Raw genomic sequence first — 57,099 nt, forward strand, 5'->3', positions numbered from 1 at the left:
ACCCGCGAGGGAATGCGTCATTCACAAGTTGCTGCAGGGTACCACTTCTTTACTGCGTATTCACTGAATATTCGTTGGTAGGCTCGATTGGATTCGAACCAACGACCCCCACCATGTCAAGGTGGTGCTCTAACCAACTGAGCTACGAGCCTGTCGAGGCGCGAATTATAGAGACACTCGCGCGCGCTTGCAAGCGCTTTTGCGCAATCCGGTGAAACGGCGTGCTTGCGGGCGCGCCGCTAGGCAAATTCGCGGGCGAGATTGCGCAGATTCTGCGCAGGATCGGCAAGCGTTTCGCGTGCAATGCGCGCGCGTTTGCCGATCAATGCCTTCAGGCTGCGCATGTCGCGGCCTTGATTGACCGTGATCGCGCCCACGAGCGCGCCTTCGCCATCGAGACCGAAAAGCACGCAGGGCGGCGCTTCCAGCGAGCCGCGCGCGAGCCACTCGGGCGCGGCCATGTCGCCCGCGAACTGGATGTTGAGACCGCATTGGTCGGTCCAGAACCAGTCGGCTTCGTGGGCTTCTGCGGCGACGCCGAGCATCGTGCGCGCCGCTGTCTGCGCCTGGCGATTTGCGTTTTCCCAAGTTTCGCGGCGCCGCGGGCGGCCGCTCGCAGCATCTCGCTGGCTGGCGGCGTCGCCGGCCGCGTAGATGTGCGCGTGCGAAGTGCGGCACAGCGCGTCGATCACGATGCCGTTGTCCACGTGCAGGCCCGCCGCGCGGGCGAGCGTGGTTTCCGGCTCGACGCCGATGCCGTAGATCACCGCGTCGCCAGCGAGGCGCGTGCCGTCTTCGAGCGTCAGCACGATCTCGCCGTTTTCGCGCGTGGCCGACGCGAGCGGCGAGCCCAGATGCAGCGCCACCCCGCGCGCGCGATGCACGTCACATAGGTGCGCGGTTAGCAAAGGCGGGGCGCAGCGTGCCATGGCGCGCTCTGCCTGCTCGATCACCGTGACCTGCGCGCCGAGATCGACCGCACTCGAAGCCAGTTCGAGGCCGATCACGCCCGCGCCCACCAGCAGCACGCGCTTTCCCTCTTGCAGCACGGACTGAAGTCGCTGAGCGTCGTCCAGCGTGCGCAGCGTGTGGACGCATTCGTGGGGACCGCCAAGTGCATCGAGCATCGGCAGGCGGCGCACGCGTGCGCCCGTGGCGAGCAGCAGTTCATCGAAGGCAATCGATTCGCCGTTTGCGAGCGTGACGGAGCGCGCCTGGGCGTCGAGCGCCGTTACGGCCACGCCGAGCTTCAGCTCGATGTTGTGCTCCGCGTAGAAGCCTTCGCCGTGAATGGCCCAGCGCGCCGTTTGCGGATGGAGCAGCACGTCTTTGGAAAGGGGCGGCCTTTCATAGGGCGCGTGCGCTTCTTCGCCGATCAGGACGACGCGGCCCGCGTAGCCTTGCTGGCGCAGTTCGGCGGCGGCGAGCGCGCCGGCCTGGCCCGCGCCGACGATGACAATGGTCCCGGCATTCATGATGCTTTCCCGTTATAGATGCAAGCCACCGGCCGCGTGACGGATGCCGCGAATGCCGAGCCCGGCGTCCGCGTTGATCATCACGCCGCTCAGCACGCGATTGTTGGCGCGCGAGGCGAGCATCACGTAGGGCCCAGTGAAATCGGCCGGCTGGGGGAAGAACTGCAGCGGCAGGATGCCGGCGATCGCTTCGGGCGAGCGCGAGTCCATGATGCGCAGATCCTGCTGGCCGAGCGATACGGGGCCGCGCAGGTCGCTCGCCATCCCGCAAGGTCCGACGCCGTTCACGCGCACCTTCGGCGCGAGTTCGTAGGCGAGCTGGCGGATGATGCCCACGGCTGCATGCTTGCTCGCCGTGTACAAAGGACCGCCGCCGCCCGGATAGAACGACGAATTCGAGAGCGTGAAGATCATGCTGCCTTCGCTCGCGATGAGCGCGCGCGCGGCCGCCTTCGCGCCGAGCAAATATCCCTTTACGTTGATCGAGAAAAGCTCGTCATAGCCGCTGTCGAGCTGCTCGGGCGTGAGATCGACGAGGCTCGACGCGTGATCCCAGATCGCCGCGTTGCCGACGAAGGTATCGAGCTTGCCGAATGCCTCGACGGCGGCGCTCACGGCCCGTTCGTTATCGGCGTACGAGGTGACGTCGCCCTGCACGGCGACCACGCGTTGTGCGTCGAAGCGTTCGCGCAGCGCGGCGACTTTCTCCGCCGAGCGTTCGAGCACGGCCACGCGCGCGCCTTCGTCGAGAAAGCGTTCGACGAGCGCGAGACCGAGTCCCGAACCGCCGCCCGTGATGAGCGCGACTTCATCGTCGAGCCAACCCCTGGACTGAGCCATCACGCGGCCTCCGGCACGTCGACGTACACCGCGCCGTCCATGAGCGCGACCGGGAATGTCTTGAGGGGCTCGGCCGCGGGCTGGCACAGCGCCGCGCCGGTCTTGAGGCAGAAGCGCGCGGCATGAAGGGGACATTCCACGGTGCCGTCGTCCTCGATATATCCTTCGGACATCGAAGCATTACCATGCGAGCATCGATCGTTCAGTGCGAAAATCTCGCCGTTCACCTTGAACACGGCGATCGCGGCGGACGGGCCGTCCACTTTGATCGCTTCGCCATCGGACAACGCATCGTCCTGGCAGACAAAAATACGGGTCATGATCAGAAAAGCACACTCAGGTTATGGGAAGTGAGCACCGCCTGGTCCAGCGTGATCTCGCGGCGGCACACCTGCCAGCCTTGCGGGGCTTCCACGCGGCGCACGCGGTCGATGCGGCGGCCCACGTAGAAGGTCTCGTCGCGCTCCTTCTGTGAGCGGTAGAGCAGATAGTTCACGCGTGCCTCGAATTCGTCGGGGGCTTCGGTCGTCTGCACGCGCAGGTTCGTGACCAGATGGCGCGTGCGCGAAGGCGGCTCCTCGGCCCACGCCATGCCGGTTTCGAGGCGCGCCACGCGGCGTTCGAGCTGAAAATGCGTGTCGTTGAAGATCCACGTCGTGGGCGGCTGCACGCCGCGCCGCCGGTCGCGTGTTTGCGCGTTCACCGTGGTTCGCATCGTGTAGCGGATATCCTTCGACATCAGGTCGAGCCAGGCGCGAAAGCGCCATTCGTCGAGTAGCGCCGCCTCTTCGTAGAGAAACTGCTCGATCTCGTGATGCAGTTCGAAACTTGCCCGCACCGGGGTGACCTGCGCGGCGAGTTCAGCGACTTCGCTCATTTCAGCACCTCCGCTTCGTAGCGCGCAGTGCGCTCGTTGACTTCATCCCATGTTTGCGATGCCAGCAGGTCGGCCCAGCGGCGATACATGCCGCGCGCCGCCGTTTCCGAGAAAATATAGTTCGTCATGCCAGGTATGCCGTCTTCGCGCACGCGCTCGCCGCCGAGGCCCATTTCGAGGCACAGCTTCGTCTTGCGCGCGCGGCTGCCGCGCAGCACCTTCTGCACTTCGGCCCAGTTTTCCGAGTCGTCCTGCTCGAGAAATCCCGCGGGACCGAAGGCACGCGTCGCGCTGCGCTCGAAAGCGGCCTTCACGTCGTCCGAGGCTGCCTTGTCGGCGATGCAGAACGCCCACACTTCCACCTGGTTCGGGCCGCGCGGGTGCCACACGCGCAGCGTGGCGGTGCCGTTGAGCCACGAAAGCGTGGGGAACATGTTGTTGTGACCCGCAAGCCGCATCGCGCGAACCTTGCCCAGACGCGCTTCGGCTTCGGCATAGGTATCGCGGAAGTACTGCGAGACTTCGCCGTCCACCCACACGTTCGCGTCGGGCTGCTCGGTAAAGAAGAAGCCGCTGCCGTGGCCGGCCTGACCGTACTGCAGCGCATCCTTCGCGGTCTCCCAGACGGGGCGCGCCGTCTGGCCCGCGCCGAGCGCCTTGTCCGCTGCGCCTTCCTTCGCGCCGAGCACTTCGATTGCGGAAGCGTGCGTGAAGAGCGCGTGATACTGGTCGCTCGCGAACTGCTCGGCCGGGAATTTCCAGTTGCAGTCGATCACCCACTTGTGCACGCCGCCCACGATCTCGGTGCCGCCTTCGCGGCGGTCGAGCACGCCGTCCAGATACCAGGCGATGTCGCCCATATAGGTTTCGAGGTCGGGCGCGTCGGCGTCCCAGTTGCCGAACACGAGGCCCTTGTACACGGCCACGCGCGTGACCTCCTGGAGGCCCCACTTCTCCTTGCACAGACCTTGCGGATAGGCGCGCGGCTCGAGCGGCACGTCGATGAGCGCGCCGTCCACGCCGTACGACCAGCCATGATACGGGCACGTGAACGCACGCGTGTTGCCGCAATCGGCGTGGCTCACGCGCATCGAGCGATGGCGGCACTGGTTGAGGAAGGCCTTGATCGAGCCGTCCTTCTGGCGCACCACGACGATGGGATCTTCGCCCATGTAGGTATTGAAAAAGTCGCCGGCTTTCGGTATTTGACTGACGTGAGCGAGAAAAAGCCAGCAGCGGCCGAAGATGCGCTCGAGTTCGAGCGCGTAAATCTCGGGGTCGGTATAGATCGACGACGTGACGCGGCCATTTTGCGCGTCGACGAGTGCATCGATGTCGATGATTGCGGACATGCGAGTCTCCTCCGTGGCAGCATTGCCTTTTTTGGCGGGAATGCAGAGGGATGATCGGCGCTCGCCAGACCGTTGTGAAATATTTTGTTTGTTGGCAGTAAGACTTTCGAACGATAACTCCGGGCATGGAACTGAGACATCTGCGCTACTTCATTGCCGTCGCCGACGAGCTTAGCTTCACGCGCGCGGCGCAGCGTCTGCATACGGCGCAGCCTTCGCTGAGCCAGCAGATCCGCAATCTCGAAGACGAGGTTGGCACGCCGCTCTTCGAGCGCACGCGCCGCAAGGTGGAGCTGACCGAGGCGGGCAAGGTGTTTCTCGCCGAGGCGCGCCTCGTGGTGGCGCAGGCCGACCGCGCAGTGGCGCGTGCGCGCCAGGTGGGGCAGGGACGCGCGACGGTCACGATCGGTTTCGTGCCCGCCGCTGAAATCCGGGTTTTCCCGGTGATTCTGCCGCGCCTGCGGCTGCGCTACCCCGAAGTGAACGTGGAGTTGCGCAGCCTGCCCACGGCCGAACAGGAAGAGGCGCTGCTGCGCGGCGATATCGATGTGGCGTTCATGCGGCGGCCCGTCGTCTCGCCCGAGTTGCGCAGCGAAGTCGTGTTGACCGAGCCGCTCGTCGTGGTCCTGCCGAGCGGACATCCGCTCGCGAAGCAGGAACGCATTGCCCCGGCGCAACTGAGCGGCGAGCCGTTCATCAGCACGCATCCGCAGTTCTCGGGGCAGGTCCACAGCGTGGTCGAGGCGTATTGCGAAGCGCACGGCATCGAGCGCAAGGTCGCGCAGGTCGCGACCAATATCCTGCTCAATCTGAATCTGGTGGGCATGGGGCTCGGTTATGCGCTGCTGCCCGCTTACGTGTCGTCGCTCACGAGCAGCGCGATCTGCACGCGCCCGCTCGAAGGCGAGCCGCCCACCATCGACCTGTTGATGGTGTCGCGCAAGGAGCCGCATGCCGCGGAACTCGAAGCGCTGTTCGAGCTCGTGCGCGAAACCAGGCCTTAGGGTCGGCCCTAGCGCTTCGCGCTTTCCTCTTGCGCCTCTAACGCCGTCACCATTTCCTGCGCGGCGCGCTGCAGCTCCGGCACGAAGCGCCGCACCGCCTCGGCCGGATTGATGGCGTGCTCCAGGTAGATCACGTTCAGGCTCGCGAGCACGCGCCCGTGCGCCTCGATGGCCACGGCGAGCGCGCCGATCTTGCGCTGGTCCGCCCAGTCGCCGTGGTTCGAGCCGAAGCCGTCCTCGCGCGTTTGCCGCACGAGGTTGCGGATATATGCCTTGTCGCTCGCGAGCTTTTGCTGCTGCTCGCCGCCCGTGCCTGCGCGCAGCAACTCCATAATGTCCTCGCGCTCCGCTTCGGGGCACATCGCGAAGTACACGCGGCCCGCCGCCGTGAGCAACATCGGCAGGCGCCGCCCGACCATTGCGCGGTGAAACGAGAGCGGGCTAAAGCGGTGCGTGGTCTCGCGTATCACCATGGCGTCGCCGTCGGGCGTCGTGAGGTCCGAAGGCCACACCGTGCGCTGGAGCATCTGCGCCATGATCGGCGGCGCGATGGTCGCGATCAGCTCGTCGTCGGTGAAGCCTTCGCTCAGGCCGCGCACGTGCATCGTCAGACGAAAGCTGTCGTCGGAAGCGCTGCGGCGCACGAAATTTTCCTCTACCAGGGTTTCCAGCAGGCGCCTCACCGTCGTGCGGTGCAGGCCCGTGGCCTCGCTCAGCTGCTGGCTCGTCGCGCGCCCGTTCTCCATGGCGTTGAGCGCCTGGAGCACCTGAAGCCCGCGCGCCAGGCCCCGGACGTTTGCATACTTCGTCATCGAAAACGCCTTAAAAATCAACTGTGTGCATTCTATGCACATTTCTCCAAAAATGTTGAGCGCGCACCGGACGGATCCTAGACTCGCTTCACATCACCGCACCGTGGCAAAACGTCCAGGCCGGTGATCCGGATCAGGCAAGACCTGTGAGCATCAGCAGCGGCCCCATGAGCCGCGCGAGAAGGAGACACATGAACACCCCCCTCGCCCACGAAGCGGACACCGTCCGCCCTCGCCATATCGACACGGACATCGCCATCATCGGCGCGGGTCCGGTCGGCCTCACGATCGCCAATATTCTCGGCCTGCAAGGCGTGCGTGTCACGGTCGTCGAAAAGCTCGACGAGATCATCGACTACCCGCGCGCCATTGGTCTGGATGACGAAGCATTGCGCGTGTTCCAGTCGATCGGCCTCGCCGACGTGCTGGTGCCGCACACCACGCCCGACCACTGGATGCGATTCGTCACGAAGGACGGCCACTGCTTCGCCTCGATCGAGCCGCGCACCGACGAGTTCGGCTGGTCGCGCCGCAACGCGTTCCTGCAGCCGTTGGCCGACCGCGTGCTGTACGAAGGTCTCGCGCGCTTCGAGAACGTGGAAGTGCTGTTCGGCCACAACGTCAATGCGTTCGAGCAGGATGCGCAGGGCGTGACGATCGACGTGAGCGATGCGGGCGGCGAGCGCCGCACGATCCGCGCGGCGTACATGGTGGGCGCGGACGGCGGCAACAGCTTCGTGCGCCGCGCGCTCAACGTGCCCTTTGAAGGCCGCACGAAGCCGAATCAATGGATCGTGGTGGACGTGCGCAACGACCCGATCGGCTCGCCGCATATCTACATGCATTGCGATCATCAGCGCCCCTATGTTTCGGCGGCGCTGCCGCATGGCATTCGCCGTTTCGAGTTCATGGTGATGCCGGGCGAGACCGAAGAAGAACTTTCGAAGCCGGAGAACATGGCCGCGCTGATCCGCAAGGTGGTGGCCGATCCCGACAAGGTGGACTACATCCGCAAGCGCGTGTACACGCACAACGCGCGCCTCGCCGAAACGTTCCGCGTGGACCGCGTTCTGCTCGCCGGCGACGCCGCGCACATCATGCCCGTGTGGCAGGGCCAGGGCTACAACAGCGGCATTCGCGACGCGAACAACCTGGGCTGGAAGCTCGCGATGGTCGCTAAGGGCGTGGCCGACAGCCGCCTGCTCGACACGTACACCGTGGAGCGCCGCGCGCATGCGCGCTCGATGATTCACCTCTCCGAAGTCGCAGGCGATATTTTCGCGCCCACCACGCGATTCGGTGCGCGTTTTCGCGATGCGTTCGTGCGCTCGATGAACGTGTTCCCTTCGGTGAAGCGCTATTTCGTGGAGATGCGCTTCAAGCCGATGCCGCGCTATGAAGCGGGCGTCGTGCTGCTGCCGCCGCCGCAAAGCACGGGCGGCTGGCTCGCGCGCCTGCTGGAGCGCTCGGGCAACTCCGCGCCTGGCCGCCTGCTCGGCCTCATGAGCCAGAAGCGCGACTCGCTGATCGGCCGCCTCGCCTATGGGCGCGATCCGCTCGCCGCCTCGCCGGTGGGCCGCATGTTCATCCAGCCGCGCGTGCGCCTCGCCGACGGCCGCGTGGTGCGCCTCGACGACGCGATCGGCAACGGCTTCGCGGTGCTCGCCTGGGGCGCGGACCCGACCTTCGGCCTCACGCCGCAGGCGCGCGCGCTGTGGGAGCGCCTGGGTGCGCGCTTCGTCGTCGCGAAGCCCGACGTGCAGCTCGACTACGCCGATGACGTGCCCGAGGGCGTGCTCGCGCTCGGCGACGTGCAGGGCCGCCTGAAAGAGTGGTTCGGCCGCTTGCCCCAATCCGTCGTGCTGCTGCGCCCGGACCGCTTCGTCGCGGGCGTGTGCACGCCGCAACAGGTATCCAACGCGATCGTCGAACTCGCGGGCAAGCTCGGCATGACCGACGCCGTGCTGCGCGAAGCGAGCGCAGCGGCCCCGCAAAACCGTCCCGTGCGCGGCGTGGCTGTCGCGCGCGCTGCAGGAGCATGACCATGCCGATTCAACTTGAATGTCTGTCGCACACGCCGTTGCACGGCTATCTCGATCCCGCGCCCGAAGTGGTGGCCGAAGTCGAGCGCGTGTGCGGCGCCGCGCGCGAGCGCGTGGAAGCCTTCAATCCGGACGTGATCGTTGCGTTCGCACCCGATCACTACAACGGTTTCTTCTATGACATGATGCCGCCGTTCTGTATCGGCGCGCGTGCGGAAGCGATCGGCGACTTCAAGAGCATGGCCGGCACGCTGCCGGTGCCGGAAGCACTCGCGCACGCGCTTGCGGAAAGCGTGCTCGCCGCCGATATCGACGTCGCGCTCTCGTACCGCATGCAGGTCGATCACGGCTGCGCGCAGGCGCTCGAAGTGCTCACGGGCGGTCTCGACCGCTATCCCGTGATTCCGGTGTTCATCAACTCCGTTGCGCCGCCCATGGCGACGCTGCGCCGTGCACGCCTGCTCGGCGATGCGATCGGCCGGTTTTTCTCGCGCAGCGACAAGCGCGTGCTCGTGGTGGGATCGGGCGGCATTTCGCACGAGCCGCCGGTGCCGGAACTGTCCGGCGCGACGGCCGAAGTCGCCGAGCGCCTGATCGCGGGACGCAACCCGTCGCCCGACTCGCGCGCCGCGCGCCAGGCGCGCACCGTGGCCGCCGCGAAGTCGTTCGCGGCCGGCGACAGCCAACTGCATCCGCTCAATCCCGAATGGGACCGCGCGTTTCTCGCGCGTCTCGAATCGGGCGAACTCACCGCCGTGGACGGCATGACCAATGCCGCCATCACGCGCGACGGCGGCAAGTCGGCACACGAGATCCGCACGTGGGTTGCGGCGTTCGGCGCACTGGCCGCTTTTGGCCCCTATCGCGCCTCGATTGATTACTACCGCGAGATTCCCGAGTGGATCGCAGGCTTCGCGGCCATGCACGCCGCACCCGCAGCGGCTTGATAGAAAGTACGGACTCCGGAGAATCCTCATGTCAGATTCGAAATTCGTAGCGGCGCTGGCCGCGCGCCTGCGCGAAGCCGAAGCCTCGCGCAACGTGATCGAGCCGGTGCGCGGTGAGATCGCGACGGGCGGCATTCCGCTGGACGATATCGCGACCGCCTACGCGGTGCAGCAGGCCAACGTCGACCTTCGCGTGGCCAACGGCGAGCGCATCGTGGGCCGCAAGATCGGCCTCACGTCGCTCGCGGTGCAAAAGCAACTGGGCGTCGATCAGCCCGATTTCGGGGCGCTCTTCGCTTCGATGGCCTACGGCGACGCGCAAGCGATTCCGCTTTCGCAGCTGATCCAGCCGAAGGTCGAAGCGGAAATCGCGCTCGTGCTGGAGCGCGACCTCACGTTCGAAAAACACACCTTCGTCGATATCCTGCGCGCCAGTGCGTATGCGCTCGCGGCCATCGAAGTGGTGGACAGCCGCATCCAGAACTGGGACATCCGTTTCGTCGACACGGTGGCCGACAACGCGTCGAGCGCGCGCTTCGTGGTGGGCAGCCGCCCCGTGCCGCTTTCGCAGATCGACCTCACCGCATGCGCGATGGAACTCTCGCGCGAGGGCGAGGTGCTCTCGCGCGGCAACGGCGCGGCTTGCCTCGGCAATCCGCTCAACGCCGCCGTATGGCTCGCAGACCGCATGGTCCAGCTCGGCACGCCGCTGCGTGCGGGCGACGTGGTGCTCACGGGCGCGCTCGGCCCCATGGTCGCCGTGAAGGAACCCGGCACATTTACCGCGCAGATCGAAGGCCTCGGCAGCGTTCGCGCGACTTTCTCCGCCTGATACAGGAATTCATATGGCTTCCGAAAAACTCAAGGCCGCGATCATCGGCTCCGGCAACATCGGCACGGATCTGATGATCAAGATCCTGCGCAACAGCAAGCATCTGGAGATGGCGGCGATGGTCGGCATCGACCCGAACTCCGATGGCCTCGCGCGCGCCGCGCGCCTCGGCGTGGCGACGACGCATGAAGGCGTCGTCGGCCTCACGCGCCTGCCCGTGTTCAACGACATCGACTTCGTGTTCGATGCCACTTCGGCCGGCGCGCACGTGAAGAACGACGCGCTGCTGCGCGCGTTCAAGCCGTCGATCCGCATGATCGACCTCACGCCCGCCGCGATCGGTCCGTACTGCGTGCCGGTCGTGAACATCGACGCGCATATCGAAGCGCTCAACGTCAACATGGTCACTTGCGGCGGCCAGGCCACCATTCCGATGGTCGCGGCGGTCTCGCGCGTGGCGAAGGTCCATTACGCCGAAATCGTCGCCTCGATCAGCAGCAAGTCGGCGGGTCCCGGCACGCGCGCCAACATCGACGAGTTCACCGAAACGACGTCGAAGGCCATCGAAGTGGTGGGCGGCGCCGCGAAGGGCAAGGCCATCATCGTGCTGAACCCGGCGGAGCCGCCGGTCATGATGCGCGACACGGTTTATACGCTCTCCGAACTGGCGGACCGCGAGAAGGTCGAGCAGTCGATCGAAGAGATGGTCGCGAAGGTGCATGCCTATGTGCCGGGCTATCGCCTCAAGCAAAAGGTGCAGTTCGACGAGATCCCCGCGAGCGCGCCTTTGAATATTCCGGGCCTCGGCAAGTTCAGCGGCCTGAAGACTTCGGTGTTCCTCGAAGTCGAAGGCGCCGCGCATTATCTGCCCGCTTACGCAGGCAATCTCGACATCATGACTTCCGCCGCGCTCGCCACTGCCGAACGCATGGCGCAGACGCTTCTGAGCGTGCAAGGAGCCTAAGGCCATGAGCAATACGAACATCGCGAGCAAGAAACTCTATATTTCGGACGTGACGCTGCGCGACGGCAGCCACGCCATTCGCCATCAATACTCGATCCAGAACGTGCAGGACATCGCCCGCGCGCTGGACCGCGCGAAGGTGGACAGCATCGAAGTTGCCCACGGCGATGGCCTGCAAGGGTCGAGCTTCAACTACGGTTTCGGCGCGCACAGCGACCTGGAATGGATCGAGGCCGTGGCCGACGTGGTCACGCACGCGCAGATCGCCACGCTGCTCTTGCCCGGCATCGGCACGATTCACGACCTGAAGGCCGCGTATGACGCGGGCGCGCGCGTGGTGCGCATCGCCACGCATTGCACGGAAGCCGACATTTCGAAGCAGCACATCGAATACGCGCGCGAACTGGGCATGGACACCGTGGGCTTCCTGATGATGAGCCATATGACCACGCCGGAGAATCTCGCGGTCGAAGCGAAGAAGATGGAAAGCTACGGCGCCACCTGCATCTACGTGGTCGATTCGGGCGGCGCGCTCACGATGAACGACGTGCGCGACCGCTTCCGTGCCGTCAAGCAAGTGCTGAAACCCGAAACGCAAACGGGCATGCACGCGCACCACAACCTGTCGCTCGGCGTGGCGAACTCGATCGTGGCCGTGGAAGAAGGTTGCGACCGCATCGATGCGTCGCTGGCGGGCATGGGCGCTGGCGCGGGCAACGCGCCGCTCGAAGTGTTCATCGGGGCGGCGGAACGCATGGGCTGGAACCACGGCACCGATCTCTACACGCTGATGGATGCCGCCGACGACATCGTGCGCCCGTTGCAGGATCGCCCGGTTCGCGTGGACCGCGAAACGCTGGCACTCGGTTATGCGGGCGTGTATTCGAGCTTCCTTCGCCACTCGGAAGTGGCGGCGAAGAAGTACGACCTGAAGACGGTGGATATCCTCGTCGAACTGGGCAAGCGCCGGATGGTGGGCGGCCAGGAAGACATGATCGTTGACGTGGCGCTCGACCTGAAGAAGCGCCAGGAAGCCCTGCAGTCCTGAGTGCGCGCGCCGTGCAACGCCATCGGGTGTTGCGCGGCGTTGCCACATACAGCCGCCGGAAAGAGCGGCTTACATATACATATCGTGGAGACTTTTATGACGTCGCGAAACAGTAGTGCTGGAGGAAATGGAACGAGCAGCAAGGCAACCATCGCCCTGTGTCTGGCGATTGCGCTGCTCGAGGGGCTGGACCTGCAATCGGCGGGCGTAGCCGGACCGCGCATGGCGAAGGAGTTTCATCTCGCCGTGGCGCAGATGGGGTGGGCGTTCAGCGCGGGCGCCATCGGCCTGCTGCCGGGCGCGGCGCTGGGCGGGCGGCTCGCCGACCGCTTTGGCCGCAAGCGCGTGCTGATGTGGTCGGTGACGCTGTTCGGGCTCTTCTCGCTCGCCACGACGATGGTGTGGAACTTCGAGAGCCTGCTCGTCGCGCGTCTGCTCACGGGTCTCGGCCTCGGCGCGGCCATGCCGAACCTGATCGCGCTGTGCTCGGAGGCCGCGGGCCCGCAGCAGCGCAGCACGGCGGTGGGCGCGATGTACTGCGGCATGCCGTTCGGCGCGGCGATCGCCGCGGTGATCGGCATGCTCGGCACCGGCGACGCAAGCTGGCGTCACGTGTTCTATGTCGGCGGCCTCGGCCCCATCGTGATGGTGCCGCTGCTCGGTCTGTTCCTGCGCGAGTCGCAGCAGTTCGTGGCGGCGAAGGCTTCGGTGGGGGCGAAGGCTGGCACGCCGGGTGTGACGGAAGCGCTGTGGCGCCACGGCCGCGCGCGCACCACGATCGCGCTGTGGATCAGCTACCTCGGCACGCTGATCGTGCTGTACTTCCTGATGAACTGGCTGCCCTCGATGGTGCTCGCACGCGGCCTCTCGCGCGTGCAGTCCAACCTCGTGCTCATGATGTTCAACATCGGCGGCGGCATCGGTGCCGTTGCGATCGCAACGATCATGGATCGATTCGGTCGCCGTGGCACGGTGATCGGCATGTACGTGGGCATGGTCGCCGCACTGGCCGTGCTCGCGAGCGCAGGTAGCGCGAGCGCGACTGCGGTGGGCGGGCTGCTTTGTGGTTTCTTCATCGTGGGAGGCCAGTCGGTGCTCTACGCGCTCGCGGGCCATGCGTATCCCACGGAAGTGCGTGGCACGGGCGTGGGCGCGGCGGTGGCTGTCGGGCGCCTGGGCTCAATTCTCGGGCCGCTGGTGGCAGGGCAGCTGTTCGCGCTGGGTCAGAGTCCGTCGATGCTGGTGGGCGCGAGCATTCCGCTCGCCTTGGTCGCCGCGCTCGCGGCGCTCACTGTAGTGGGCGCGTTCAGGCAGCGCGGCGCGCTCGGCGCGCAGGGCGCATGAAATTGAAGGGGAGAAGGCGCGTGCCTTCTCCGGTACGAGTGATTACGTTTTAGAGGATGGTCATCATGACGGCAACGGCACAGGCAATCACGGAAGCCTCGACGAGCAGGTTCGCTCGCGTGAAGGACGGCGAGGTCGAGTTCCAGATTCACTACAACGACGCGGGCGAAGGCGCCGAAACGGTCGTCATGCTGCACGGCTCGGGTCCGGGCGCGAGCGGCTGGGCTAACTTCAACCGCAACGTCGAGCCGCTCGTCGCGGCAGGCTACCGCGTGATCCTGATGGATTGCCCGGGCTGGAGCAAGAGCGACCCCGTCGTGTGCACGAGTTCGCGCTCGGACCTGAATGGCCGCGTGCTCAAGGGCCTGCTGGACGTGCTCGACATCGAGCGCGTGCATATTCTCGGCAACTCGATGGGCGGCCACAGCGCCGTGGCCTTCGCGCTCGCCAACCCGCAGCGCGTGGGCAAGCTCGTGCTGATGGGCGGCGGCACCGGCGGACCGAGCAACTTCGTGCCGATGCCCACCGAAGGCATCAAGCTGCTGCAAGGCCTCTATCGCGAGCCGACCATCGAGAACCTCAAGCGCATGATGAACGTGTTCGTGTACGACGCGAGCGCGCTCACCGACGAACTGATGCAAACGCGCCTCGAAAACATGCTCGCGCGCCGCGACCACCTCGAAAACTTCGTGAAGAGCCTGGCCGCGTTCCCGAAGCAGTTCAGCGACTATGGTGCGCGCCTTGGCGAAATCGCCGCGCCCACGCTCGTGATCTGGGGCCGCGACGACCGCTTCGTGCCGATGGATATCGGCCTGCGCCTGCTGGCCGGCATGCAGAACGCGCAACTGCACGTGTTCAACCGCTGCGGCCACTGGGCGCAATGGGAGCATGCGGAAGCGTTCAACCGCATGGTGATCGATTTCCTGAAACACTAAGCGCGGTGACGAAGCGGCTTCGAGCCGCTTCATTGTCCGCATGGCGATGCGGCGCATCTCACGGTGCGCCGTTTTTTTTGGGCTGGCGCTGGATTGCCTGTGACGCCAGTTTCGTCGGATGAAATCCGGTGCCACCGATGTCCGCCGCGTGTTCTAAAGAGAAACCATTATTAGCGTAAAGCGAACCGATTCGTCATTGACAAATTAACGCCAACCCTCCTATGATCGGCTCACTGCCTGGCGACGCGCGCAGCACCTGCGTCCCGGCGAGCCGCGCAAGGCGCGCAAGACGCCGCGTACCCACGGTCTGCCCGGTTGCCCGGGCGAGCCGGAGTCATGTTTGGAGACTGGCAGATGCCCCAATCGCAATCGATCGCCCCGGACCGTGGGTCCAAAGCCGCGCACGCTTACGCCTCGACCGCGCAAGCCTCAAATCTCTCGATGCAGGACGACTCGCTCTATCGCAAGGTGTCGGCGCGCGTCATTCCGTTCCTGTTCGTTTGCTACGTCGTGTCGTTCCTCGACCGCATCAACATCGGCTTCGCGCAGTTGCAGATGAAGCACGATCTGGGCTTCAGCGACGCCATGTACGGCCTCGGCGCCGCCGTTTTCTACGTGGGCTACGTGCTGTGCGAAGTGCCGAGCAACATGCTGCTTGCGCGCTTCGGCGCGCGCCGCACGTTCACGCGCATCATGCTGCTGTGGGGCATTGCTTCCACGTGCATGATGTTCGTGTCGAGCCCCACGCAGTTCTACGCGCTGCGCTTCCTGCTGGGCGTATTCGAGGCGGGCTTCTTTCCGGGCATCGTGTTGTATCTCACGTACTGGTATCCGGCGCGCCGCCGCGCGGCCGTGTTCTCGATCTTCTTTGCGGGCGTCGCGGTGGCGGGCGTGCTGGGCGGCCTCATCTCGGGCTGGATCATGCGCGACATGGCGGGCGTGCTCGGTCTGGCCGGCTGGCGCTGGATGTTCGTGATCGAAGGGCTCCCGGCCGTGCTGCTCGGCCTCGTCGCGGCGTTCTGGCTCGTGGACGGCCCTGAAAAGGCCGGGTGGCTGAGCGAAGCCGAAAAGGCCCACCTTCTCGCGCAACGCGTTGGCGAAGGCGGCCACGCGCATTCCACGCGCTCGTTCGGCGCGGCGTTGCGCGACCCGCGTGTCTACCTCTTCGCGTTCATCTATTTCTCGCTGACCTGTGCCTCGCTCACGCTGAACTTCTGGATGCCGCTCATGATCCGCGACTTCGGCGTGCATGACGTGCTGTGGATCAGCCTCTATACGGTCATTCCGAATGCGCTTGGCGCGGTGGGCCTCATGTGGATCGCACGCCGCTCGGACCGGCGCGGCGAACGGCGCTGGCATTTCGCGGCCTGCACCGTTGGCGGCGGCATTGCGTTGGCGCTGCTCACGCTCCATCTTCCGAGCTTTGCCGCGATGATGGCGATCCTTTCGGTCGCAGCGGTGCTGATCTTTGCCGCCTTGCCGATCTTCTGGGCGGTGCCTTCTGCGTATCTTTCGGGCAAGGCGGCGGCCGCCGGCATCGCGCTCATCAGCAGCATCGGTATTACTAGCGGCATTGTGAGCCCATGGGCGATAGGGCTCATCAAGACGCATACCGGCAGCATGGATAACGCACTGTATGTGCTCGCGGCACTGCTGGCGGTGAGCGGGGCGGCGCTGGTGGCCGGGGTGCCGGCTTCCGCTGGCAGTCGGTCAAATTAGGCAAGCCTGAGCAGCGCGCCAATGCGGCAATCGAGCGGTGCGCCGCGTTTCGTCACCGGCATGGGCGCTGCTTTCGTTAGCGCGCTCGATGTCGAAATTCGATACTTGCGACCGGCAAATCAAGACGCCCCGGCAAGCTCCTGCAACAGCCAGTCACGAAACGCAACCAGCACGGGGTGGCGCTGCGCACGCTCCGGGTAGACCAGATAGTACGAGCGCGAGCTTTGCACCGCTTCGAATGGGCTGAGAAGCCGGTGTTCCTTCAATTCGTCTTCCACCAGCATGCGCGGCACGAGTCCCACGCCGATGCCGGCCACGACCGCCTGGATCAGATGCGAGGTCAGCTCGAAACTCGGACCCGGTTTCAGGGCGTCGTGGGGCAAGCCGAAATGCGCGCACCATTCGCGCCATGCGTCGGGGAAGCTGCGCACGCGCAGCAACGTAAGGCCTTCGAGGGCTTCCATCGTCGGAGCAGCGGCGCGTCGTCGTGACCTCGATGATCTTCGCGCGAAGGGCAGTGCCGCGGGGTTGCCGACCAGCACCAGTTCCTCCGCGTAGAGCCTGTGCGCCGTCACGCCAGGCCAGCGGCCGTCGCCTACTACGATGGCGGCGTCGAGATCCTGCGTCGAAAAGTCGGCGGCCTCGATGCGCGAATCGAGATCGACCTGCAAATCGGGGTGCGCCTGATAGAAGCGGTGCAGGCGCGGCAGCAGCCACTTGGCGCCGAATGTCGGCAGGGTTGCGACGCGCAGCTGCGTTTTCGGCGCATTCGAGGTGAGGGCCTGCAGCGTCGCGCTGCGGATCAGCGAGAGTGCGTGGGAAATCTCGGCCATATAGGCCCGGCCGATGTCCGTCGGCACGATGCGCTTGCCCTCGCGCGTGAAAAGCGTCAGGTCCAGCATCGCTTCGAGCGCCTGAACCTGGCGGCTCACGGCGCTCTGCGTGAGCGACAATTCCTCCGCGGCACGCGTGAAGCTCTCATGTCGCGCGGACGCTTCGAACGCGAGCAGCAGCGACATGGAAGGCGTGAGCTTGCGGTAATTCATTCATAAACCTCATGATCAACCCAACGAACATACGTTTGCCTGGGGCGGATTCGCACGCGACAATGCATTCCGATAATGGCGTCCCATACTTGATCATGACCATTGCCCAGCTTGCCGTCGGCGAATTCGTTAGTCCGGAAATCCGTCAATTTTTGCATGAATTGCAGGCGTCCGGTTTCGAGGGCGAAGTGGATACGAGCCACGCCACGCGCACGGTGCTGGCCACGGACAATTCGATTTACCAGCGCTACCCGCGCGCCGTCGTGTTTCCGCGCCATGCGCAGGATGTAGAGCGCCTCGCGAGCCTGCTCGGGCGCGAGGCGTTTCGCGGCGTGGCGGTCGCCGCGCGCGGCGGCGGCACGGGCACGAACGGGCAATCGCTGACCGAAGGCATCGTGGTCGATATGTCGAGGCATATGAACCGCGTCCTCGAAATCGACCCCGTTGCGCGTACGGCCAGAGTGGAGGCTGGCGTCGTCAAGGATCAGCTCAATGCGGAGCTGAAACGGCATGGGCTTTTCTTCGCGCCGGAGCTTTCGACTTCGAACCGCGCGACCATCGGCGGCATGATCAGCACCGATGCGAGCGGGCAGGGCAGTTGCACCTACGGGAAAACGCGCGACCATGTCCTTGCGCTGGAAACGGTCCTGGTGGGCGGCGAGCGCCTCTCCAGCGCGCCAGTCGATGACGCCGCGTTCGCGGCGCTTTGCGCGCGCGATGACAGGGTCGGCGCCGTCTATCGCACCGCGCGCGACATCAGCGAACGCGAAGCCGGCCTGATACGCGAGCGCTTTCCCCAATTGAACCGCTGCCTCACGGGTTACGACCTCGCTCATTTGCACGACAGTGAAGGCCGCTTCGATATCAACAGCGTGTTGTGCGGCTCGGAAGGCACGCTCGGCTTCATCGTCGAGGCGACGCTGAATGTGCTGCCGGTGCCAAAACACGCGGCGCTCGTCAACATCCGCTATGAGGGTTTCATGGATGCCCTGCGCGATGCGCGCGCGCTGATGGCACATCGTCCGCTCTCGATCGAAACCGTCGATTCCACGGTGCTGCGGCTGGCGCGCGAGGACATCGTCTGGCAAAGCGTGGCCGCGTACTTCCCCGATGACGAAGGCATCGAAGGCGGCGCGAGCGGTATCAACATGGTCGAATTCAACGGCGACGACGTGGACGAACTGCACGCACGCGTGGCCGCGTTTGTCGAGCACCTCAATACCGATGCGAGCGTGAAGCGTCTTGGCCACACGATCGCCGAAGGCGAGGCCGAAATCGGCCGCGTCTACGCGATGCGCAAGCGCGCGGTGGGCCTGCTGGGCAACGTGCGCGGCGCGAGCCGCCCGCAGCCCTTCGTGGAAGACACGGCAGTGCCACCCGAGAATCTCCCCGACTATATTGCCGAATTTCGCGCGCTGCTCGATGGGTTCGGCCTGCGCTACGGCATGTTCGGCCACGTGGATGCGGGGGTGCTGCACGTACGCCCTGCGCTCGACATGCGCAACCCCGACGAGGCCGCGCTCGTGCGCCCCATTTCGGACGCGGTGACCGCCTTGACCATGAAGTACGGCGGCCTGCTGTGGGGCGAGCATGGCAAGGGCGTGCGCTCCGAATACGTGCCCGCGTATTTCGGGCCCTTGTATCCGGCACTGCAGCGGCTGAAGGCGGCATTCGATCCGCACAACCAGCTCAATCCCGGCAAGATCGCCACGCCGGCGGGCGCGAGTGCGACGCTGCTGAAGATCGACACGACGCCGCTGCGCGGCGAACTTGACCGCCGGATCGACGAGCGAGTGTGGCAAGCCAATGCCGACGCCGTTCACTGCAACGGCAACGGCGCCTGCTACAACTTCGACCCCGACGACGCGATGTGCCCGTCATGGAAGGCCACCCGCGAGCGCGCGCACTCGCCGAAGGGCCGTGCCTCGCTCATGCGGGAATGGCTGCGCATGCAACAGGATGCGGGGGTGGATGTGACCGCGCCGCCGGTGGCGGCGGCGTTGCCGGTGCGCATCGTCAACAGCGTGCGCAAGCGCAAAGGCGAGCCCGACTTTTCGCATGAAGTTTATGACGCCATGGCCGGTTGCCTTTCGTGCAAGTCTTGTGCGGGGCAGTGCCCAGTGAAGGTGAGCGTGCCCGAGTTCCGCGCGCGTTTTCTGGAGCGGTATCACACACGTTATTTGCGACCGCTGCGCGACTATCTGATCGGTTCGCTCGAATCCACGGTGCCGCGCGTTGCGGCGCTGCCGGGCGCGCGAAGCGTCTACAACGCGCTGATGGGGGCGCGTCTCGTCAGAGCGTTGCTTGCGCGCTGCCTCGGCATGGTCGATAGCCCGTTGCTGAGCGACGTCTCGTGGCGTGGCGCGTTGCGCAGGTCCGGCGCGCAGTTGGCGACGCCGGAGCGGCTCGCCGCGCTCAACGACGCAGGGCGCCAGCGTAGCGTGATCGTGGTTCAGGACGCCTTCACGCGCTACTTCGAAACGCCGGTGGCGGCCGCGTTCCTGGAACTCGCCGCGCGTCTTGGTTATCAGGTCTTCGTCGCGCCTTATCTGCCCAACGGCAAACCGCTGCACGTGCAGGGCTTTCTACCGCAATTTCGCCGCGCGGCCCGCCGCAATGCGGCGCAACTCGCGGCGCTCGCGCGTTCCGGCGTGCCGCTGGTCGGCCTCGATCCGGCCATGACGCTCGTATACCGTCAGGAGTACACAAAGGTGGAAGGGATCGAGGCGCCGCCCGTGGTGAAGCTGCCGCAGGAATGGCTGCTCGGTGCGTTGCGGGGGCGCGCCGCAGCGTCGAGCGTGACCGCGTCGTTCCGCCTGCTCCCGCATTGCACCGAGCGCACCAATGCGAGCGCCGCCACGGGCTTGTGGAAGGAAGTATTCGCGGCGGCCGGTCTCGCGCTCACGACGCCCGCTAGCGGATGCTGCGGCATGTCGGGCACATATGGCCACGAAGCGCGAAACCGGGTGACTTCGGAGACGATCTTCGAGCAATCGTGGGCCCGGCATGTCGATGCGGCATCCAACCGGGCGCCTGGTGCGGATGAGTTGCTCGCCACCGGCTATTCCTGCCGTTGCCAGGTCAAGCGTTTGCGCGGGCGGCAGTTGCGTCACCCGGTTCAGGCGTTGCTGGATGCCATGCGCTGAACCATCGCGTTGAACCTTTCCGTGCGAGCACTCATCGATTGAGTCCCATCTGTGCACGCCCGAGCGGCGTGAGGTCGTCGATCATTGCGCGCCCAACGAAATCGACTTCGAAGTGATCCGCCGGGAAATCGGGAGGACTCTTGCCATCGAGAAAGCCTGGAAGCTGCCGCTCGAGATACGCGTCGTTCTTGGCGCACGACGGGGCCGAGGCGATATACATCACGTTGCTGTAGCCCTTGCCGCGATGCGCATCCTCAACGGCATGAATGACGTCGCTATGCCAGAAGACCGCATCGCCGGCCTGCATCAAGGGGATCGACGAAAGCGCGTGGAAAAGTGGCGCATGGTACTCCGGCTTGATCGACAAGGCGCGGCCTGGCATCGCACCACATAGGTCGTCGTCGGCGATATCGTCTTGCAGCGCACGCAGCAGGATATAGACCATCGCGTTCGCAATGGGCACGAGTTGGAGCGTGCCGTCGCCGGGGCCTTGCGGCGTGAGCGCCGTCCATCCCTGGAACGTGCGGAACATGGAGCAGACCGCCGGCGACGGAATTTCCTCGACCTCGGTGCGCCATGCCGCGTCGAACGGGTCGTAGCGGCGCCAATCGCCGGAGAAGACATGCCGGTAGACCTTGCGGAAGTTCGCTTCGATCCAGCGCTCGACCGAACCGCCGTCGCAGTGAGCGGAGAGCCCCAGCGATTCGGAGCCGGGCGGACGTCGGCGCAGCCTGTCCGCATAAACCGGCACGTGGTCCGGATCGAAATGCATGCGGCCTTCGCTCTCATTGCGCCACAGCCGGTTCAGGAACACGCGCGCCTGCGTCAGCTCGGGCGACTGGCGCGCCAGCACCTGCGGTTTCGACCAGTAGACACCGTAAATTTGCGGCTTGCTCGAGGCGAGCTGACCGAAGTATTTGTCTTCCGCGCGATTGAGCAGTTTCTGGTCGAGTCTGTTTCGCTCGACGTATTGCGCAATATCATTGTCCCACTGCTCCACGAGCGAGCGGTCGAATACGTTGCGGATGACACAGGCGCCTCGTGCCTTGACGAGCGCAATCCGGTCCGCGCCGATGCGGTTTTCCACGATGTCCGCAAACGGTATTTCGGGGATGACGGGCTCGCCGCGCTGCCGAAGCTGCGCGATGCGCTGCGCCTCTTCGTGCATCGCCGATTCCACTTCGGCGAAAACCGCTTTGTAGTTCGGCAGGTTTTCGCGCAATTCGCGCTTCGCCTTGCGAATGGCCGCCGGAAGGTCGTCGATATGCAATGCCATTGGGTTGTCTCCACATCGTGATTTCGAATGCTCGCAGCGTACGCCGACGCGGCGTTGTCTGGTGATAGGATCCAGTCATTCTTTTTGCGGTTCCGGCCATGAAAGCAGCGTACGAGCGCGTCGACTTCGGCAAAAGCTGTTCAGTGCGGGTTTACCATCGGCGCTTGCCGAAAATTCCGTTCGAGTGGCATCACCACCCCGAATACGAACTCACGCTGACGATGAACAGCCACGGCAAGCGCTTCATCGGGGACTCGGTCACCGTCTACGGCGACAACGACCTCGTCCTGGTCCCGCCGGACATGCCGCACACCTGGTCGTCCAATCGCTCGATCGACCCGGCGGACTCGCAGGTCGCGATCGTCATCTGGTTCGAGGGCGGCTGGGTGCAGCGCCTTGCAGACGTGTGCCCGGAGTACGCGGAGCTTCGCAACCTGTTGCGGCGCGCGGCCTGCGGGCTGGCCTTCGAAGCAGGCGCCGGCGCGCAGATGCGCGGCTATCTGGACCGCCTCCTGTGCGCGGACCCACGGGTGCGTCTTGCGGCGGTGCTCGACATCCTGGTCTGGTTGACGGACTTGCCCGCGAGCCCGTTGGCCACACCGAGCGCATTCGAAGGGCGAGTCGGCGCGTCTTCGGGCTATGAGCCCGAGCAGTTGAACAGGGTGCTCGCGTTGATCGAGACACAGTTCTCCCAGCCCTTGCGGCTTTCGACGCTGGCCAAGGCGTCGGGTCTCTCCGAACGCACGCTCACGCGGCACTTCGTGCAGCACATGGGCGAAAGCGTCGGGCAGTACATCGCGCGGGTTCGAATCGGCCATGCCTGCCGGATGCTGACCGAGTCGCAGATGCCCATTTCCGTCATCGCCGCATGGTCCGGGTTCCCGAATGTCGCCAACTTCAACCGGCAATTCAAGGCTGCGAAGGCATTGACTCCACTAGCCTACCGGCAGCGGTTCACGGGCGCGAAGCGCGCCGGGGAGCACGCCGTACCGCCCCTTACCGAACGCTCCCCTTCGCTGGAGAAAGCGCGACGAACGACGAGGGGAACGACGGCCGGCAAGCCTCGCCAGTCTCGCGCCTGATGCGTGAGTGGCACGCTCCGCCGTCGGACCGTAAACGAGATGAAATAGAACGGGCGGCATGATGCAATGCGCTATGCCCTGTGGTGTCAGCGATTTCCCTGGCATGCTGTCATTGCCGCCGGGAATGTGGTGATATAGCGAAAATCGCACGACCGGACAGAAATATCGCGAACGACACGCTATGCCCACACAAAGGAGACAGTCCATGAGGATGTTGCGCGCGTTGCTGATTGGTGCGGTTGCAGGTTCTGCATGGGTGGCTGGGGCCGCGCGAGCGGAGACGGTCAGGATTGCGTTCATCGATCCACTGTCGGGCCTGATGGCATCGCTCGGAACGAATCAGCTGCATAGCTGGCAATACATGGCCGAATTCGCCAATGAACATAACTGGGCAAACGGCACGAAGTTCGAGGTGGTCGGGTTCGACAACAAGCTCTCGCCGCAGGAGAGCCTGACGCTGCTGAACCAGGCCGCCGACCAGGGCATTCGCTATATCGTGCAGGGCAACGGATCCTCGGTGGGCATCGCGCTGGAAGATGCGGTCGCGAAGTACAATGCGCGCAATCCGGGCAAGGAAATCGTCTATTTGAACTACGCCGCGGTGGATCCCGCGATGACCAACGCGCGGTGCGACTACTGGCACTTCCGCCTCGACGCGAACGCGGACATGAAGATGGATGCGCTCACCACGTTCCTCGCGCGCGACAAGGACATCAAGAAGGTCTACCTGATCAATCAGGACTACTCGTTCGGCCATGACGTCTCGCGCGCGGCGCGCGAGGACCTGAAGAGCAAGCGCCCGGATATCGTGATCGTCGGCGACGACTTTCATCCGCTCGCGCGCGTGAAGGACTTCTCGCCTTACGCGACCAAGATCAAGGCTTCGGGCGCCGACACGGTCATCACGGGCAACTGGGGCAGCGATCTCGCGTTGCTCGTGAAGGCGAGCAAGGACGCGGGCGTGACGTCCAGCTTCTACACGTATTACGGCGGCACGACCGGCGTGCCGACCGCGATGGGTGCGGACGGCGCCGATCACGTCAAGTACGTGGGGGTGTTCGGCGCGAACACGGCGGGCAACCCGCCGGTGGACGGGCAGATCATCGAAGGCTACAAGAAGAAGTACAACGACGACTACTACCTGGCGACGGCCTATACCGGCATCGCCATGTTGAGCAAGGCAATGAACGCAACGAAGTCGACGGATCCGGTCAAGGTGGCCAAGGCCTTCGAAGCCATGACGGTGGACGGCATGAACGGCCCGGTGACGATGCGCGCCGCGGATCACCAGGCGCAGCAATCGCTGGTGATCGCGACCTGGACGCGGGTGGACGGCAAAGCCGTGAAGTACGATCAGGAGAACACCGGCTATGGCTGGCGCACCGACGTCCAGCTCGGGCCGACCGCGGCGACGCAGCCGACCACTTGCCAGATGAAGCGGCCGGGCTGAACGCTGCCGGCGCGACACTTCACAAGGATCATCGGGCAGTGGAATTTCTGACCATCTCTCTGTTGAACGGCGTCAGCTACGGGCTGCTGCTGTTCATGCTTTCGTCGGGCCTCACGCTGATCTTCAGCATGATGGGCGTGCTCAACTTCGCGCACGCGAGCTTCTACATGCTCGGGGCCTACTTCGCATACACCGTTGCGAGCAAGATTGGCTTCTGGCCGGCGCTCGTGGTGGCGCCGGTGCTCGTGGCCGGGGTGGGCGCGCTCGTCGAGCGTTTCGGCCTGCGCACCGTGCACAAGTTCGGGCATGTGGCGGAGCTGCTGTTCACCTTCGGCCTTTCCTATCTGATCGTGGAGGGCGTCAAGCTGGTCTGGGGGCTCGCCGCCGTGCCGTATGCGATTCCGCCCGAACTGAACGGCGCGCTCTTCACGGTGTTCAACTCGGCATTCCCGAAATATCGCGCCTTCATGATGCTGATATCGGTCTCGATGCTCGCGGCGCTGTATCTGGTGTTGACGCGCACGCGCATTGGCCTCGTCATTCAGGCCTCGCTCACGCACCCGGAAATGGTCGAGGCACTGGGGCACAACGTGCCGCGCGTGTTCATGCTGGTGTTCGGCGGCGGCGCCGCGCTGGCGGGGCTGGCGGGCGTGATCGGCGGCAATGCGTTCGTCACTTCGCCTTCCATGGCCGAGTCGGTGGGGACGATCGTGTTCGTCATCGCCGTGGTGGGCGGCATGGGCTCGCTGCCGGGCGCGTTCATCGCGTCGTTGCTGATCGGCATCATGCAGACATTCGCCGTGACGATCGATGTTTCGCTGTCCGATCTATTTTCGCTCGCTGGCGTGACGGTGACGGAGAGCACCGCGATGGCGTCGCTATTGCGCATGCCCGTATCGCAGGTCGCGCCGATTCTGCCTTACCTGCTGATGGTGCTCATAATGATCCTGCGGCCGCGCGGGTTGCTCGGCAAGCGGGAGGGGTGAACGATGAAGCCGCTCATTCAAGCCCGTACCGGTTCGGCCTTGCAGCGCCAGGGGCGGTTGCAATCCGGCCATTCGCTGCGCCTCTACATCTGGGGCGCGACGGCGCTCGCGATGCTGGTGCTGCCGCTCGTGTTTTCCAGCGGCTTCGCGATCGCCCTGCTTTCGCAGATGGGCATCATGATCATCTTCGCGCTCTCGTACAACATGCTGCTCGGGCAGACCGGCATGCTCTCGTTCGGACACGCCGTGTACTCCGGCCTCGGCGCCTTCGTGGCGGCGCATGTGCTCAACCAGATCGGCGCGGGCCATTTTCCGTTGCCGGTCTCGCTGCTGCCGCTGGTGGGCGGGTTCGGGGGCATGCTGTTCGGCGTGCTGTTCGGCTATGTGACCACGCGCAAGTCGGGCACCACCTTCGCGATGATTACACTCGGCATCGGCGAAATGGTGGCGGCCAGCTCGCTCATGTTCCCCGGTTTCTTCGGCGGAGAAGGCGGCGTGCCGACCAACCGCACGGCCGGCCATGCGGTGCTCGGCATCACGTACGGCCCGGCGATCCAGGTTTATTACCTGATCGCGGTCTGGTGTCTCGTCTCGATGATCGCCATGTACGCATGGACGCAGACCCCGCTCGGCCGCATCGCCAACGCCGTGCGCGACAATCCCGAACGCGCCGGATTCGTGGGATACGACACGCAGCGCGTGCGCTTTCTCGTGATGATCCTCTCGGCGTTCTTTGCGGGCATCGCGGGCGGCCTGTCGGCGATCGACTTCGAGATCGTGACCGCCGAGAACGTCGGCGCCGCGCAGTCGGGTGGCGTGCTGCTGGCGACGTTCATCGGTGGCGGGGCGTACTTCTTCGGGCCGGTCATCGGCTCCATTCTGTTCGTGCTGTTCGCGGTGGCGTTGTCCAATCTCACGCCGGCATGGTTGCTGTACCTCGGGCTCTTTTTCGTGCTGGTGGTGATGTACGTGCCGGGCGGCGTATCGAGCCTGTTGATGAAACAGGTTCCGCTGATCGCCGCGCGCAAGCTGCACCGCATGCTGCCGTCGTACGCCGCGGCGCTGGGCGCCGCGACGATCGTGCTTTGCGCGCTGGTGCTGACGGTCGAACTCGTCTACAAGCTGCAGATCGACAGCGATAGCGGCACTGCGATGCGGCTCATGGGCGTGAGCTTCGATGCCGCGTCGTGGGCGCCCCGCGCCGTCGCGGCGGCGCTGTGGGCGCTGGGCTTGCCGGCCTCGCGTCTCGCGGCCGCGCGCCTGCGCGATGCGTGGGATCGTGTGCAACGGGAAATCGCGGGGAGCCACGCATGACGAGCGCGCTGGAATTACGTGAAGTGCGCAAGCAGTTCGGGCGTACGGAGATCATTCGCGGCGTGAACCTGGATATCGCGAAGGGCGAGCGTCACGCACTGATCGGCCCCAACGGCGCGGGCAAATCGACTACGTTCAACCTGATCTCGGGGCGCATCGCGCCTACCTCGGGGTCGGTCAAGCTGAACGGCTTCGATATCGGCGGGCTGCCGCCGTACAAGATCAACCGTATGGGCCTGTCGCGCAGTTTTCAGGTGACCAACATTTTTCATCGCCTTTCGGTGTTCGAGAATTTGCGCTGCGCCGTGTTGTGGGCGCTCGGCTACCGGTATTCGTTCTGGCATCGCCTCGAGCAGTTGCGCGACGCGCGCGAACGCGCCGAAGCCGTGCTGGAGCTGATCGGATTGCAGGGCCGGCACGACACGCCCGCCGGACTGCTCACTTACGCGGAGCAGCGCGCGCTCGAAATCGGCATCACGATTGCGGGCGGCGCCGAAGTGATCCTGCTCGACGAGCCGACGGCGGGCATGAGCCGTTCGGAATCGGACCACGCGGTGGAACTGATTCGCCGGGTCACGGTTGGCAAGACGCTGGTGATGGTCGAGCACGACATGAGCGTCGTGTTCGGCCTCGCCGACCGCATCTCGGTGCTGGTCTACGGCGAGGTGATCGCCACGGACACGCCGCAGGCCATCCGTAACAACCGCCGCGTGAAGGAAGCCTATCTGGGCACCACGCTGGACGAAGCCACAGGGGCACATTGATGGCCAGCGCCAATGCCATGCTCGAGGTGCGCGGCCTGCATGCGTACTACGGCAAGAGCCATATCCTGCACGGGGTGGAGATGCAGGTTGGCGAGGGCGAGATCGTCGCCTTGCTGGGGCGCAACGGCGTGGGCCGCTCGACGCTCGCCAAGGCGATCATGGGGCTCGTCCGGTGCGAGGGGCATATCCTGCTGCGCGGACAGGACGTGCGCGGGCTGCGCACGTTCGAGATCGCGCACCGGGGAATCGGCTACGTCCCGGAGAACCGCGATATTTTCCCGACGCTGACCGTGCGGCAGAACCTCATGCTCGGCGAAAAGCGCAACGGGTCGCGACACAAGCCGCGCTGGCAGCTGGACGACATGTACCGGCTATTCCCGCGCCTGAAGGAGCGCGAGAACACGGCTGCGGGCCTGCTGTCCGGAGGCGAGCAGCAGATGCTGACGCTGTGCCGCACGCTCATGGGCGACCCCGATCTCATCATCATCGACGAGCCGACCGAAGGGCTCGCGCCGCTCGTCGTCGCGCAGGTGGCCGACTATCTGAAGACGCTGAAGGCGCGCGGCATTTCGGTGCTGCTCGTCGAGCAGAAGCAGGCCATTGCGCTCGATATCTCGCAGCGCGTGTACGTCATGGGGCATGGCCAGATCGTCTTCGAGGGGACGCCGCAGCAGTTGAAGAACGATGCGCGCGTCCGGCAGGAATGGCTCGAAGTGTAGGGCGCGCGCCCGCACCCGCCACGCGTTAGACAAGCCCCGTCAGGTAGAACACGGCGATGACGAAAAAGACGGCCAGCGTCTTGATGACCGTCACCGCAAAAATGTCCCGATACGATTCGCGGTGCGTGAGCCCCGTGACCGCGAGCAGCGTGATGACCGCGCCGTTGTGCGGCAGCGTGTCCATGCCACCGCTCGCCATGGCCACCACGCGGTGCAGCACGTCCATGGGAATGTGCGCCGCCTGCGCGTTCTTGATGAAGGTCTCCGACATGGCCGCGAGCGCGATGCTCATGCCGCCCGAAGCCGAGCCCGTGATGCCCGCGAGCGCGCTCACGGAAACGGCGGCATTGACGAGCGGGTTCGGAATGCTTCTGAGCGCATCACTCACGACGATGAAGCCAGGCAGCGCCGCGACCACGCCGCCGAAGCCATACTCCGAGGCCGTATTCATCGAAGCCAGCAGCGCGCCGCCCACGGCCGCCTTCGTGCCGTTCGCGAAGCGGTCTTTCACGCGGCCGAACGCCGTCACGATCACGAGCACGATGCCGGCGAGCAGCGCGCCCTGCACCGCCCAGATCGCAACGACCTGCTTGACGGTGGCCGTGACCGGCGTATGAACGCCGGGCAGGACTTCGGGCGGGACGGTCACGCTGTCGCCGTACCAGACGGGAATCCACCGCGTGAGCAGGAAGTTCGCCACGCCCACCAGCACGAGCGGCGCGAGCGCGAGCACCGGATTGGGCAGTTGCTCGGTCTTCACGTGCTCGGGCTCGTTCACGAGCGACGTGCCGTAGCCTTCGCCTTTCGCCATCGCGCTGCGGCGGCGCCATTCGAGGTACGAGAGGCCCACCACGACGATGAAAAGCGAGCCGATCACGCCGAGCCAGGGCGCGGCCCACGCCGTGGTCTTGAAGAATGTGGTGGGGATGATGTTCTGGATTTGCGGCGTGCCGGGCAGCGAATCCATCGTGAACGAGAATGCGCCGAGCGCGATGGCACCGGGCATGAGGCGCTTGGGGATATCGCTCTGGCGATACAGCTCGGCCGCGAACGGGTACACGGCGAACACCACCACGAAGAGCGAAACGCCGCCGTAAGTGAGCAACGCGCACACGGCCACGATCACGGCGTTAGCACGCGAGCGGCCGATATAGCGGATGGCGGCGTGCACGATCGCCTCGGAAAAGCCGGATAGTTCGATCACCTTCCCAAACACGGCGCCGAGCAGGAACACGGGAAAGTAGAGCTTCACGAAGCCCACCATCTTTTCCATGAAGATGCCGGAAAAGACCGGCGCGACAGCGGCGGGTTCGGTGAGAAGGACGGCGCCTAGCGCGGCGATGGGCGCGAAGAGAATCACGCTGTAGCCGCGGTACGCGGCGAGCATGAGGAACGCGAGGGCGGCGAGAACGATAACAAACGACATGGAGTCTCCTGCGGATCGATCGTGTTGCGCGGTGCGGGTCGTTGCGTGAGCGACGGCTCTGGATGCGGCTTCGGCTTCTGGTATGGCGCGGCCATGATGCGTCGCAGCGATTGTAGCGAAAGCAGGTGTCTCGTTATTGCGAGCGTGGCGGCGCCGCTCTATCGTTCTCGCAGGAGAGGTGGCCGGAACCGGCCCATGAGGTGACAGTCGATGAGCGCAATTGATACGAGCGGGCAAAGCGTGCGGCGCACGCTCGCAGTCAGGGCGGCGCGGCTTGCGACCGTGCTTGCCTGGGTGGGTGTTGTCGCGTTATACGGCGTTCGCGGTGGGCTCGCGCAGTCGCAAGCCGGTGCGTCCGCACCCGGCTCGGTGGATGCAACGGCTACAGCTACGGCAGATACCGCGCGCAAGAACTGGTACAACGATCCGTTCTTCGCGCTATCGAATTCGATTGCGGCTTGCCCGCAGCCGCTCGGCCCGCTGATGACGAAAGCCGAAGCCGAGGACGACGCCCACTATCGCGTGGAGCGCGGCACGACTTGCTGGCTCGCGCACAAGTGCGCGAAGCCGAACTCGTATCTTTACGATCCCGACATTGCAGCGGCCATTCGTCAACAACTCGAAGGCGATGCCCTGTTCGCGGGCACGAGCATCTGGATCACGGTGCAGCGCCGTTTCGTCTATGCGGAAGGCTGTGCGGGCGCGGGTTTCGACAGCGCGGCGCTCGAGCGCAGGCTCCTTGCGATTCCCGACGTCGAGCAGGTCTTCGTGCGCGTGCGCTCGGATCCGCGTCGGCCGCTGCCATACAAGACGCGCTCGACTGCGCCGTGAGCGCTTACACCCGACAGCGATGCATCGCACACGGCTCGCGGCATGGCACAATCGCGTGTCGAAAAACTAGAAGGCCCGTCGGGGTGCTCCAATGACTCGTCCTGGTTCGCCGTTGTTCCCGCCGTTGTTCCGCGTGGGCAAATTGCCGTTCGCGCTATGTGCGTTGACCTTGATCGCCGGGCTGGCTGCGTGCAGCAGCGCGCCGCCGTTGTTTCTTTCGGACGGCCGTCCGACGGTCCAGGTGCAATGCGCGGCCTCGGGCGATCACGATTCGTGTACGCAACAGGCCCGCGCCCGTTGCGATGGCGCGGGCTTTGATGCGGTCGCCCACTCCAGCGACGGCGACACCTACACGCTCGTGTTCGCCTGCCGCAAGCCAAAGTAAGCCCATCGGGCTGACAGCGAGCGCCGTTCAGCCATCGGCGGGTGCGCCTGCGACGCGCGCCGGCAGATTCAGCAAGAGGCGCAGCAGGTCGGGCTGGCGGCGCGTCGCCGTCTTCTGAAAGATCGATTGCAATTGTTTGCGCACGGTATCGTGCTGCACGCCTACGTGCGCGGCGATTTCCTTTTGCGTGAGGCCTTCCGCGAGCAGCAGCGCGATGCGGCATTCGGCGGGCGAGAGATCGAAGGCCGTGGCGAGCACCTGCTCGTCGACCAGCGGTGCAGACCGCGGGTGATAGAACGTCAGCGCGGCGAAGGCGCGCGGTTCCGGGGCCGGGGCATCATCGGCCATGACCACGTTATAGAACGCGTAGAGTACCTCCTGCTGGCTCGCTGCTAGCTTCAGCGGCGCTCGCACGCCAGGCGGTTCGCTGTGGCCATCCGGGGCCGGCTCCGCTGCAGAAACGGCCTCCGACGCGCCTTTGCCGGCCACCGCCCCGACGATACGCAGCGCGCGATAACGCGCCGCTGCGGCGCGCGCGCCGCTCGCCCGGCTGCGCAGCCGGGCCTCGCTCACCGCGATGTCCTCTAGCAGGCGCGCGTGATGGGGCGCGGCGAGCGAGAGCCGCCGCCCGCGCACACGCACGAGCGAGGTCGTTCTCAGAAGCCGCTGCGCGGCTTCGTTGCAATGGAGCACCTCGCCCAGCGCGCTCACGAGCATGGCCGGAGGGCGTGAGCGGTTTGCAAGCGCGTCGGCGTTCAGCGCGAAGCGGCGCGCGTACACGCGCACCGCGCGGATGAGATGCGGCGTGAGCCGTTCGAGCAGATCGCGATGTTCGCCTGAGAGCGGTCCCGCCCCGGCGTGGCCGTTGCACGCGAGCATGACCACGAGGCCATGCTGGTCGATGAGCTTGCACAGCGCGACGCAACGATGGCCTTCCTTGAACGGCCAGAGCGCCAGACCGACAGCACCGTCGTCCGCGCCATCGAGCTCGACGCCGCCATGCAGCCACTTGCCGGCCGGAAACCCTCGCAGCCACGCGAGCCGCGCGTCGTGGCGATAAAGCGGGTGAATTCGCTCCAGCGGTTCGGCTCTGTCGAGCGCGAAACCGTCGCTCCAGGAAAAAAGATCGCGTTGCCGCTCGAAGCCGAACAGATGAATCGAGGCGACGCCAGCCGTTTCTCGCAAATGCGCGCAAAAATCCTTCCACGCGCAAGGATTTTCGATCGTGTCGTAAATGGCATGCAGCAGGCGATCATATTGTGATTCGTTCGTTTTCACGCCGTCCCCATTGTTCGTTTTGTCGGCGGGCTAATCTGCGTCTAAATGCGCTCCGCATGCCGTTCCACAATTGAGGAATGTACAGATTCGGTGGCCCCCGTTAATCTGCCTTCCGTATTTCGATGCGGACGCAACGTGAGCGTGGACGACCGGCCTCCTGAATTCCGTGCGGTATCCAACGGAGGCTTTGACTCGCAGGTTTTATTCTGGTCTGACGTTACGAACAATACGCACAATCGCCAGCGGTATGCACTTATTACGGATTTCGGAGCGCCGGCGATTGCAAATCTGACCGATTATTCCGCCGCACGCGGAAAAGCGGTGATGCGACGAAAGTGAGTGCATACGCGCGAGCTCGATAAGACTGGTTATAACCCCGGGGGCAGCGATGAATCATCATCAACTCGAAAAGGACATTGAGCATCTCGAACACATCATCGCGCGGCTTTCAGGTCGCGACCGCATTCCCCTTTCTTATTGGCGCGGCCGGCTCGATTCGGTATCGAGCGAAAACCTCGTGCCTTCGCAGATACAGCGCGTGAAGCGGCTCAACGAGGCGCTGCGCGCGCTCGAAAGCCGCCTGACGCGCGAATCCGTGCAGCAGCGCGATCGCTAGCGCCACCTGTGTGGCAAGTCAGCCAACGTTTGCGGCAGGATTGTAAAAGGCACGCGTCTTCCCGGACACCTGGGCTCCAAACCGGTCACAATGGCAGTCTCGTGACTCAACTGGAGATGACGTTCCATGCCGAGCTACAAGCAATTGACCGCCCAGCTGGAGAAACTTCACAAGGAAGTGGCTGTGGCGCGCGAAAAGGAAATCGCCCAGGCGATCGCCGAGATCAAGGAAAAGATCGCGGAGTACGACATCACCGCGGAAGAGCTGGGCTTCACGAGCCGGCGCGGGCGCCCCGCGCGCAAAAAGGCGCAGCCGGCTCGCTACATGAACCCCAAAACCGGCGAAACCTGGAGCGGCCGCGGCCGAGCGCCGGGATGGCTGGCGGGCAAGAACCGCGAACGCTTTCTCATCAAGGAATAACGGGCGATCTGGCGCGTACCGTCACGCCGGACTGAGCAAGACGCCCCGGGGTGACGGCCGGTACTTTTCCCGACTCGCTCGATGATCCCGAAAAAGCTCACCTCACGGCCGGCATGGGGCCCGGCGTAGGTGCCCAGTGCGCGTGAGCGCCGCACGCACCGGAAAGCAACTATTTGTCGGGAAAGGAAGTTTTCAGAAAAAGGCGGCTGCGCTCCGCGAACGTGAATCCGATGAATCGCCGAGACCGCGGCGACCGGCGCGCTCGCGCCGCGATCCTGTAAAAGCTCACCTGGCGCAGCGCCCGAGAGGTTCTCCGCGCGCGAGGCCTGTTCAAACGGCTTCGAACCCCTTCAAACGTTTAGTCGGCGGCGCGAATGCCGTGTATCATTCGGTCCCGGCGCCGTTTCGCGCGGGCATCCCCGGGGACATCCCGATCGCTCGTGCTATTCGCCGCGCAAACAGCCGCGCACTTGACGCATATCGCCGCACATCGCCGCCGCACGTGCCGCCAGATGCGCCAGCAGGTCGCCGCCCGCAAGCGCCGCCGCGCTCGCTGCAACCCCCGCCGCGCGGCCCGGTTGCCCGAATTCATCTGTGATACCCGCCCTATCCATGTCAGTTGCCGAACTCAGACGCCGCCGCACGTTCGCGGTCATTTCTCACCCGGACGCGGGCAAGACCACGCTCACCGAAAAGCTGCTGCTGTTTTCGGGCGCGATCCAGATTGCCGGTACCGTGAAGGGCAAGAAGAGCGGCCGCTTCGCAACCTCCGACTGGATGGAGATCGAAAAGCAGCGCGGCATTTCGGTCGCGAGCTCGGTCATGCAGTTCGAATACGGCGATGCCGTCATCAACCTGCTCGATACGCCGGGCCACGAGGACTTCTCGGAAGACACCTACCGTGTGCTCACGGCGGTCGATGCCGCCGTGATGGTGATCGACGGCGCGAACGGCGTGGAAGCGCAAACGCTCAAGCTCCTCGAAGTCTGCCGCAGCCGCAAGACGCCCATTCTCACGTTCATCAACAAGCTGGACCGCGAAGTGCGCGAACCGCTCGACCTGCTCGACGAAATCGAGCAGCACCTGGGCGTGGCCGCCGTGCCGTTCACCTGGCCCATCGGCATGGGCAAGGAGTTCCAGGGCGTGTACGACATTCAGCGCGACCAGGTGCGCGTGTTCCGCGCGGGCCAGGAAACGCTGGGCGGCGCGGTGGAAACGCTGCAGCACATCGGCGACGAAGAGGGCGAAGCGCGCTTCGGATATCACTGGAAACGCACGAAGGAAGAAGTCGAGCTGATCACGGGCGCGACGCCCGTGTTCGATCGCGACGCTTTCCTCGCGGGCGAGCAGTCGCCGGTGCTATTCGGCTCGGCGATCAACAACTTCGGCGTGAAGGAGATTCTCGACGCGCTGGTCGATCTCGCGCCGCCGCCGTCGCCGCGCATGGCCGTGCAGCGTCCGGTCTCACCGGAAGAAACGAAATTCACGGGCGTCGTGTTCAAGGTGCAGGCCAACATGGACCTCGCGCACCGCGACCGCGTGGCGTTCATCCGCGTATGCTCGGGCCACTTCGAGCGCGGCATGCAACTGAAGGTCACGCGCAACAACAAGACCTTCCGCGCCAACAACGTTGTGAGCTTCCTGTCGCAGCGCCGCGAAACTGTGGCCGAGGCCTACCCTGGCGATATCATCGGTATTCCTAACCACGGCACGCTGAGTCTCGGCGACACGCTCACCGAAGGCGAAGACCTTCAGTTCACGGGTTTGCCTTTCTTCGCGCCGGAAATCTTCCAGACCATCGAAGTGGTCGATCCGATGCGCGCGAAGCAGCTGGGCGAGGCGCTCAAGCAGCTTGGCGAAGAGGGTGCCATCCAGGTGTTCCGCCCGATCCACGGCGGCGCGACGATTCTGGGCGCGGTCGGCCAGCTGCAGTTCGAAGTGGTGTCGCACCGGCTTTCGGCCGAGTACAAGGTGGCGGTGCGCCTGATGCCGGCGCGCTATCGCCTCTCGCGCTGGGTCACCTGCGACGATCCCGTCGAGCTGCGCCGCTTCACCGATTCGTACGAGGCCCGTATGGCCTACGACGCCTCGAATGCGCCGACGTATCTGGCTTCGCACGTCTCCGAAATCGAAGTCGCGCAAAAGGCCTGGCCGAAGATCGTCTTCAACGAGTTGCGCGAGCATTCGGGCGCGCCGTTCCGCAAGTCGATGTAAAACGCGCGGCGCGCTCGCGCCGTGCTTTCCTTCCCGAAGCAGCGAGCATCCCGCTCGCATCTGGTGGTGTCGTACGCTCGAGGTGGCGTGCGACGCCATGTCGCCGCATTCGCGCACACGCGCGCCGGGCGAAAAACGCGCACCGCCTGCGCGCTTGCCCTATCCTCTTCTCGTAACGGTATGTAGCGGTCAAACGCGACGAGCCGGCCGCACCTCGCCGGCCGCACCTTGCCGGCCGCACCTTGCCGGCCGCATCTCACCAATCAACGAGGAGTGCCTGTGACCGTACGCAATCTCGATGCGGTGTTCCAGCCTAAATCCGTGGCCGTCATCGGCGCTTCGCGGCGTCCCGGCAGCGTGGGCGGCATGGTGTGGCAGCGGCTGATCGAGGGCGGCTTCACGAGCCCGCTGTGGGCCGTCAATCCGCGCCATGCGGGCGATTCAGAGGCGTTCGACGGCAGACCCGTGCTGGCCGACGCCGGGGATCTGCCCGAGGCGCCCGGCGTCGCGATTATCTGCACGCGGCCCGCTACATGGCCCGCGCTCGTGCACCGGCTCGGCGGCATGGGCACGCGCGCGGCCATCATCGTCGGCGAGGTGCGCGACGAAGCCGACCAGGCCGACCTGCGCCACGCGCTGGCCGCGGCGCGCCCGCATCTGCTGCGTATCGTGGGTCCGGGCAGTCTTGGCGCGCTCACGCCCGCGCTCAACGCGCAACTGGGCGCGGCGGCTTCCATCGCGCGCAAGGGCGGCGTGGCGTGGGTCTCGCAATCGAACGCGCTCACCAACGCCGTGCTGCGCTGGGCCGCCCCGCGCGGTCTCGGCTTCTCGCACGTGATCGCGCTCGGCGACGAAGCCGACATCGACGCGGGCGACGTGCTCGACTATCTCGCGAGCGATCCCGGCACGCGCGCCATCCTGCTAGAAGTGGACACGATCCGCGCCGCTCGCAAGTTCATGTCGGCGGCGCGCGCGGCGGCGCGCAACAAGCCGGTGCTCGCGCTGCGCAGCGGCCGCGACGATCGCGGCGATGCGCTCTACACGGCGGCGTTCCGGCGCGCGGGCATCGTGCGTGTCGATACGCTCGACGACCTGCTCGACGAAATCGAAACGCTGGGCGTGGGCCGCGTGGCCGCGAGCGACACGGCTACGCTCATCACGAGCGACCGCGGCGTGGCGGCGCTCGCGCGCGACGCCTTCATGAAGGCCGGCGACACGCTCGCCCGCTGGGACGACGCGGCGCTCGCCGCCGTCCAGGCCGCGCTGCCGCACGCGCAGGCGGGCAATCCGCTGGTGCTCGGCGACACCGCGAAGCCCGAGCACTTCGGCCTCGCGCTGCAGACGCTGGCGACGCAACGTTCGAGCGGCACGGCGTTCGTCGTGCACGCGCCCACGCACAGCGCGCCGGTGGACGAGGTGGCGCGCACGCTGATCGAGCAGCAGCGCTTTGCGTATCGCGGCATGCTCGCGTGCTTCTTCGGCGGCGTGGAGGAAAAGACGCGCGACGAGCTGCACGCCCACGGCATTCCGGTCCACACCACGCCGCGGCGCCTCGCGCGCGCGTTCGCCCGTCTCGTCGACTACCGGCTGGGCCGCGAGCTGCTGATGCAGACGCCGGAGACGATGCCGGCCCAGGGGCCTGCCGCGATCGAGGCCGCGCAAGGCGAGGCGCGCGCGGCGCTGGCGGCCGGGCGCACGGAACTGGAAGGCGAGGAGGCGGGGCGGATGCTGGCCTTGTTCGGGCTCGTCACGCAGGCGCAGGACGAACCGGGCGTGAAGCCCGTGGTGGACGTGTCCGTGGAGTTTCGCGACGACGAGAACTTCGGCCCGGTGTTCCGGTTTTCTGCGCCTTCGCCGGACGACATCTCGCCGCCGCTGCGCGTCTACAGCCTGCCGCCGCTCAATCCCGTGCTTTCGCGCGACATCGTCGCTCGCTCGCCCTATGCACGCATTGTGGCGCCGGAGGCGACGCTCGCCGCACTCACCGAGCTTTCGCAGTTCGTGTGCGAGGTGCGCGAGATCGTCGGCATGCGCTTGACGCTGCGTGTGCTGCCGGAGGCGACCGTTGTGGTCGCGCCGCGCCTGCAGGTCGCCGAACAGCGCAGCCGCTTCGCGATCATGCCGTATCCGCGCCGCCTCGAAGAAACCGTCGACTGGCACGGCGAGCGCCTCACGATCCGGCCGATCCGTCCCGAAGACGAAGCGATGCACCGCACGTTCGTCGAATCGATGACGCCCGACGACTTGCGCCTGCGTTTCTTCTCGGCGGTGCGCAGCTTCGATCACACGCAGCTAGCGCGCATGACGCAAATCGACTACGACCGCGAGATGGCGCTCATCGCGGTCGTGCAAGGCGAGGACGGCCAGCCGCGCACGCTGGGCGTGGTGCGCGCCGTGGCCGACCCCGACAACGAAACCGCCGAGTTTGCCGTCGCGATCCTGTCGAATCTCAAGCGGGGCGGCCTCGGGCGCCTCTTGATGTCGCGCATCATCGATTACGCGCGCTCGCGCGGCACGCACTGGCTACTTGGCGAGGCCTTGCGCGAGAACGCGCCGATGATCGGGCTTGCGCGCGCCTGCGGCTTTACCGTCACGCCCACGGAAGATCCGGGCGTGGTCGGTTTTCGCATGCCGCTCGACTGACGCGGCGCCCGTTTGCTGCTGCCGGTTGCTGCTGCCGTTTTCTGATTACGCTGCGAGCTTCGCGAGCGCGTCGTCGATCTGGCCGCGCGTGAGCGCGAGTTCTTCGAGCCAGGCTTCGCCGTACCGCGCACCGGTTTCCTTCTCGAGGCGCGCGATCGTCGCGGCGCAGCGCGCGGCGTCCTTGGGTGTGGCGATGAACGCCTTGACCGACTGGCCGCCCTCGAACGCCTCGAACAGCGGCGTGCGGATCTCCTCTGGCAGCGCGCGCGTGGTCCACTGGTGCGTCTTGCCGTTGAAGGTGAGCGAGGGCGGCAGCACGCGCTCCTTGCGCGTGGCCGGAATCAAACCGAAATTGCGCGCGGCATCGGCGATCTGCTCGGCCGTGAAAAGCTCCTCGGGCGCGATCTCGAACTGCGCAATGGCGGTCTCGACAGTCTGCATCGCATTGGCGCGGTCATCGCGCTTCTTCTGCGCGCGCGCGACGATGTCGCGCAACTCGTCGGCTTCGTCGGGCGTGATCGTGAAGCTCGCCTGTTTCTGCTGAAGCTCGGAAAAGCGCTGGAATTCTTGATCGGTCAGGAGTTTCGCCATGGGTTTCGCATGCGCGGCCGCCGCTTGCCCGCCGTTTTGCAGCGGAAGGAGGCGCACCGGGTTTTTGGGAGGGCCGCCATTCTAACCGGTTTGTGATGGCGGTTTCCACCTGAAGGAACCGTCTGGTTTCACCGGAGACGGTGTTCCGCGGCATCGCCTGACGCACGTATCCCGCCCAGCTTGAGGGCCTGCTCGAGACCGTTCGACGAAGGGCGCTGGGGCATCAAGCAGCGCTCGTACTGAACTGACCGTCATTGCGCCTCTTCCTCGCGAAACATCGACAAGGCCTGCACGGTCGCACGGAGCATATTCGTCGCGTCGTCGAGCGTGGGCGCGACGTAGTCGTCGATGCGCTTGAGAAACGGGCAGGTGAGCGCCGCGATCGCCTGGCCCGAAGGTCCGAGCACCGGAAACGTCACATCAGTGACGCCGAAAGTCTGCTGACTGTCCTTGCGCGAGAAGCCCGCCTCGCGCACCTGTTCGCACGCGGCCGCCAGCGCCGCATGATCGATCGCCACCTCGCCCTTCACCTTCGTATGTTCCGCGAGCATGTGCGCGCGCTGCTCCGGCGTCTGCCAGGCGAGCAGCGTGCGGCCCGAACTCGTATCGACGAGGCCCACGCGCGCGCCCAGCCGCACGGCAATGCCCCACGCGCCGGGACCGTCCACCTGCGCGATCACGAGCAGGTTGCCGCGGTCGTACACGGTGAGATGACAGGACTGCTCGGCGTCGTCGGCGAAGCGCTGCATGAGGGGCAGCGCCTGCGCGATCAGGCGCTCCATGGGCGGGTGGCGGTGCGCGAGCGCGAAGAGCTTCAGACTCAGGGCGTAACGGTCGCCGCCTTCCGAGCGTATGACGTACTGCCGCGCCACCAGCCGCTCCAGCATGCGGTAGATCTCGCTGGCGTTGCGCCCAAGCGCTTTCGTGATTTCGGCGCGCGTGAGGCCCGCACGCTGCTCCGCGAGCAGTTCGAGGATGTCGAGCCCCTTGTCGAGCGCGGGCGCGCGATACCGGTCGCTGTCGTCGCGGTGGTCTTTCTCTTCCGCTTCTTCGGGCACGTTGTCCATCCGGCGTTGTTTCGCGATCTTTTCCATTCCGTTCCCAGGGAAACTACGGAGTCATGCTGCACCGCACATTCCTTGACCTTGCGCGGTCCGCATATGAATAATATGTTCATTGATGAATGAACGCCAGCCTCATCAGGCTCATCCCAGGCTCGCTCATGATGGCGAGCGTGTGGGCGGCGGCGAGGCGTGGCGCTCAATGCACGCGGAGACTTTATTGAACGGCACAGCACCCCGCTTCGACGCTCGCCTCATCCTGCTCGCGCCGGAGGACAACTGCCTGATCGCGGCGGCGCTTCTGCCCGCGGGCGAGACGGTGGAGATAGAAGGCGAGCGCGTGACGCTTGCGAAGACGATCGAGCTCGGCCACAAGGTGGCGCGCCGTGCGCTCGCCAAGGAGGAAAAGGTGGTGCGCCATGGCGCGAGCATCGGCCACGTGAGCGCGCCAGTCCGGCGCGGCGAGCATTTGCACACGCACAACCTCGAAAGCGATTACCTGCCGACCTACACGCACGACGCGGGACACGAGTTCGTGCCGCACAAATAGCGCTGCTTCATGGCGTCCCTTGATGCGGCGAGTGCCGCAAGCAGGATTCAGGTTATGAGCGATAACAACGTCACTTCCTCGTTCGCCGCGGCGCCCATCCTCGAAGGCTGGCTGCGCAGCGACGGACGCAAGGGCATTCGCAACGTGGTCGCGGTGGCCTATCTCGTGGAGTGCGCGCATCACGTGGCGCGCGAAATCGTCGCCCAGTTCCGCGAGCCCTTTGGTGACCCCGATGCCTTCGACGATCCGTATGCGGCGCAAAGTGATAGTGGGTCACCTGTCCATCTGATCGGCTTTCCCGGTTGCTTTCCGAACAGCTACGCCGAGAAGATGATGAAGCAGCTCACTACGCATCCGAACGTGGGCGCGGTGTTGTTCGTCTCGCTCGGCTGCGAGAGCATGAACAAGCATTATCTCGTGGAGCAGGTGCGCGCCAGCGGAAGGCCCGTAGAAGTTCTGACGATTCAGGAGAAGGGCGGCACACGCAGCACGATTCACAGTGGTCTTGAATGGGTGCGCAGTGCGCGCGCGCAGCTCGCCGCGCAGAAGAAGGTGCCCATGCGCCTCGACGAACTCGTGGTTGGCACGATCTGCGGCGGCTCGGACGGCACGAGCGGCATCACCGCCAATCCGGCTGTGGGCCGCGCCTTTGATCGACTGATCGCGGCGGGCTCGGCCTGCATCTTCGAGGAAACCGGCGAGCTGGTGGGCTGCGAATTCCATATGGCGCGCCGCGCGGCACGGCCCGAACTGGGCGCGGAAATCGTTGCTTGCGTAGCCAAGGCGGCGCGCTATTACTCGATTCTCGGCCATGGCTCTTTCGCGGTGGGCAACGCGGACGGCGGGCTCACCACGCTGGAGGAAAAATCGCTCGGTGCGTATGCGAAAAGCGGCGCCTCGCCGATCGTGGGCATCGTGAAGCCTGGCGACGTGCCGCCCACGGGCGGTCTCTATCTGCTCGACGTGGTGCCCGACGGCGAGCCTCGATTCGGATTCCCGAACATCAGCGACAATGCGGAAATCGCGGAGCTGATCGCCTGCGGCGCGCACGTGATCCTGTTCACGACCGGGCGAGGGTCGGTCGTGGGCTCGGCACTCGCGCCCGTCATCAAGGTGTGCGCGAACCCGCTCACGTACCGCAATCTCGCGGGCGACATGGACGTGGACGCGGGCCGCATTCTGGAGGGCCGCGCGACGCTCGACGAAGTGGGGCGCGAAGTGTTCGACTTCACGCTGGCCGTTGCCAGCGGCCAGCGCTCGAGGTCGGAAGCGCTCGGCCACCAGGAGTTCATACTCACGTACAAGACCTTCGAGCCCGTGGGGCCCGCGTGTCTGCCAGCCAGCGCGCGCGTGCCGGTCGTCAAAGCCGCGCACTGAGGCGCATATCGTTGTGTAGACAACCATATCCAGGAGATAGACGAGCCATGGCGCAGGAACACCATCCAAAGGCGGCGCAGCGGCGCCGTATCGGACGCACGGCGCTGGAAGTGAGCGCATTGGGCCTCGGCACCGCGCCGCTGGGCGGTTTGTATCGCGACCTCTCCGAGGACGAGGCGCAGGCCACCGTCGACGCCGCATGGCAAGCCGGCATCCGTTTTTTCGACACGGCGCCCCACTATGGCCACACCAAGGCCGAGCACCGGCTGGGCGCGGCGTTGCGGCGCCATCCGCGCAACGAGTATGTGCTTTCCACGAAAGTCGGACGGCACTTCGTGCCGCGCACGCATCCCTACGACGGCAGTGAAGGCTGGCAAGATCCGCTGCCTTTCGAGGCGATCTTCGATTACACGCGCGAGGGCATTCTGCGCTCGTTCGAGGATAGCCAGCAGCGGCTCGGCCTCGTCGATATCGACATCCTGCTCGTGCACGATATCGGCCGCTACACGCACGGCGAGCGCAATGCGCATTACTGGCGACAACTGAGCGAAAGCGGCTTCAAGGCGCTCGACGAATTGCGCAAGGGCGGCGTCGTCAAGGCCATCGGCTTCGGCGTGAACGAGCGCGAAGTCATACTCGAAGCGATGCGCGAATTCGACATCGACTGCGCGCTGCTGGCGGGCCGCTATACGCTGCTCGAACAGGCGCCGCTCGACGACCTGCTGCCCGAGTGCGAGAAGAAGGGCGTGAGCATTCTGCTGGGCGGCGCGTTCAATTCGGGCATTCTCGCGCGGGGGCTGCAAGGCGATCTCAAGTTCAACTATGGCGATGCGCCGAGCGAAATCGTCGAGCGCGTGGCGCGGCTCGACGCGGTCTGCCGGAGGTACGACGCGCCGCTCGCGGCGGCCGCGCTGCAGTTTCCCTATGCACATCCGGCCGTGGCGACGGTGCTCAACGGCGCGCGCAGCGCGGCCGAGGTGCGCGAGAACGCCGCCTCGTTCGAAACACCGCTGCCCCGCGAGTTGTGGCTCGCCCTGCGCGACGAGGGTCTCGTCGATCCGCGTGCGCCGCTTCCGGGGGAATAGATCATGGCTACGTTCGAACCAATCGACGCCCACCAGCACTATTGGGACCCCGCGCGCGGCGATTACGGCTGGCTCACGCCCGACATCACCGCGCTTTACCGCGCGTTCGGCCCGGCGGATCTCGCGCCGTTGCGCGCGTCGTGCGGCGTGGCGCGCACGGTGGTCGTGCAGGCCGCGCCCACCGTCGAGGAAACGCGCTGGCTGCTCGATCTCGCGCGCAACGAGCCTTCGATTGCGGGGGTGGTCGGCTGGGTGCCGCTCGACGATCCGCACGCGGGCACGCTGATCGCCGAACTCGCGCGCGAGCCGAAGCTGCGCGGCGTGCGGCCCATGCTCCAGGACCTGCCCGACGACGAGTGGATCGCGAGAGCCGATACCGCGCGCGCCGTCGATGCGCTCATCGCCCACGACCTCGCCTTCGACGCGCTCGTTTTCACGCGTCATGCGCGCGCGCTTGCGACGTTTATCGCGCGCCATCCGGCGTTGCGCGTGGTGATCGACCATGGCGCGAAGCCGCCAATCGCGGCTGGCGGCGAAAGCGGCTTCGCCGCCTGGTCGCAGGCCATCACGCGCTTTTCGCAGTTTGCGCAGGTCCACTGCAAGCTCTCGGGGCTCGCGACCGAAGCGGCGCCTGGCTGGGACGATTCGACGCTTGCGCCGTGGGTCGCGCATCTGCTCGCGTCGTTCGGCCCGCAACGCTTGATGTGGGGCAGCGACTGGCCGGTGCTCAATCTCAATGGCGACTACGAACGCTGGCACGCCAGCGCGCAACGGCTCACAGCCGCGCTTTGCGCAGACGAGCGGGCGGCGGTATTCGGCGGCAACGCGGCGGCGTTCTATCGGCTGGGGCCGCAGCCAGCCGGTTAGAAAACGCCCCCGAGCACCACGAGGCGCGCCTGCATGGCCATAATGGCCGCTTGCGTCATCCCGACTTCTTCCCGCGATTTCATCGCTCGATCGCGGCATGGGGCGGTTACTGCAATACCGGGTATCGCCGTGCCGCGCATCCAACCGGAGTGGCAGATGGTACAAAGACTGGCCGGCAAGACGGCCCTGATCACTGCCGCGGGCCAGGGTATCGGCTACGCGGCCGCCGAACTGTTCGCGCGCGAAGGCGCACGCGTGATCGCCACGGACATCCGCATCGACGCGCTCGCGGCACTGCCCGTCGAGGCGCGCAAGCTCGACGTGCTCGACGGCGCGGCGATCGCCGCGCTCGCGAAGGAAGTGGGCGCGATCGACGTGTTATTCAACTGCGCGGGCTTCGTCCACGCGGGGTCGATTCTGGAGGCAAGCGAAGAAGACTGGGACTTCGCGTTCGATCTGAACGCCAAGGCGATGTACCGGACCATCCGCGCCTTCCTGCCCGGCATGCTGGAGGAGGGCGGCGGCTCGATCATCAACATGTCGTCGGCGGCATCGAGCGTGAAGGGCGTGCCCAACCGCTTCGTGTACGGCGCGTCGAAAGCGGCTGTGGTAGGGTTGACGAAGGCCGTGGCGGCGGATTTCGTCACGCGCGGCATCCGCTGCAACGCGATCTGCCCCGGCACGGTGGCTTCGCCCTCGCTCGAAGAGCGTATCGCGGCGCAAGCCGCGGCGCAGGGCACGAGCGTCGACGCGGCGCGCGCTGCATTCGTCGCGCGCCAGCCGATGGGGCGCGTGGGCAAGCCCGAGGAAATCGCGGCGCTCGCGCTTTACCTCGCCTCTGACGAATCGGGATTCACGACCGGCCAGGCGCATGTGATCGACGGCGGATGGTCTAACTAGTTAGACCCAACATCCAGCCGAGCCAGCTGCACCCGCACTACCCATTGACCGACCGGAAGCAGCGCATTCCTCGCGCACTTTTCGTACAGACACACAAGGAACACAGACGATGAAACTGCTTCGCTATGGCCCGAAGGGCCATGAAAAACCGGGCCTGCTCGACGCTCAGGGCCGCATTCGCGCGCTCTCGGGCAACGTGGCCGACATTGCGGGCGATGTGCTCTCGGACGCGGGTCTCGCGCAACTGCGCTCGATCGATCCGGAAACGCTGCCGCTCGTCGAGGGCAATCCGCGCATCGGACCCTGCGTGGGTCATATCGGCAAGATGGTGTGCATCGGCCTGAACTATGCCGACCACGCCGCGGAGTCGGGCATGCCGGTGCCGGGCGAGCCGGTCGTCTTCAACAAGTGGACGAGCGCCATCGTCGGCCCGAACGACGACATCGAGATTCCGCGCGGCTCAAAAAAGACCGACTGGGAAGTGGAGCTGGGCGTGGTCATCGGCAAGCACGCGAAGAACGTGAGCGAGGCAGAGGCGCTCGACTATGTGGCGGGCTATTGCGTGGTCAACGACGTGTCCGAGCGCGAGTGGCAGATCGAGCGCGGCGGCCAGTGGGACAAGGGCAAGGGCTTCGACACGTTTGGCCCGACGGGCCCGTGGCTCGTCACGCGCGACGAGGTGCCCGACCCGCAGAACCTGAGCATGTGGCTCGAAGTGGACGGCCATCGCTACCAGAACGGCAGCACGCGCACGATGGTCTTCACGGTCGCGAAGCTCGTTTCGTACCTTTCGGCGTGCATGAGCCTGCAGCCGGGCGACGTGATCTCCACCGGCACGCCGCCGGGCGTGGGTATGGGCGTGAAGCCGAACCCGGTGTTCCTGAAGCCGGGCCAGACGGTGCGTCTTGGCATCGAGGGCCTGGGCGAGCAGCAGCAGAAGACGCGCGCGGCCGAGTAAGCGCGCCCGACGCACCCACGCGCAAACGCGCGAGTGAAGGCGGGGACACCCGCTTCGCCTCGCGCGTTTGTCGTGCGGCGCGAACGTCTCAAGTCGGCTGGTCTTTCTCGTCCGGCGGTCCGCTCTCCGCCATCCGGCTGACCGTTCCCTGCGCGAGCGCGATGAGCCGCTCGTCGCCGTTTTCCATCACGTACACGCTGCACTGGCAGGTCGCCTGGTAGCGCCCCGCGTGCACCACGCGGGCGCGCGCCATCAGCGTGCCCTTGAGCGCCGGCCGCAGATAGTTGATCTTGTATTCCCCCGTCACGACCCTTGGCCCCAGCGCGAGCGCGCCCGCGAAGGTGAGCGCGTTATCCGCTAGATAGCTGATCACTCCGCCGTGGACGAAACCGTGCTGCTGCTTGAGCTCGTCGCGGACTGGCAGGCGCAGGGTGAGCTCGTCCGTCCCCACGTGCGTCAGTTCCGTGCCGAGCAGCATGCTGAACGGCTGGGCATGCAACGCGCCGCGCGCGCGATCCGCAAGATCTGTCATCGTCGCATTCCCTGGGTCTATCCCCGAGTGGTTTCCTAACCACTCTAGGAAGCCCGGCAAGGCCGAGTCAAGGTGAATCGAACGTCGTCCCCTCGTATTGTTGTGAGAAGTGCGCGAAATCTGCGCTGAATCATTTCGGAAATAATCCGTTGCGCGTTTTGGGGCGTTTTTTCACGATTTATTCACGGTTTGGGGCTCAAAACAACGTTTGCGCGGCCGTTAATGCAGTGCGGGCCCGGGCGATCACATGCTCGCGCCGCACTTATTCACTGCCATCGCAGGTGTCCAATTGTTCAGCAAGATCAAGGTCGCATCCGGCCTGTTGTGTGTCCTCGTCGCGTTCTGTGTATTGCAGCTCGTGACCGCAGGGCTTGGTTACTGGTCGCTCACGCGCACGCACGACGACGTGGCCGACCTTTCGAAAGTCGCATTGCGCCAGGCGAGCGCCGCCAACGTCATCACCCAGCAGTTGATGGACGCGCGCATCAACCTCTCGCGCGCGGGCACGCGCATGGTGCGAGGGGGCACCGTTCCGGCCGACATGGTCAATCACGCGCGCGACCAGCTGGCCGCCGCCGACACCACGTTCGCGGCGCTCATGGACGTGCCGCCGATCAACGACGACGACCGCGCGCGCGTCGCCGCGCTCGGGCAGCGCTACCAGGTGTACCGCAAGGCGCTCGGCGAGCTGATCGACGACCTCAACGGCAACAATCTGCAGGCGTTCCTAGACCAGCCGACGCAGTCGTACCAGGACGCCTATCTCGCGGAGCTGCACGCGTTCGCGCAGTTCAGCGCGGCGGCGAGCCGCGCCTCGCTCGATTCGATCGATTCGCGCCTCGCGCTCTTTCAGGGCGTGGGTCTCTTCACGCTCATCCTGCTGATCGCGCTCGCGACCGGCGTACATATCGCCCTGCGGCGCGGCGTGGTGGAGCCGCTGGAAGAAGCGGGCCGCCATTTCGAGCGTATCGCGCAAGGGCGTTTGGACGAACGCGTGGCCGCGCGCGGCGAGAACGAGATCGGCCGGCTGTTCCATGGTCTCGCGCTAATGCAGTCGAGCCTCGCGCGCACGGTTCATACGGTGCGGGAGGCGGCGGGCTCGATCCACGTGGGCGCCGACGAGATCGCCACCGGCAACGCCGATCTTTCGGCGCGCACCGAATCGCAGGCGGCCTCGCTGGAGCAGACGGCGGCGAGCATGGAGGAGCTCACGGGCACCGTGCGCAACACGGCCGAGAACGCGCGCGAGGCGAACGCGCTGGCCGAGGCGGCGCTCGACGCGACCGCGCGCGGCGGCGCCGTGGTGGGCGAGGTGGTCGAGCGCATGCGCGGCATCGCGCAAAGCTCGGACAAGATCGCGGAGATCATCGGCGTGATCGACGGCATCGCGTTTCAGACCAACATTCTTGCGCTCAACGCGGCCGTTGAAGCCGCGCGCGCCGGCGAACAGGGTCGCGGCTTCGCGGTCGTGGCGGGCGAAGTGCGCGGGCTCGCGCAGCGCAGCGCCCAGTCGGCCAAGGAGATCAAGACGCTCATCAGCGAGTCGGTTTCGCAGATTCGCGGCGGCTCGGAACTCGTGGAGCGCGCCGGCGACGCCATGCGCGACGTGTCGAACTCGATTTCGCGAGCCACGCAGATGATGGCGGGCATCAGCGCCTCGTCGCTAGAGCAGAGCACGGGCATCGATCAGGTCAATCAGGCCGTTTCGCAGATGGACCAGATGACCCAGCAGAACGCGGCGCTCGTCGAAGAGGCGGCGGCAGCGGCGGCTTCGCTCCACCAGCAGACTCGCCAGCTTTCCGAGGCCGTTGCCGCGTTCGAGATCTCGCCGGCCGTGCTGGCGGCCTGAAGGGCCGCTGGGTTGGCTCGGACCAGCGTGTAGCCTCGGCGGCGGGCCAGGGCGCCCGCCCGCTTTGGCGTTCCGTGAGGCTTGCGCCTCAGACGCCCATGCCCTGATAAGCGGTCAAAAGGTGATAGGGCGTCGTGGACGGCATGTCCGCGCGCGCCACTGCGCCGTCTGCGCTGCGGCATTCCACCCAGCCCTGCGGCGTGAGAAAGCGCGGCGCGAAGCGCGCGATCTGCGGCGCGAGCGCCGCGGCGTCACCGTGCGTGGCGAGCGCGCGCAGGTATTCCGTTTGTGCCCAGATGCGCTGCGTCGCATCGATCACCCGGCCGTGTTCGTCAAGCGCGGCCGCCACCGCTCCCGTTTGCGGATCCACGCCATGCTGCTGCGCGAAGGCGAAGGCGCGCGCGAGCGCCTCGTCCAGACCCGACGCGCCCAGCCGCGCCCCCGCGCGCGAAGCCAGCCAGAACCATTCGAACTGATGTCCGGGCTCGAGGCGGTTATCCGCCGCGCCGATCGGCAATTCGGCGATGCAGCCCGTCGGCTCGTGCAGGAAGCCGCGCGTGAGCGCCTCGACGAGACGCGTGATGGCCGTATCGAACGCGGCGTCGCCGGTCGCTTCTCTCGCGGCGAGCCAGGCTTCGGTGAGATGCATGAGCGGATTCTGCAGCGGCCCGCCGGCGATGCTCGCGAAGGACGCGTCGAGCGCCGCGTTGAGCAGGCCGTCGCGCGCGGCGAAGCGGTCGACGATCAGCGACGACGTTTCGCGCGCGAGGTCGAGCGCCTCGCCGACGGCGAAGCGCCGGCCGTAGGCCGCGCTTGCGAACACCACGAAGGCGTGCGTGTAGAGGTCCTTCGTGGTGTCGAGCGGCGCGCCGGCGGCGTCGACGCTGTAGAACCATCCTCCGTGCACCGGGTCCTGAAAAGTGTGGCGCAGCGTTTCGAAGAGCGTTTGAGCGTGAGCGGCGTCGCCCGCCTCCGAGAAGACGAACAGCTGGCGCGCGCACGCCATCGCGCGATAACGCGTGACGGGCAACGGGCCGGAGCCGGCCGCGTCGAGTGCCTCATAGGGCAGACGCAAGTCCGGATTGAAGCCCGGGCCGCGCCACAGCGGCAGGACGATGCGGTCGAAATGCTCGCGCAGGCCGGCTGCGCTAATGGGTGTGTTCATGATGAGAGGGTGCGTAAGACGGCAACACTACGAAAGTGCAATGCGGGCGATTGTACGCACTAGCGAAAGCTGCGGATCATTCGTGCGTGCCCCGTACCAAGGCGTTTCGTGACAAGGCACGCATGTGATGCAGACCCTCCGGTCAGCGGGTCCTGGCCGGAAATGTTCTGATGTTCTGATGCAGGCCGGGTAAGTCGAACGACAGTCGCGGACAGGGCGTTCCGGCATGCGACAATGCGCGCTCGAACCAGAACACGAGGACGTCGCGCGGCGGCTGTGACCGGCCGAAGCGCGACGCGAACCGCATCGCTGACCCATGGCAGATTACGCAGACACCGCATCCGTGAGCCCCTCGCGCCCCGAGCGCAGCGCGCCTTCGAAGCAGGGCGCATCGTCTCCTTCGTTCGACTCTCCCGAATCCCCCGCCGCCTTCTCTTCCGCCGACGAGCATTCGCTTGCGGGCGAGCCGGCGGGCGACAAGGGCACGCCGCCGCCTGGCGAGGGCGACGACGGCTTGCGTCAGGGAACGCTGAGCGGCTTCGAGCCCGAGCCCGCGCAGGCTGCTGCGGCGGCCGGCGAGGAGGCGGGTGTCGCCGGTGACGCGGCGACCGCGGGCGCCGTTGCAGGCGCAACGACCGCGCGCCGGGCGCCGCGGCCCAAACGCGCCGCTGCCGCTGCCGACGTGGCGCAGCAGGAGGCGCCAGTTGCATTCGGCGCACCGGACGAGAGTGCGAGTGCGTTGCCCGGCACCGCTTTCACGAAGACGGTGCTACCGGCCCGTCCGGCCGACGCGCCGACAGCTGGCGACGCAGATCGCGTCGAGCCCTCGGGCTTCTCGCAGCACGAAGCCGCGCAGCCGGACGCACTGGCGCAGCGCCTCGATGCGCTACATGGTGCCCTCGCCGGGCAGCGCCAGATATCCGCGGCATCTTCGCGGCAACTCAAATGGGTGCTCGGTGCGGCAACCGCTGCGGTGCTTGCTTCGGTGGTTTTTGGTGTCGCGCAATCGGTGCGTTTCGACACTTTCGCCAACGAATCCCGCGCAGAGCAGGCGCGCCTCGAAGCGTTCATCCTGAAGCAGCAATCCACGCTCGACGACCTGACGCGGCGTCTCGCGGCGCCGCCGCCCGCTGCGGCCCCCGTCGCCGAGTCGCCGGTAGCGTCGCCGGCCCGCGGCGTTGCCGCCCCGGCGCCCTCCGCCACGCACCGTGCAGCGGCGCGTCCGGCGCACGCGCGCCACGCCCAGAAGCCGGCCTCGAAAACGGCCCACTAAGCCCCCAACCGGCGCTTCGTCCGCCTCGACCCCTATACGAGACCCCGATGCGTTGCATTGCTGCAACGCATCGTCCGCGCGCGCCCGCGTGCGGCGGCGCGTCGCAGTTTTTTTGCTGCATTGCACTAGCGTTATCCTAGGGAAAACCCTATAATCGCTTCTGTCCTAGGGAAAACCCTTAATCGCAGCCCAACTGGGAGTCGCCATGAGCTTTATCCTCGCACTGTTCGAAAGGATGAGTGACCTCTTCGCGTCGCCGTATCTGCCGATGGATGCGGAGTACTCGTACGAAGCGCGCCACCGCGAAGCCGAGCGCGTTCGCCGCTCGCACTACATGCCGTTCGGCATGCCGCGTGACTGATCGAAGCTGAAGCGCTTCGGGCGGCGCGTGCCGCCCAACGCGTTTCTCCGCTCGGACCGCCTTTTTCCAGCGAGGCCGGCTCTCGAAACAGAGCCGGCCTCGTTGCGTTTGAAGGCGCAGGCGCTGCGCGCGGCTCGTGTGATAGTGTGGGCCGCATCGAATCCGTCGCGTCCATCATGTCCACTACTCATTTCTACGACCCGGCCCGCGGCCATGGTCTGCCGCATGACCCGTTCAAGGCGATCGTCGCGCCGCGCGTGATCGGCTGGATCTCCAGCCGGTCGACGCTCGGCGTGCTCAACCTGGCGCCCTACAGCTTCTTTGGCGCCTTCGCCACCTTTCCGCCGATCATCGGGTTCTGCAGCGAAGGCCGCAAGGACAGCATCAGCAACATCGAGGAGACCGGCGAGTTCGTCTGGAACCTCACTTCGAAGTCGCTCGCAGCGAAGATGAACCGCACGTCCGCGCCGGTCGCCGCCGACGTCGACGAATTCGCGCTCGCGGACCTCACGCCGGCGCCTGGGCGCAATGTCGCCGTGCCGCACGTGGCCGAGTCGCCGGCCGCGCTCGAATGCAAGCTGCTGCAAGTCGTGCGGCTCAGCACGCTCGACGGCACGCCCATGGACAACTGGCTCGCGCTGGGGCAGGTGGTGGGCGTGCATATACGCGCGGAATTTCTCAAGGACGGTCTGTTCGACACGCACGCGGCCCAGCCCGTGATGCGCGCGGGCTATCGCGCCGACTATGCGCAGATCGGCGAGATGTTTCAGATGGTGCGGCCGGGCGCGTAAGCGCCTGCCGGCCGCCACGCGGGCGCTCGCCGCAGCGTTGCCGCGCCCCGCGCGCCCACCGATAATGGCCGGCAGCGCGAGGCGCGCAGGGAGGCAAACCATGCAATCTCCGACAGGATCGGTGGTGGCGCTCAGCTCGGCCGCCTCGACGATGTTTTCCATCGGCATGATCGCGCTGGGCTACTGGGGGCTGCACGAGCCTTCGGCCTGGCACATCGGCGACCGTGTGGTCGTCGGCATCGCGCTCGCGGGTTTCGCGTGCCTCGGCAGCGTGCCCTGGCTCGCGACTTCGCCCGCGAAGCCCAACGACGAGTCGCGTTTTCTGCTCGCGCGCCGCGCATTCCTCTGCGGCGCTGCGGCCGTGTGGGTATCGATCGCGCTTTCGCTGGTCCTGTGACGGAAGCTGTTCCCCAAGACCTTACCTGCGACTGCTGTTGCGCCAGCGCAACTTAACGAAACCGATAAGGGTTGTTACCAGGGTTACCGGTTGGCCCGCGAAGGCGCATCGCAATGCGATTGTTGCAGCCGTGTGAAAGATTCTTCCATTTCCCGGAATGGCTTGTTCCAGGCGGGGCGGGATTTCCGCTCCTACACTAGCGCCGCGTTTCCTTTCCTTCCAAGCAAATCGGGATAATTTCAATGAAGAAGATTTCCATTGCTGCCGCCGTTTGCGCAGCGTTCGCAGCGTCCGCGGCCCACGCGCAGAGCTCGGTCACCCTCTACGGCCTGGTCGATGCGGGCATCGCCTATACGAACAACGTTGCCAACGGTGCCCCCGGCCACGGTAGCGGCCGCGTCGCACTCCAGAGCGGCAACATCAGCGGCAGCCGCTTCGGCCTGCGCGGCAGCGAAGACCTCGGCGGCGGTCTGCGTGCGGTCTTCGTGCTCGAAAACGGCTTCAACGTCAACAACGGTGCGCTCGGCCAGGGCGGCCGCATGTTCGGCCGTCAAGCGTATGTCGGCCTGAGCAGCAGCCAGTTCGGCGCGCTCACGATGGGCCGCCAGTATGACTCGATGGTGGACTTCGTCGCGCCGCTGTCCGGCACGGCGGGCCCGTTCGGCGACTCGGGCTTCGCGCACGTCTACGACAACGACAACCTGCAGCATTCCGTGCGCCTCAGCAACTCGGTGAAGTTCACGAGCAACGACTACGCCGGCTTCAAGTTCGGCGGCGTGTACGCGTTCAGCAACAGCACCAGCTTCACCGTGTCGCGCGCATACAGCGCCGGTGCGAGCTACAACAACGGCCCGCTGCGTCTTGCTGCGGCGTACCTTCAGATCAACGGCTCGGGCGCGGCGGGCACGCCTGCCAATTCGAATAGCGTAGCAAACCAGAACGTCGCGGCTGACCCGAGCGAGTTCAAGTCGACCGCAGTGGGCGGCATCTCGACCGGCAATCTGACGGCGGATGTGCAGCGCACGGTCGGTGCAGGCGTCGGCTACACGTTCGGCCCGGCGGCGGTCAACTTCGTCTACACGCACAGCCAGTTCCAGAACACGTCCGCGTTCGGCCTGAACCCGCTGAGCGGCTCGACCCACTTCGACAACTACGAACTGAACGTCAAGTACGCACTGACGCCGGCGCTCATGCTCGGCCTCATGGACACGTTCACGGACGGTCATCTGAACGGTGCGAGCGGCGCGCGGGGTGGCTTCGCTACCGATCCGAAGTGGAACCAGGTCAACGCGATTGCGCGCTACTCGCTGTCCAAGCGCACGGAAGTGTACGGCGAAGCGATGTACCAGCACGCGATTGGTCACAACAACACCGCAGTGATGTACAACGCTGGCGGCAATTCGGCGACGAGCAACCAGGTGATGGGCGCCGTCGGTATTCTGTCGCGCTTCTAAACGTCGGTCAGAACCCTTGTCCTGAGGCCGTCGGGGTGAATCGTTGTGTTTGGACTGCGAGACGGTAGCGGGATATCGCAGTTCCGTTACAGGTAAGCTCATTGGCCCGCCGCCGCCCGGCGGGCCTTTCTATTTGTTGACGGGGCGAAGGCACGGTCATCCCGCGGCTTCGTTCCCGTTCCTGCCGGGTACGCGAAGGGAAGGAGTGCCCGGCGTGGGCGACCGGCGTGGGCGACCGGCGTGGGCCATCACCGAGTTTGGTACGATTCACGCTTTGCCAGCCGACCCTGCCTGCCCGCGTGAAGCGTTACGTGCCCCTGATCCGCGATCGAATCGCGATGTCTTTTCTCCGCCTGAAGCCCGCCGCCGCGCGGCTTGGCGCGCTGGCGCGCCCGCTCGGCGCGCGCGCGCTGCACCATCTGCGGCACCCCACGCGGCGCGGCGTGCTGATGGCCGTTGGCGCGCTGCCGGCGCTCGTCGTGCTCTACGTGCTCGTGCTGATTCCGTTTACGCCCGGCATCGGCGACATCCGCAAGGCGCGCGTGGACGAGCCGGCCCAGATCCTCTCGGCCGACGGCAAGGTGCTCGCCGAGTTCAAGCCCTCGAACCGCGAATGGGTGCCGCTCTCGCAAATCTCGCCGCATATGGTCGACGCGCTGATCTCGACCGAGGACCATCGCTTCTACGAGCACCACGGCATCGACTTCAAGCGCACGGCGGGTGCCGCGCTGCACACGTTCTCGGGCGATCGCCAGGGCGGCTCGACCATCACGCAGCAGCTCGCGCGCAACCTCTATCCCGACGAGATCGGCCGCGCGCCCACGCTCACGCGCAAGATCAAGGAAGCGATCACGGCGTTCAAGATCGAGGCCGTCTACAGCAAGCAGCAGATCCTCGAAACCTATCTGAACACGGTGCCGTTCCTCTACAACGCCTACGGCATCGAGATGGCGGCGCGCACCTACTTCGGCGTTTCCGCCGATGAGCTGGACGTCCTGCAGGCGGCGACGCTCACGGGCATGTTGAAGGGCAACGCCTACTACAACCCGGTGATCAACCCCGAGCGCGCGCTGGCGCGGCGCAACACCGTGCTCGGCCAGATGGTGAAGTACGGCAAGCTCAGCGCGGCGCAGTACGCCACGCTCTCGAAGAAGCCGCTGCGCCTCGACTTCGAGCGTCAGACGGAGCCGCCCGGCCCCGCGCCGCATTTCGCGCTGCAACTGCGCAAGTGGCTGATCTCGTGGGCCGACCGCAACGACTACAACATCTATTCCGATGGTCTCGTGGTGCGCACCACGATCGATTCGCGGCTCCAGCAGATGGCGAGCGCCGCGCTGCGCCAGCACGCGAACCAGCTCCAGGGCATTGCGAACGGCGCATGGAGCGGGCGCAACGGCTGCACGGCGAGCAACGATCTGTTCGCGACATTCATGCGCGAGACGCAGGACTACAAGCGCGCACGCGACGCGGGCGCGAGCGATGCCGAGGCGCTCAAGCATCTCGCCGCCGACCGCGACTTCATGCGCGGCCTCTGCAGGAGCAAGACCGACGTGCAGGCGGGCTTCCTCGCCATCGACCCGCGCAACGGGCAGATCAGGGCGTGGGTAGGCAGCCGCGACTTCACCGACGAGCCGTTCGACCACGTGCAGCAGGCGCGCCGTCAGCCGGGCTCGACGTTCAAGCCGTTCGTCTACGGCGCGGCGTACGCGGCGGGCGCGAAGCCGGGCGACACGTTCATCGACCAGCCGGTGGAGATTGCGCTCGCGGGCGGCGAGATCTGGAAGCCGACCGACGACGTGCCGCCGAGCAACCGCCCGATGACGCTGCGCGACGGGATCGCGTTCTCGCGCAACCGCATCACGGCGCAGCTGATGCAGACGGTGGGCCCGGACAAGGTCGCGCGCCTCGCGCGCGCGATGGGCGTGCGCGACAGCCAGCTCGAACCGGTGCCGTCGCTCGCGCTCGGCACGAGCCCCGTCACGCTCAAGGAGATGGTGTCCGCGTACAGCACGATCGCCAACGACGGGGTGTACCTCGAGCCGCGCATGGTCACGAGCATCGAGGACCGCAAGGGCAATGTGCTGGCGCAGTTCGAGAGCGCCTCGCCGGAGCGCGCGCTTTCGGCGGAAGCGGACCGCACGCTGCTCGACACGATGCGCGACGTCGTCAACCGCGGCACGGGCGCGGCGATCCGTTCGCGCTTCGGCATTCGCGGCGACGTGGCGGGCAAGACCGGCACGACTCAGGGCAACACGGACGGCTGGTTCATCCTGATGAACCCGCAACTCGTGGCGGGCGCGTGGGTGGGCTTCGACGACGGCCGCGTGACGCTCGACGACTACTGGGGGCAAGGCGCGCGCAGCGCGCTGCCGATCGTCGGCGACTTCTTTCAGCGTGCGCTGCGCTCGCGCATCGTCGATTCGCGCGCACGCTTCGACACCGAGGTGACGCCGGGCGCGTTCGAGACCTTCCGCGAAAAGCTGCGCGCCTGGATGGACAAGCTGTTCGGCACACGCGAGGCGCCGCCGGCCGCGCCGGTGCGGCATGCGCCGCCGCCGCGCGTGAGCGCGCCGGCACCGGCATCCGTGCCTTCCGCGGCCTCGGAGGCGGGCGGGACATCGGCGCCTTCGATGGCATCGGCGCCTTCGGCCGCTTCGGCCGCGGCCGCAGAATCGGCCGCTCGCGCGATCATGGGGCTGCCGCCGATCATCGGCCCGTCCAGCACGCCGCCCGCGCAAGCGCCGCAGCAGCCGGCCTATCCGGCGCAGGAGCCGGCGCTGGCGCCGACACCGACGCCCGATATGGCCGAACCCGATACATCGGGGGCGAGCGCGAGCTACACGCCGCCCGTGGCGCAGCCGCAAGGGCAATGAACGCCGGGCGCGCCGCTGCCCCTCGGGCGGCGGCGATCACACAGGGAGCGCGGCGCGTGCCCCCGCACACGGAAAAGGCGGCGCGATTTTCAGCGCCGCCTTTTTTTGTGCCGTGCGCCCCGAACCTGGGCTTCGCTGCGTCGTCCGTCTAATCCCGCACCTTGAACACGGAAACGAGCTCGGCAAGCGCTGCCGCATGGTCGTTGAGCGCGGCTGCGGCGCGTTCCGCGTCGCCCACGAGCGCCGCGTTTTGCTGTGTCGCCGCGCCGATCTGCGAAACCGCGACATTCACCTGCTCGATGCCGCCCGACTGTTCGCGCGACGCCACGCTGATCTCGCCGATGATCGAGCGCACTTCATCCACGCGCGCGACGATGCCGCGCATCGTCGTGCTCGCCTCGCCGGCGATGCGGTAACCCGTCTCGACGGTCGACGACGATTCGGCGATCAGCGCCGAGATTTCCTTCGCCGCGGCCGCGCTGCGTTGCGCGAGCGCGCGTACTTCGCTCGCCACCACGGCGAAGCCCTTGCCGTGCTCGCCCGCGCGCGCGGCTTCCACGGCGGCGTTGAGCGCGAGGATATTGGTCTGGAACGCGATGCCGTCGATCACGCCGGTGATCTCGGCGATCTTTTGCGATGAGCGGCTGATGTCGTTCATCGTCTCCACCACGCGGCCCACGGCGCGGCCGCCGTCGAGCGCGGCTTCGGCCGCGCTGCTCACCACGCTGTTGGCGCGCGACGCGTGGTCGGCGTTCTGCTGCACGGTGGAGGTGAGTTCTTCCATGCTCGCCGCCGTTTCCTCCAGGCTGCTCGCCTGGCTCGCGATGCGCGAGGCGATCTCGCCGCTGCCCTGGGCAATGCGCGAGGTGTCCTCGCTCATCTGCGCCGTGGCGCTGCGCACCTGCGCGACGATCTGCGCGAGACCAACGCCTATGCCGTCGATGGCGCGCGTGAGGCGGCCGATTTCGTCGGCGGCCGCCGTGCTTTGGGCGCCCGCGGCGTGGGTCGCGCCGGTGTTGCCGCTGGTGTTGCCGCCGGTGTTGCCGATCCGCACCGTGAGGTCGCCCGCCGCGAGCTGGCCGGCGGCTTGCGCCGCGGCGTCCAGCGGCTGGCTCACGATGCGGCGTGCCGCGTAGATCGAAAGCGCCGCGAACAGCACGACGAGCGCGAGGCCGATGGCCGCAAAGCGGTCGCGCGTGGCGTTCACTTCGGCCATGATCTCGTCGCG

Annotated in this window: 50 protein-coding genes and 1 tRNA gene (1 of these 51 running past the window's edge); 35 read left to right on the forward strand and 16 right to left on the reverse strand. The window is 66.1% G+C overall.

Features of this window, described 5'->3' with window-relative positions:
• Window positions 1-75: 75 nt before the first annotated feature.
• The 6 genes from BMI01S_RS00270 to hcaE form a co-directional block, all read right to left on the reverse strand.
• A tRNA-Val gene (locus tag BMI01S_RS00270) sits at window positions 76-152 on the reverse strand.
• A gap of 87 nt (window positions 153-239) precedes the next feature.
• Entirely contained in the window at window positions 240-1,475 is a 1,236-nt protein-coding gene (gene hcaD / locus BMI01S_RS00275; RefSeq protein WP_051381251.1) for a 3-phenylpropionate/cinnamic acid dioxygenase ferredoxin--NAD(+) reductase subunit, read from the reverse strand.
• Window positions 1,476-1,487: 12 nt separating this feature from the next.
• On the reverse strand, window positions 1,488-2,315 hold the full coding sequence (gene hcaB, locus BMI01S_RS00280) for a 3-phenylpropionate-dihydrodiol/cinnamic acid-dihydrodiol dehydrogenase (protein WP_036018539.1): 828 nt from the start codon (window positions 2,313-2,315) through the stop codon (window positions 1,488-1,490).
• Entirely contained in the window at window positions 2,315-2,635 is a 321-nt protein-coding gene (gene hcaC, locus BMI01S_RS00285; RefSeq protein ID WP_028229755.1) for a 3-phenylpropionate/cinnamic acid dioxygenase ferredoxin subunit, read from the reverse strand. The genes hcaB and hcaC overlap by 1 nt, the downstream gene beginning before the upstream one ends.
• A gap of 2 nt (window positions 2,636-2,637) precedes the next feature.
• On the reverse strand, window positions 2,638-3,192 hold the full coding sequence (gene hcaF / locus BMI01S_RS00290; protein WP_036018538.1) for a 3-phenylpropionate/cinnamic acid dioxygenase subunit beta: 555 nt from the start codon (window positions 3,190-3,192) through the stop codon (window positions 2,638-2,640).
• Entirely contained in the window at window positions 3,189-4,544 is a 1,356-nt protein-coding gene (hcaE, locus tag BMI01S_RS00295) for a 3-phenylpropionate/cinnamic acid dioxygenase subunit alpha (protein WP_036018536.1), read from the reverse strand. Before hcaE ends, hcaF begins: the two co-directional genes overlap by 4 nt.
• A 125-nt stretch (window positions 4,545-4,669) precedes the next feature.
• On the opposite strand from hcaE, the gene hcaR reads away from it, so the two are divergent.
• The gene (hcaR, locus tag BMI01S_RS00300; RefSeq protein WP_028211157.1) at window positions 4,670-5,548 is read left to right on the forward strand and encodes a DNA-binding transcriptional regulator HcaR; all 879 of its coding nucleotides are present in this window, start codon (window positions 4,670-4,672) and stop codon (window positions 5,546-5,548) included.
• A gap of 8 nt (window positions 5,549-5,556) precedes the next feature.
• Here the strand turns inward: hcaR and BMI01S_RS00305 are convergent, their stop codons facing one another.
• Entirely contained in the window at window positions 5,557-6,360 is an 804-nt protein-coding gene (locus tag BMI01S_RS00305; protein ID WP_028211156.1) for a DNA-binding transcriptional regulator, read from the reverse strand.
• Between the two features lie 191 nt (window positions 6,361-6,551).
• Between BMI01S_RS00305 and BMI01S_RS00310 the strand changes: the two genes are divergently transcribed.
• The 8 genes from BMI01S_RS00310 to BMI01S_RS00345 all read left to right on the forward strand — a co-directional run bounded on the left by BMI01S_RS00310 (window position 6,552) and on the right by BMI01S_RS00345 (window position 16,191).
• A complete protein-coding gene (locus BMI01S_RS00310) occupies window positions 6,552-8,402 on the forward strand; it encodes a bifunctional 3-(3-hydroxy-phenyl)propionate/3-hydroxycinnamic acid hydroxylase (protein WP_042287912.1) in 1,851 nt (616 codons plus the stop codon).
• Between the two features lie 2 nt (window positions 8,403-8,404).
• Entirely contained in the window at window positions 8,405-9,349 is a 945-nt protein-coding gene (locus BMI01S_RS00315; RefSeq protein ID WP_028229756.1) for a 3-carboxyethylcatechol 2,3-dioxygenase, read from the forward strand.
• 28 nt (window positions 9,350-9,377) lie between these two features.
• A complete protein-coding gene (mhpD, locus tag BMI01S_RS00320; protein WP_028211154.1) occupies window positions 9,378-10,181 on the forward strand; it encodes a 2-keto-4-pentenoate hydratase in 804 nt (267 codons plus the stop codon).
• A gap of 13 nt (window positions 10,182-10,194) precedes the next feature.
• Window positions 10,195-11,145 (forward strand): acetaldehyde dehydrogenase (acetylating), encoded by a 951-nt coding sequence (locus tag BMI01S_RS00325; RefSeq protein WP_028211153.1) that lies wholly within the window; start codon window positions 10,195-10,197, stop codon window positions 11,143-11,145.
• A gap of 19 nt (window positions 11,146-11,164) precedes the next feature.
• On the forward strand, window positions 11,165-12,193 hold the full coding sequence (gene dmpG, locus BMI01S_RS00330; protein ID WP_322787201.1) for a 4-hydroxy-2-oxovalerate aldolase: 1,029 nt from the start codon (window positions 11,165-11,167) through the stop codon (window positions 12,191-12,193).
• 96 nt (window positions 12,194-12,289) lie between these two features.
• Window positions 12,290-13,537, forward strand: a complete 1,248-nt coding sequence (gene mhpT / locus BMI01S_RS00335; protein ID WP_028211151.1) for a 3-(3-hydroxy-phenyl)propionate transporter MhpT — start codon at window positions 12,290-12,292, stop codon at window positions 13,535-13,537.
• 65 nt (window positions 13,538-13,602) lie between these two features.
• Window positions 13,603-14,472 (forward strand): alpha/beta fold hydrolase, encoded by an 870-nt coding sequence (locus tag BMI01S_RS00340; RefSeq protein ID WP_028229757.1) that lies wholly within the window; start codon window positions 13,603-13,605, stop codon window positions 14,470-14,472.
• Window positions 14,473-14,913: 441 nt separating this feature from the next.
• The gene (locus tag BMI01S_RS00345; RefSeq protein ID WP_042288076.1) at window positions 14,914-16,191 is read left to right on the forward strand and encodes an MFS transporter; all 1,278 of its coding nucleotides are present in this window, start codon (window positions 14,914-14,916) and stop codon (window positions 16,189-16,191) included.
• 119 nt (window positions 16,192-16,310) lie between these two features.
• Here BMI01S_RS00345 and BMI01S_RS00350 read toward each other — a convergent pair whose 3' ends face one another.
• Complete coding sequence (locus tag BMI01S_RS00350; protein WP_028229759.1) at window positions 16,311-17,237, reverse strand: LysR substrate-binding domain-containing protein; 927 nt, start codon at window positions 17,235-17,237, stop codon at window positions 16,311-16,313.
• Between the two features lie 95 nt (window positions 17,238-17,332).
• Here BMI01S_RS00350 and ydiJ point away from each other — a divergent pair, with 95 nt between their 5' ends.
• On the forward strand, window positions 17,333-20,383 hold the full coding sequence (ydiJ, locus tag BMI01S_RS00355) for a D-2-hydroxyglutarate dehydrogenase YdiJ (protein ID WP_028229760.1): 3,051 nt from the start codon (window positions 17,333-17,335) through the stop codon (window positions 20,381-20,383).
• 31 nt (window positions 20,384-20,414) lie between these two features.
• On the opposite strand, the gene BMI01S_RS00360 is transcribed toward ydiJ, so the two are convergent.
• Window positions 20,415-21,659 carry a DUF1479 domain-containing protein gene (locus BMI01S_RS00360; RefSeq protein ID WP_028229761.1) on the reverse strand — a complete coding sequence of 415 codons (1,245 nt, stop codon included), beginning with the start codon at window positions 21,657-21,659 and terminating at the stop codon, window positions 20,415-20,417.
• 98 nt (window positions 21,660-21,757) lie between these two features.
• Between BMI01S_RS00360 and BMI01S_RS00365 the strand changes: the two genes are divergently transcribed.
• The 6 genes from BMI01S_RS00365 (at window position 21,758) to BMI01S_RS00390 (ending at window position 27,974) form a co-directional block, all read left to right on the forward strand.
• Window positions 21,758-22,741, forward strand: a complete 984-nt coding sequence (locus BMI01S_RS00365) for a helix-turn-helix domain-containing protein (RefSeq protein ID WP_028229762.1) — start codon at window positions 21,758-21,760, stop codon at window positions 22,739-22,741.
• Between the two features lie 205 nt (window positions 22,742-22,946).
• Window positions 22,947-24,191 carry a branched-chain amino acid ABC transporter substrate-binding protein gene (locus BMI01S_RS00370; RefSeq protein ID WP_028229763.1) on the forward strand — a complete coding sequence of 415 codons (1,245 nt, stop codon included), beginning with the start codon at window positions 22,947-22,949 and terminating at the stop codon, window positions 24,189-24,191.
• Between the two features lie 38 nt (window positions 24,192-24,229).
• Window positions 24,230-25,177, forward strand: a complete 948-nt coding sequence (locus tag BMI01S_RS00375) for a branched-chain amino acid ABC transporter permease (RefSeq protein WP_028229764.1) — start codon at window positions 24,230-24,232, stop codon at window positions 25,175-25,177.
• A gap of 3 nt (window positions 25,178-25,180) precedes the next feature.
• Window positions 25,181-26,491, forward strand: coding sequence for a branched-chain amino acid ABC transporter permease (locus BMI01S_RS00380; protein ID WP_028229765.1), 1,311 nt, complete (start codon window positions 25,181-25,183; stop codon window positions 26,489-26,491).
• Window positions 26,488-27,255: an ABC transporter ATP-binding protein gene (locus tag BMI01S_RS00385; RefSeq protein ID WP_028211141.1), complete on the forward strand. Its 768-nt coding sequence runs from the start codon at window positions 26,488-26,490 to the stop codon at window positions 27,253-27,255. Before BMI01S_RS00380 ends, BMI01S_RS00385 begins: the two co-directional genes overlap by 4 nt.
• The gene (locus BMI01S_RS00390) at window positions 27,255-27,974 is read left to right on the forward strand and encodes an ABC transporter ATP-binding protein (protein ID WP_028211140.1); all 720 of its coding nucleotides are present in this window, start codon (window positions 27,255-27,257) and stop codon (window positions 27,972-27,974) included. Before BMI01S_RS00385 ends, BMI01S_RS00390 begins: the two co-directional genes overlap by 1 nt.
• Window positions 27,975-27,999: 25 nt before the next feature.
• On the opposite strand, the gene BMI01S_RS00395 is transcribed toward BMI01S_RS00390, so the two are convergent.
• A complete protein-coding gene (locus BMI01S_RS00395) occupies window positions 28,000-29,400 on the reverse strand; it encodes a GntP family permease (RefSeq protein ID WP_028229766.1) in 1,401 nt (466 codons plus the stop codon).
• Between the two features lie 210 nt (window positions 29,401-29,610).
• Between BMI01S_RS00395 and BMI01S_RS00400 the strand changes: the two genes are divergently transcribed.
• Together BMI01S_RS00400 and BMI01S_RS00405 are read left to right on the forward strand one after the other, a co-directional pair.
• A complete protein-coding gene (locus tag BMI01S_RS00400) occupies window positions 29,611-30,231 on the forward strand; it encodes a BON domain-containing protein (protein ID WP_244145269.1) in 621 nt (206 codons plus the stop codon).
• Between the two features lie 91 nt (window positions 30,232-30,322).
• Entirely contained in the window at window positions 30,323-30,616 is a 294-nt protein-coding gene (locus BMI01S_RS00405) for a hypothetical protein (RefSeq protein ID WP_042287916.1), read from the forward strand.
• Between the two features lie 27 nt (window positions 30,617-30,643).
• Here the strand turns inward: BMI01S_RS00405 and BMI01S_RS00410 are convergent, their stop codons facing one another.
• Window positions 30,644-31,894 (reverse strand): helix-turn-helix transcriptional regulator, encoded by a 1,251-nt coding sequence (locus tag BMI01S_RS00410; RefSeq protein WP_028211136.1) that lies wholly within the window; start codon window positions 31,892-31,894, stop codon window positions 30,644-30,646.
• A 388-nt stretch (window positions 31,895-32,282) separates the two neighbouring features.
• Between BMI01S_RS00410 and BMI01S_RS00415 the strand changes: the two genes are divergently transcribed.
• The 4 genes from BMI01S_RS00415 to BMI01S_RS00430 all read left to right on the forward strand — a co-directional run bounded on the left by BMI01S_RS00415 (window position 32,283) and on the right by BMI01S_RS00430 (window position 37,787).
• A complete protein-coding gene (locus BMI01S_RS00415) occupies window positions 32,283-32,510 on the forward strand; it encodes a hypothetical protein (protein ID WP_042287919.1) in 228 nt (75 codons plus the stop codon).
• A gap of 126 nt (window positions 32,511-32,636) precedes the next feature.
• Window positions 32,637-32,930: an H-NS histone family protein gene (locus BMI01S_RS00420; protein WP_028211135.1), complete on the forward strand. Its 294-nt coding sequence runs from the start codon at window positions 32,637-32,639 to the stop codon at window positions 32,928-32,930.
• A gap of 612 nt (window positions 32,931-33,542) precedes the next feature.
• Window positions 33,543-35,144, forward strand: a complete 1,602-nt coding sequence (locus BMI01S_RS00425; protein WP_028211134.1) for a peptide chain release factor 3 — start codon at window positions 33,543-33,545, stop codon at window positions 35,142-35,144.
• A 279-nt stretch (window positions 35,145-35,423) separates the two neighbouring features.
• Entirely contained in the window at window positions 35,424-37,787 is a 2,364-nt protein-coding gene (locus BMI01S_RS00430) for a GNAT family N-acetyltransferase (protein ID WP_028229768.1), read from the forward strand.
• 45 nt (window positions 37,788-37,832) lie between these two features.
• On the opposite strand, the gene BMI01S_RS00435 is transcribed toward BMI01S_RS00430, so the two are convergent.
• Together BMI01S_RS00435 and BMI01S_RS00440 are read right to left on the reverse strand one after the other, a co-directional pair.
• Window positions 37,833-38,378, reverse strand: a complete 546-nt coding sequence (locus BMI01S_RS00435; RefSeq protein ID WP_028211132.1) for a hypothetical protein — start codon at window positions 38,376-38,378, stop codon at window positions 37,833-37,835.
• A 251-nt stretch (window positions 38,379-38,629) separates the two neighbouring features.
• The gene (locus BMI01S_RS00440; RefSeq protein WP_028211131.1) at window positions 38,630-39,445 is read right to left on the reverse strand and encodes an IclR family transcriptional regulator; all 816 of its coding nucleotides are present in this window, start codon (window positions 39,443-39,445) and stop codon (window positions 38,630-38,632) included.
• Window positions 39,446-39,659: 214 nt separating this feature from the next.
• Here BMI01S_RS00440 and BMI01S_RS00445 point away from each other — a divergent pair, with 214 nt between their 5' ends.
• The 6 genes from BMI01S_RS00445 (at window position 39,660) to BMI01S_RS00470 (ending at window position 45,176) form a co-directional block, all read left to right on the forward strand.
• Window positions 39,660-39,989, forward strand: coding sequence for a UxaA family hydrolase (locus BMI01S_RS00445; protein ID WP_028211130.1), 330 nt, complete (start codon window positions 39,660-39,662; stop codon window positions 39,987-39,989).
• Window positions 39,990-40,043: 54 nt separating this feature from the next.
• The gene (locus BMI01S_RS00450; RefSeq protein ID WP_028229769.1) at window positions 40,044-41,366 is read left to right on the forward strand and encodes a UxaA family hydrolase; all 1,323 of its coding nucleotides are present in this window, start codon (window positions 40,044-40,046) and stop codon (window positions 41,364-41,366) included.
• A 47-nt stretch (window positions 41,367-41,413) separates the two neighbouring features.
• The gene (locus BMI01S_RS00455) at window positions 41,414-42,451 is read left to right on the forward strand and encodes an aldo/keto reductase (protein WP_028229770.1); all 1,038 of its coding nucleotides are present in this window, start codon (window positions 41,414-41,416) and stop codon (window positions 42,449-42,451) included.
• Window positions 42,452-42,454: 3 nt separating this feature from the next.
• On the forward strand, window positions 42,455-43,318 hold the full coding sequence (locus tag BMI01S_RS00460; protein ID WP_028229771.1) for an amidohydrolase family protein: 864 nt from the start codon (window positions 42,455-42,457) through the stop codon (window positions 43,316-43,318).
• A gap of 156 nt (window positions 43,319-43,474) precedes the next feature.
• Window positions 43,475-44,218, forward strand: a complete 744-nt coding sequence (locus BMI01S_RS00465) for an SDR family oxidoreductase (protein ID WP_028229772.1) — start codon at window positions 43,475-43,477, stop codon at window positions 44,216-44,218.
• 109 nt (window positions 44,219-44,327) lie between these two features.
• Window positions 44,328-45,176: an ureidoglycolate lyase gene (locus BMI01S_RS00470; protein ID WP_028211125.1), complete on the forward strand. Its 849-nt coding sequence runs from the start codon at window positions 44,328-44,330 to the stop codon at window positions 45,174-45,176.
• Window positions 45,177-45,264: 88 nt separating this feature from the next.
• Here BMI01S_RS00470 and BMI01S_RS00475 read toward each other — a convergent pair whose 3' ends face one another.
• On the reverse strand, window positions 45,265-45,708 hold the full coding sequence (locus BMI01S_RS00475) for a PaaI family thioesterase (RefSeq protein ID WP_028229773.1): 444 nt from the start codon (window positions 45,706-45,708) through the stop codon (window positions 45,265-45,267).
• 289 nt (window positions 45,709-45,997) lie between these two features.
• On the opposite strand from BMI01S_RS00475, the gene BMI01S_RS00480 reads away from it, so the two are divergent.
• Window positions 45,998-47,557 carry a methyl-accepting chemotaxis protein gene (locus tag BMI01S_RS00480; RefSeq protein ID WP_028211123.1) on the forward strand — a complete coding sequence of 520 codons (1,560 nt, stop codon included), beginning with the start codon at window positions 45,998-46,000 and terminating at the stop codon, window positions 47,555-47,557.
• A gap of 88 nt (window positions 47,558-47,645) precedes the next feature.
• Here BMI01S_RS00480 and BMI01S_RS00485 read toward each other — a convergent pair whose 3' ends face one another.
• Window positions 47,646-48,722: an AGE family epimerase/isomerase gene (locus BMI01S_RS00485; protein ID WP_028229774.1), complete on the reverse strand. Its 1,077-nt coding sequence runs from the start codon at window positions 48,720-48,722 to the stop codon at window positions 47,646-47,648.
• A 316-nt stretch (window positions 48,723-49,038) separates the two neighbouring features.
• Between BMI01S_RS00485 and BMI01S_RS00495 the strand changes: the two genes are divergently transcribed.
• From BMI01S_RS00495 to BMI01S_RS00515, 6 genes are all read left to right on the forward strand, one after another.
• Window positions 49,039-49,995 carry a hypothetical protein gene (locus tag BMI01S_RS00495; protein ID WP_028229775.1) on the forward strand — a complete coding sequence of 319 codons (957 nt, stop codon included), beginning with the start codon at window positions 49,039-49,041 and terminating at the stop codon, window positions 49,993-49,995.
• 205 nt (window positions 49,996-50,200) lie between these two features.
• Window positions 50,201-50,356, forward strand: a complete 156-nt coding sequence (locus tag BMI01S_RS41800) for a hypothetical protein (protein WP_167334399.1) — start codon at window positions 50,201-50,203, stop codon at window positions 50,354-50,356.
• Window positions 50,357-50,532: 176 nt separating this feature from the next.
• The gene (locus BMI01S_RS00500) at window positions 50,533-51,147 is read left to right on the forward strand and encodes a flavin reductase family protein (RefSeq protein WP_028229776.1); all 615 of its coding nucleotides are present in this window, start codon (window positions 50,533-50,535) and stop codon (window positions 51,145-51,147) included.
• A 100-nt stretch (window positions 51,148-51,247) separates the two neighbouring features.
• The gene (locus tag BMI01S_RS00505; RefSeq protein ID WP_028211119.1) at window positions 51,248-51,544 is read left to right on the forward strand and encodes a hypothetical protein; all 297 of its coding nucleotides are present in this window, start codon (window positions 51,248-51,250) and stop codon (window positions 51,542-51,544) included.
• A 242-nt stretch (window positions 51,545-51,786) separates the two neighbouring features.
• Window positions 51,787-52,998: a porin gene (locus BMI01S_RS00510; protein WP_028211118.1), complete on the forward strand. Its 1,212-nt coding sequence runs from the start codon at window positions 51,787-51,789 to the stop codon at window positions 52,996-52,998.
• A gap of 320 nt (window positions 52,999-53,318) precedes the next feature.
• Window positions 53,319-55,871, forward strand: coding sequence for a penicillin-binding protein 1A (locus tag BMI01S_RS00515; RefSeq protein WP_154671126.1), 2,553 nt, complete (start codon window positions 53,319-53,321; stop codon window positions 55,869-55,871).
• A gap of 148 nt (window positions 55,872-56,019) precedes the next feature.
• Here the strand turns inward: BMI01S_RS00515 and BMI01S_RS00520 are convergent, their stop codons facing one another.
• Window positions 56,020-57,099, reverse strand: partial view of a methyl-accepting chemotaxis protein gene (locus tag BMI01S_RS00520; protein WP_028229777.1) — the 3' portion only. Its footprint extends 915 nt past the window's final position; 1,080 of the gene's 1,995 nt are visible here — the last part of the coding sequence; its start codon lies beyond the right edge, outside the window; the stop codon is at window positions 56,020-56,022.

This window comes from Paraburkholderia mimosarum LMG 23256 = NBRC 106338, from assembly GCF_000739815.1.
Classification (GTDB): domain Bacteria; phylum Pseudomonadota; class Gammaproteobacteria; order Burkholderiales; family Burkholderiaceae; genus Paraburkholderia; species Paraburkholderia mimosarum.

Coding starts and splice junctions, on each gene's coding strand:
- BMI01S_RS00475 (WP_028229773.1), bottom strand. CDS start 45,708: ATGACAGATCTTGCGGATCGCGCGCGCGGCGCGTTGCATGCCCAGCCG.
- BMI01S_RS00305 (WP_028211156.1), bottom strand. CDS start 6,360: ATGACGAAGTATGCAAACGTCCGGGGCCTGGCGCGCGGGCTTCAGGTG.
- BMI01S_RS00500 (WP_028229776.1), top strand. CDS start 50,533: ATGTCCACTACTCATTTCTACGACCCGGCCCGCGGCCATGGTCTGCCG.
- BMI01S_RS00340 (WP_028229757.1), top strand. CDS start 13,603: ATGACGGCAACGGCACAGGCAATCACGGAAGCCTCGACGAGCAGGTTC.
- BMI01S_RS00385 (WP_028211141.1), top strand. CDS start 26,488: ATGACGAGCGCGCTGGAATTACGTGAAGTGCGCAAGCAGTTCGGGCGT.
- mhpD (WP_028211154.1), top strand. CDS start 9,378: ATGTCAGATTCGAAATTCGTAGCGGCGCTGGCCGCGCGCCTGCGCGAA.
- BMI01S_RS00510 (WP_028211118.1), top strand. CDS start 51,787: ATGAAGAAGATTTCCATTGCTGCCGCCGTTTGCGCAGCGTTCGCAGCG.
- BMI01S_RS00380 (WP_028229765.1), top strand. CDS start 25,181: ATGAAGCCGCTCATTCAAGCCCGTACCGGTTCGGCCTTGCAGCGCCAG.
- BMI01S_RS00365 (WP_028229762.1), top strand. CDS start 21,758: ATGAAAGCAGCGTACGAGCGCGTCGACTTCGGCAAAAGCTGTTCAGTG.
- hcaD (WP_051381251.1), bottom strand. CDS start 1,475: ATGAATGCCGGGACCATTGTCATCGTCGGCGCGGGCCAGGCCGGCGCG.
- BMI01S_RS00350 (WP_028229759.1), bottom strand. CDS start 17,237: ATGAATTACCGCAAGCTCACGCCTTCCATGTCGCTGCTGCTCGCGTTC.
- BMI01S_RS00310 (WP_042287912.1), top strand. CDS start 6,552: ATGAACACCCCCCTCGCCCACGAAGCGGACACCGTCCGCCCTCGCCAT.
- hcaE (WP_036018536.1), bottom strand. CDS start 4,544: ATGTCCGCAATCATCGACATCGATGCACTCGTCGACGCGCAAAATGGC.
- BMI01S_RS00470 (WP_028211125.1), top strand. CDS start 44,328: ATGAAACTGCTTCGCTATGGCCCGAAGGGCCATGAAAAACCGGGCCTG.
- BMI01S_RS00315 (WP_028229756.1), top strand. CDS start 8,405: ATGCCGATTCAACTTGAATGTCTGTCGCACACGCCGTTGCACGGCTAT.
- hcaB (WP_036018539.1), bottom strand. CDS start 2,315: ATGGCTCAGTCCAGGGGTTGGCTCGACGATGAAGTCGCGCTCATCACG.
- BMI01S_RS41800 (WP_167334399.1), top strand. CDS start 50,201: ATGAGCTTTATCCTCGCACTGTTCGAAAGGATGAGTGACCTCTTCGCG.
- BMI01S_RS00435 (WP_028211132.1), bottom strand. CDS start 38,378: ATGGCGAAACTCCTGACCGATCAAGAATTCCAGCGCTTTTCCGAGCTT.
- mhpT (WP_028211151.1), top strand. CDS start 12,290: ATGACGTCGCGAAACAGTAGTGCTGGAGGAAATGGAACGAGCAGCAAG.
- BMI01S_RS00425 (WP_028211134.1), top strand. CDS start 33,543: ATGTCAGTTGCCGAACTCAGACGCCGCCGCACGTTCGCGGTCATTTCT.
- BMI01S_RS00415 (WP_042287919.1), top strand. CDS start 32,283: ATGAATCATCATCAACTCGAAAAGGACATTGAGCATCTCGAACACATC.
- BMI01S_RS00440 (WP_028211131.1), bottom strand. CDS start 39,445: ATGGACAACGTGCCCGAAGAAGCGGAAGAGAAAGACCACCGCGACGAC.
- BMI01S_RS00360 (WP_028229761.1), bottom strand. CDS start 21,659: ATGGCATTGCATATCGACGACCTTCCGGCGGCCATTCGCAAGGCGAAG.
- BMI01S_RS00390 (WP_028211140.1), top strand. CDS start 27,255: ATGGCCAGCGCCAATGCCATGCTCGAGGTGCGCGGCCTGCATGCGTAC.
- BMI01S_RS00395 (WP_028229766.1), bottom strand. CDS start 29,400: ATGTCGTTTGTTATCGTTCTCGCCGCCCTCGCGTTCCTCATGCTCGCC.
- BMI01S_RS00465 (WP_028229772.1), top strand. CDS start 43,475: ATGGTACAAAGACTGGCCGGCAAGACGGCCCTGATCACTGCCGCGGGC.
- BMI01S_RS00455 (WP_028229770.1), top strand. CDS start 41,414: ATGGCGCAGGAACACCATCCAAAGGCGGCGCAGCGGCGCCGTATCGGA.
- BMI01S_RS00485 (WP_028229774.1), bottom strand. CDS start 48,722: ATGAACACACCCATTAGCGCAGCCGGCCTGCGCGAGCATTTCGACCGC.
- BMI01S_RS00370 (WP_028229763.1), top strand. CDS start 22,947: ATGAGGATGTTGCGCGCGTTGCTGATTGGTGCGGTTGCAGGTTCTGCA.
- hcaC (WP_028229755.1), bottom strand. CDS start 2,635: ATGACCCGTATTTTTGTCTGCCAGGACGATGCGTTGTCCGATGGCGAA.
- BMI01S_RS00495 (WP_028229775.1), top strand. CDS start 49,039: ATGGCAGATTACGCAGACACCGCATCCGTGAGCCCCTCGCGCCCCGAG.
- BMI01S_RS00505 (WP_028211119.1), top strand. CDS start 51,248: ATGCAATCTCCGACAGGATCGGTGGTGGCGCTCAGCTCGGCCGCCTCG.
- BMI01S_RS00450 (WP_028229769.1), top strand. CDS start 40,044: ATGAGCGATAACAACGTCACTTCCTCGTTCGCCGCGGCGCCCATCCTC.
- BMI01S_RS00345 (WP_042288076.1), top strand. CDS start 14,914: ATGCAGGACGACTCGCTCTATCGCAAGGTGTCGGCGCGCGTCATTCCG.
- BMI01S_RS00325 (WP_028211153.1), top strand. CDS start 10,195: ATGGCTTCCGAAAAACTCAAGGCCGCGATCATCGGCTCCGGCAACATC.
- ydiJ (WP_028229760.1), top strand. CDS start 17,333: ATGACCATTGCCCAGCTTGCCGTCGGCGAATTCGTTAGTCCGGAAATC.
- BMI01S_RS00400 (WP_244145269.1), top strand. CDS start 29,611: ATGAGCGCAATTGATACGAGCGGGCAAAGCGTGCGGCGCACGCTCGCA.
- BMI01S_RS00420 (WP_028211135.1), top strand. CDS start 32,637: ATGCCGAGCTACAAGCAATTGACCGCCCAGCTGGAGAAACTTCACAAG.
- BMI01S_RS00460 (WP_028229771.1), top strand. CDS start 42,455: ATGGCTACGTTCGAACCAATCGACGCCCACCAGCACTATTGGGACCCC.
- BMI01S_RS00405 (WP_042287916.1), top strand. CDS start 30,323: ATGACTCGTCCTGGTTCGCCGTTGTTCCCGCCGTTGTTCCGCGTGGGC.
- hcaR (WP_028211157.1), top strand. CDS start 4,670: ATGGAACTGAGACATCTGCGCTACTTCATTGCCGTCGCCGACGAGCTT.
- hcaF (WP_036018538.1), bottom strand. CDS start 3,192: ATGAGCGAAGTCGCTGAACTCGCCGCGCAGGTCACCCCGGTGCGGGCA.